The sequence below is a fragment of the Methanoregula sp. genome, assembly GCF_041663825.1.
In the GTDB taxonomy this organism is placed as follows: domain Archaea; phylum Halobacteriota; class Methanomicrobia; order Methanomicrobiales; family Methanospirillaceae; genus Methanoregula.
Map to the genome: position 1 here is coordinate 1 of NZ_JBAYLY010000003.1, position 56829 is coordinate 56829.

At 54.4% G+C, this 56829-nt stretch carries 56 protein-coding genes (1 of these 56 only partly in view); 25 read left to right on the top strand and 31 right to left on the bottom strand.

The genetic code is table 11. From position 1 onward, the window contains the following. Positions 1-16 precede the first annotated feature (16 nt). The 7 genes from WCX19_RS02055 (at position 17) to WCX19_RS02085 (ending at position 5725) form a co-directional block, all read left to right on the top strand. A complete protein-coding gene (locus tag WCX19_RS02055) occupies positions 17-475 on the top strand; it encodes a 30S ribosomal protein S15 (RefSeq protein ID WP_373004625.1) in 459 nt (152 codons plus the stop codon). Positions 476-502: 27 nt separating this feature from the next. Beyond that, positions 503-1720, top strand: a complete 1218-nt coding sequence (locus WCX19_RS02060; protein ID WP_373004242.1) for a DHH family phosphoesterase — start codon at positions 503-505, stop codon at positions 1718-1720. After that, positions 1717-1968 carry a KEOPS complex subunit Pcc1 gene (locus WCX19_RS02065; RefSeq protein WP_373004245.1) on the top strand — a complete coding sequence of 84 codons (252 nt, stop codon included), beginning with the start codon at positions 1717-1719 and terminating at the stop codon, positions 1966-1968. Before WCX19_RS02060 ends, WCX19_RS02065 begins: the two co-directional genes overlap by 4 nt. Positions 1969-1991: 23 nt before the next feature. Further along, positions 1992-2597 carry a 30S ribosomal protein S3ae gene (locus WCX19_RS02070; RefSeq protein WP_373004248.1) on the top strand — a complete coding sequence of 202 codons (606 nt, stop codon included), beginning with the start codon at positions 1992-1994 and terminating at the stop codon, positions 2595-2597. A gap of 172 nt (positions 2598-2769) precedes the next feature. Then, complete coding sequence (locus WCX19_RS02075) at positions 2770-4005, top strand: 2,3-bisphosphoglycerate-independent phosphoglycerate mutase (RefSeq protein ID WP_373004251.1); 1236 nt, start codon at positions 2770-2772, stop codon at positions 4003-4005. A gap of 28 nt (positions 4006-4033) precedes the next feature. Next, positions 4034-4879 (top strand): polymer-forming cytoskeletal protein, encoded by an 846-nt coding sequence (locus WCX19_RS02080; protein ID WP_373004254.1) that lies wholly within the window; start codon positions 4034-4036, stop codon positions 4877-4879. A 3-nt stretch (positions 4880-4882) separates the two neighbouring features. Next, positions 4883-5725 (top strand): hypothetical protein, encoded by an 843-nt coding sequence (locus WCX19_RS02085; RefSeq protein WP_373004257.1) that lies wholly within the window; start codon positions 4883-4885, stop codon positions 5723-5725. Between the two features lie 90 nt (positions 5726-5815). Here the strand turns inward: WCX19_RS02085 and WCX19_RS02090 are convergent, their stop codons facing one another. The 4 genes from WCX19_RS02090 to WCX19_RS02105 form a co-directional block, all read right to left on the bottom strand. Then, on the bottom strand, positions 5816-6166 hold the full coding sequence (locus tag WCX19_RS02090) for a DUF86 domain-containing protein (RefSeq protein ID WP_373004260.1): 351 nt from the start codon (positions 6164-6166) through the stop codon (positions 5816-5818). Continuing rightward, a complete protein-coding gene (locus tag WCX19_RS02095; protein ID WP_373004263.1) occupies positions 6159-6452 on the bottom strand; it encodes a nucleotidyltransferase family protein in 294 nt (97 codons plus the stop codon). The genes WCX19_RS02090 and WCX19_RS02095 overlap by 8 nt, the downstream gene beginning before the upstream one ends. 74 nt (positions 6453-6526) lie before the next feature. Beyond that, complete coding sequence (locus tag WCX19_RS02100) at positions 6527-6814, bottom strand: zinc-ribbon domain-containing protein (RefSeq protein WP_373004266.1); 288 nt, start codon at positions 6812-6814, stop codon at positions 6527-6529. Positions 6815-6840: 26 nt separating this feature from the next. Continuing rightward, entirely contained in the window at positions 6841-7134 is a 294-nt protein-coding gene (locus WCX19_RS02105) for a hypothetical protein (protein WP_373004270.1), read from the bottom strand. Here WCX19_RS02105 and WCX19_RS02110 point away from each other — a divergent pair. Beyond that, complete coding sequence (locus WCX19_RS02110) at positions 7133-7315, top strand: hypothetical protein (RefSeq protein ID WP_373004273.1); 183 nt, start codon at positions 7133-7135, stop codon at positions 7313-7315. The genes WCX19_RS02105 and WCX19_RS02110 overlap by 2 nt on opposite strands. Positions 7316-7574: 259 nt before the next feature. Here WCX19_RS02110 and WCX19_RS02115 read toward each other — a convergent pair whose 3' ends face one another. The 10 genes from WCX19_RS02115 to WCX19_RS02160 form a co-directional block, all read right to left on the bottom strand. Beyond that, complete coding sequence (locus WCX19_RS02115; RefSeq protein ID WP_373004276.1) at positions 7575-8177, bottom strand: response regulator; 603 nt, start codon at positions 8175-8177, stop codon at positions 7575-7577. Continuing rightward, positions 8177-9220, bottom strand: a complete 1044-nt coding sequence (locus WCX19_RS02120; protein WP_373004279.1) for a response regulator — start codon at positions 9218-9220, stop codon at positions 8177-8179. The genes WCX19_RS02115 and WCX19_RS02120 overlap by 1 nt, the downstream gene beginning before the upstream one ends. Continuing rightward, the gene (locus tag WCX19_RS02125) at positions 9217-12843 is read right to left on the bottom strand and encodes a PAS domain S-box protein (RefSeq protein ID WP_373004282.1); all 3627 of its coding nucleotides are present in this window, start codon (positions 12841-12843) and stop codon (positions 9217-9219) included. Before WCX19_RS02125 ends, WCX19_RS02120 begins: the two co-directional genes overlap by 4 nt. A gap of 221 nt (positions 12844-13064) precedes the next feature. Next, positions 13065-14876 carry a PAS domain S-box protein gene (locus WCX19_RS02130; protein WP_373004285.1) on the bottom strand — a complete coding sequence of 604 codons (1812 nt, stop codon included), beginning with the start codon at positions 14874-14876 and terminating at the stop codon, positions 13065-13067. Next, positions 14873-15643: a response regulator gene (locus WCX19_RS02135; RefSeq protein WP_373004288.1), complete on the bottom strand. Its 771-nt coding sequence runs from the start codon at positions 15641-15643 to the stop codon at positions 14873-14875. Before WCX19_RS02135 ends, WCX19_RS02130 begins: the two co-directional genes overlap by 4 nt. Position 15644: 1 nt before the next feature. Beyond that, complete coding sequence (locus tag WCX19_RS02140) at positions 15645-17711, bottom strand: PAS domain S-box protein (RefSeq protein WP_373004291.1); 2067 nt, start codon at positions 17709-17711, stop codon at positions 15645-15647. Beyond that, on the bottom strand, positions 17708-17902 hold the full coding sequence (locus WCX19_RS02145) for a hypothetical protein (protein ID WP_373004294.1): 195 nt from the start codon (positions 17900-17902) through the stop codon (positions 17708-17710). The genes WCX19_RS02140 and WCX19_RS02145 overlap by 4 nt, the downstream gene beginning before the upstream one ends. Before the next feature lie 869 nt (positions 17903-18771). Next, positions 18772-20847, bottom strand: coding sequence for a DEAD/DEAH box helicase (locus WCX19_RS02150; protein ID WP_373004297.1), 2076 nt, complete (start codon positions 20845-20847; stop codon positions 18772-18774). After that, complete coding sequence (locus tag WCX19_RS02155; protein ID WP_373004300.1) at positions 20844-21653, bottom strand: winged helix-turn-helix transcriptional regulator; 810 nt, start codon at positions 21651-21653, stop codon at positions 20844-20846. The genes WCX19_RS02150 and WCX19_RS02155 overlap by 4 nt, the downstream gene beginning before the upstream one ends. After that, the gene (locus WCX19_RS02160; protein ID WP_373004303.1) at positions 21637-22149 is read right to left on the bottom strand and encodes an ArsR family transcriptional regulator; all 513 of its coding nucleotides are present in this window, start codon (positions 22147-22149) and stop codon (positions 21637-21639) included. The genes WCX19_RS02155 and WCX19_RS02160 overlap by 17 nt, the downstream gene beginning before the upstream one ends. Before the next feature lie 58 nt (positions 22150-22207). Here WCX19_RS02160 and hypF point away from each other — a divergent pair, with 58 nt between their 5' ends. The 6 genes from hypF to WCX19_RS02190 all read left to right on the top strand — a co-directional run bounded on the left by hypF (position 22208) and on the right by WCX19_RS02190 (position 27826). Then, positions 22208-24442, top strand: coding sequence for a carbamoyltransferase HypF (hypF, locus tag WCX19_RS02165; RefSeq protein WP_373004305.1), 2235 nt, complete (start codon positions 22208-22210; stop codon positions 24440-24442). 77 nt (positions 24443-24519) lie between these two features. Then, entirely contained in the window at positions 24520-24930 is a 411-nt protein-coding gene (locus WCX19_RS02170) for a primase-like DNA-binding domain-containing protein (RefSeq protein WP_373004308.1), read from the top strand. A 34-nt stretch (positions 24931-24964) separates the two neighbouring features. Next, on the top strand, positions 24965-25963 hold the full coding sequence (locus tag WCX19_RS02175) for a radical SAM protein (protein ID WP_373004311.1): 999 nt from the start codon (positions 24965-24967) through the stop codon (positions 25961-25963). Positions 25964-26259: 296 nt separating this feature from the next. After that, positions 26260-26874 carry a TetR/AcrR family transcriptional regulator gene (locus tag WCX19_RS02180; RefSeq protein WP_373004314.1) on the top strand — a complete coding sequence of 205 codons (615 nt, stop codon included), beginning with the start codon at positions 26260-26262 and terminating at the stop codon, positions 26872-26874. 397 nt (positions 26875-27271) lie between these two features. Next, a complete protein-coding gene (locus WCX19_RS02185; RefSeq protein ID WP_373004317.1) occupies positions 27272-27478 on the top strand; it encodes a type II toxin-antitoxin system HicB family antitoxin in 207 nt (68 codons plus the stop codon). 63 nt (positions 27479-27541) lie between these two features. Next, positions 27542-27826 carry a type II toxin-antitoxin system HicA family toxin gene (locus WCX19_RS02190; protein WP_373004320.1) on the top strand — a complete coding sequence of 95 codons (285 nt, stop codon included), beginning with the start codon at positions 27542-27544 and terminating at the stop codon, positions 27824-27826. Between the two features lie 59 nt (positions 27827-27885). Here WCX19_RS02190 and rpl12p read toward each other — a convergent pair whose 3' ends face one another. The 6 genes from rpl12p to WCX19_RS02220 form a co-directional block, all read right to left on the bottom strand. Further along, positions 27886-28191, bottom strand: coding sequence for a 50S ribosomal protein P1 (rpl12p, locus tag WCX19_RS02195; RefSeq protein WP_373004323.1), 306 nt, complete (start codon positions 28189-28191; stop codon positions 27886-27888). 21 nt (positions 28192-28212) lie between these two features. Beyond that, complete coding sequence (locus WCX19_RS02200) at positions 28213-29061, bottom strand: 50S ribosomal protein L10 (RefSeq protein WP_373004326.1); 849 nt, start codon at positions 29059-29061, stop codon at positions 28213-28215. Beyond that, on the bottom strand, positions 29062-29706 hold the full coding sequence (locus WCX19_RS02205; protein WP_373004330.1) for a 50S ribosomal protein L1: 645 nt from the start codon (positions 29704-29706) through the stop codon (positions 29062-29064). It lies immediately after the preceding gene. A gap of 56 nt (positions 29707-29762) precedes the next feature. Beyond that, entirely contained in the window at positions 29763-30239 is a 477-nt protein-coding gene (locus WCX19_RS02210; protein WP_373004333.1) for a 50S ribosomal protein L11, read from the bottom strand. Between the two features lie 1066 nt (positions 30240-31305). Continuing rightward, on the bottom strand, positions 31306-32496 hold the full coding sequence (locus tag WCX19_RS02215) for a hypothetical protein (RefSeq protein WP_373004336.1): 1191 nt from the start codon (positions 32494-32496) through the stop codon (positions 31306-31308). 422 nt (positions 32497-32918) lie between these two features. After that, entirely contained in the window at positions 32919-33620 is a 702-nt protein-coding gene (locus tag WCX19_RS02220; protein WP_373004338.1) for a winged helix-turn-helix transcriptional regulator, read from the bottom strand. Positions 33621-34335: 715 nt separating this feature from the next. Here WCX19_RS02220 and WCX19_RS02225 point away from each other — a divergent pair. From WCX19_RS02225 to WCX19_RS02235, 3 genes are read left to right on the top strand one after another with little or no spacing between them, the layout of a single operon-like run. Further along, the gene (locus WCX19_RS02225; RefSeq protein WP_373004341.1) at positions 34336-35082 is read left to right on the top strand and encodes a DUF6345 domain-containing protein; all 747 of its coding nucleotides are present in this window, start codon (positions 34336-34338) and stop codon (positions 35080-35082) included. Between the two features lie 12 nt (positions 35083-35094). Next, on the top strand, positions 35095-36066 hold the full coding sequence (locus WCX19_RS02230; protein ID WP_373004344.1) for a hypothetical protein: 972 nt from the start codon (positions 35095-35097) through the stop codon (positions 36064-36066). A gap of 38 nt (positions 36067-36104) precedes the next feature. Continuing rightward, positions 36105-36761, top strand: a complete 657-nt coding sequence (locus tag WCX19_RS02235) for a hypothetical protein (RefSeq protein WP_373004346.1) — start codon at positions 36105-36107, stop codon at positions 36759-36761. A gap of 32 nt (positions 36762-36793) precedes the next feature. Here WCX19_RS02235 and WCX19_RS02240 read toward each other — a convergent pair whose 3' ends face one another. Further along, positions 36794-36976 carry a type II toxin-antitoxin system HicB family antitoxin gene (locus WCX19_RS02240; RefSeq protein WP_373004349.1) on the bottom strand — a complete coding sequence of 61 codons (183 nt, stop codon included), beginning with the start codon at positions 36974-36976 and terminating at the stop codon, positions 36794-36796. 294 nt (positions 36977-37270) lie between these two features. Here WCX19_RS02240 and WCX19_RS02245 point away from each other — a divergent pair, with 294 nt between their 5' ends. Continuing rightward, on the top strand, positions 37271-37567 hold the full coding sequence (locus tag WCX19_RS02245; protein ID WP_373004352.1) for a nucleotidyltransferase family protein: 297 nt from the start codon (positions 37271-37273) through the stop codon (positions 37565-37567). Beyond that, positions 37564-37755, top strand: coding sequence for a hypothetical protein (locus WCX19_RS02250; RefSeq protein WP_373004355.1), 192 nt, complete (start codon positions 37564-37566; stop codon positions 37753-37755). Before WCX19_RS02245 ends, WCX19_RS02250 begins: the two co-directional genes overlap by 4 nt. 66 nt (positions 37756-37821) lie before the next feature. Here WCX19_RS02250 and WCX19_RS02255 read toward each other — a convergent pair whose 3' ends face one another. Further along, the gene (locus WCX19_RS02255; protein WP_373004357.1) at positions 37822-38049 is read right to left on the bottom strand and encodes a type II toxin-antitoxin system HicA family toxin; all 228 of its coding nucleotides are present in this window, start codon (positions 38047-38049) and stop codon (positions 37822-37824) included. Further along, positions 38046-38336: a type II toxin-antitoxin system HicB family antitoxin gene (locus WCX19_RS02260; protein ID WP_373004360.1), complete on the bottom strand. Its 291-nt coding sequence runs from the start codon at positions 38334-38336 to the stop codon at positions 38046-38048. Before WCX19_RS02260 ends, WCX19_RS02255 begins: the two co-directional genes overlap by 4 nt. A gap of 311 nt (positions 38337-38647) precedes the next feature. Here WCX19_RS02260 and WCX19_RS02265 point away from each other — a divergent pair, with 311 nt between their 5' ends. Next, positions 38648-38944, top strand: coding sequence for a nucleotidyltransferase family protein (locus WCX19_RS02265; protein ID WP_373004363.1), 297 nt, complete (start codon positions 38648-38650; stop codon positions 38942-38944). A gap of 43 nt (positions 38945-38987) precedes the next feature. On the opposite strand, the gene WCX19_RS02270 is transcribed toward WCX19_RS02265, so the two are convergent. Further along, the gene (locus WCX19_RS02270) at positions 38988-40481 is read right to left on the bottom strand and encodes an MFS transporter (RefSeq protein ID WP_373004366.1); all 1494 of its coding nucleotides are present in this window, start codon (positions 40479-40481) and stop codon (positions 38988-38990) included. A 663-nt stretch (positions 40482-41144) separates the two neighbouring features. On the opposite strand from WCX19_RS02270, the gene WCX19_RS02275 reads away from it, so the two are divergent. Continuing rightward, positions 41145-43706, top strand: a complete 2562-nt coding sequence (locus tag WCX19_RS02275) for a cation-translocating P-type ATPase (protein WP_373004369.1) — start codon at positions 41145-41147, stop codon at positions 43704-43706. 169 nt (positions 43707-43875) lie between these two features. On the opposite strand, the gene WCX19_RS02280 is transcribed toward WCX19_RS02275, so the two are convergent. Continuing rightward, the gene (locus WCX19_RS02280; protein ID WP_373004372.1) at positions 43876-44037 is read right to left on the bottom strand and encodes a hypothetical protein; all 162 of its coding nucleotides are present in this window, start codon (positions 44035-44037) and stop codon (positions 43876-43878) included. Positions 44038-44185: 148 nt separating this feature from the next. Between WCX19_RS02280 and WCX19_RS02285 the strand changes: the two genes are divergently transcribed. Then, on the top strand, positions 44186-47155 hold the full coding sequence (locus WCX19_RS02285; RefSeq protein ID WP_373004375.1) for a PAS domain S-box protein: 2970 nt from the start codon (positions 44186-44188) through the stop codon (positions 47153-47155). Positions 47156-47311: 156 nt separating this feature from the next. Here WCX19_RS02285 and WCX19_RS02290 read toward each other — a convergent pair whose 3' ends face one another. From WCX19_RS02290 to WCX19_RS02305, 4 genes are read right to left on the bottom strand one after another with little or no spacing between them, the layout of a single operon-like run. After that, positions 47312-47836, bottom strand: a complete 525-nt coding sequence (locus WCX19_RS02290) for a transcription elongation factor Spt5 (RefSeq protein WP_373004379.1) — start codon at positions 47834-47836, stop codon at positions 47312-47314. An 11-nt stretch (positions 47837-47847) separates the two neighbouring features. Beyond that, positions 47848-48054 carry a protein translocase SEC61 complex subunit gamma gene (locus WCX19_RS02295; RefSeq protein WP_373004382.1) on the bottom strand — a complete coding sequence of 69 codons (207 nt, stop codon included), beginning with the start codon at positions 48052-48054 and terminating at the stop codon, positions 47848-47850. Between the two features lie 6 nt (positions 48055-48060). Next, positions 48061-49152: a cell division protein FtsZ gene (gene ftsZ, locus WCX19_RS02300; protein ID WP_373004385.1), complete on the bottom strand. Its 1092-nt coding sequence runs from the start codon at positions 49150-49152 to the stop codon at positions 48061-48063. Then, positions 49149-50489, bottom strand: a complete 1341-nt coding sequence (locus WCX19_RS02305; RefSeq protein ID WP_373004389.1) for a D-aminoacyl-tRNA deacylase — start codon at positions 50487-50489, stop codon at positions 49149-49151. Before WCX19_RS02305 ends, ftsZ begins: the two co-directional genes overlap by 4 nt. Before the next feature lie 77 nt (positions 50490-50566). Between WCX19_RS02305 and WCX19_RS02310 the strand changes: the two genes are divergently transcribed. Then, positions 50567-50743: a hypothetical protein gene (locus WCX19_RS02310; RefSeq protein WP_373004392.1), complete on the top strand. Its 177-nt coding sequence runs from the start codon at positions 50567-50569 to the stop codon at positions 50741-50743. 9 nt (positions 50744-50752) lie between these two features. Further along, complete coding sequence (glp, locus tag WCX19_RS02315; protein ID WP_373004395.1) at positions 50753-51958, top strand: gephyrin-like molybdotransferase Glp; 1206 nt, start codon at positions 50753-50755, stop codon at positions 51956-51958. A gap of 56 nt (positions 51959-52014) precedes the next feature. Here glp and WCX19_RS02320 read toward each other — a convergent pair whose 3' ends face one another. After that, a complete protein-coding gene (locus WCX19_RS02320) occupies positions 52015-53457 on the bottom strand; it encodes an aldehyde dehydrogenase family protein (RefSeq protein WP_373004398.1) in 1443 nt (480 codons plus the stop codon). A gap of 272 nt (positions 53458-53729) precedes the next feature. Further along, positions 53730-54308, bottom strand: a complete 579-nt coding sequence (locus tag WCX19_RS02325; RefSeq protein WP_373004401.1) for a hypothetical protein — start codon at positions 54306-54308, stop codon at positions 53730-53732. A gap of 166 nt (positions 54309-54474) precedes the next feature. On the opposite strand from WCX19_RS02325, the gene ileS reads away from it, so the two are divergent. Further along, positions 54475-56829: the 5' portion of an isoleucine--tRNA ligase gene (ileS, locus tag WCX19_RS02330; RefSeq protein ID WP_373004404.1), read on the top strand. Its footprint extends 825 nt past the window's final position; the window shows 2355 of its 3180 coding nt (coding positions 1-2355); its start codon is at positions 54475-54477; its stop codon lies beyond the right edge, outside the window.

Consider the following 56829-nt stretch of genomic DNA (forward strand, 5'->3'; position numbering starts at 1 on the left):
AACCGGAGGTATAACTATGGCACGAATGCACACCAGAAGAAGAGGACAGTCATGCTCTGTGCGGCCTGCGCGGAATGAGGCGCCTTCATGGTCCAACACGGACAAGGCAGCGATCGAGAAACTTATTGTCGATCTCCGCAAGGAAGGCACATCGAGCAGCATGATCGGCCTGATCCTGCGGGACCGCCACGGCGTCCCTGATGTCAAGATGGTCACCGGCAAAAGCATCGGCGACATCTTAGTAGAGAACAAGATCAGCTCCGAGATCCCCGAGGATCTCCGCGACCTCATGATCAAGGCGCTGGGGCTGCGCAAGCACCTGGAAGACAACAAGAAGGACCTGCACAACAAGAGGCAGCTCCACCTTGTCGAGGCCAAGATCCGCCGGCTCGTGAAGTACTACGTTGGCACAAAGAAGCTGCCCGCAGGTTTCACCTACAAGCCGGAGACCACTGAAATCCTGCTGTCCAGATAATTCACGTCATATCGTCTGCCGATTCCCATGTCACTTGAAGAAGCCGCAAAAACCGTCGCGGACCAGATCCGCCGCCAGCAGTACGTCGAGGTGTATGCACACCACGACGCTGACGGCATCGCAGCCGGGGCTATCCTCTGCCATGCGATGTTAAGGACCGGGATCCGGTTCCGGATGAGAATCTGTGCGGAAGTTCCTTTCGCCAGCCTCTCCCACGACGCGGCCTCGCTCCTGTGCGATCTCGGGTCCGGCATAGAGAACCTGCCCCCGGAAACGATGGTTGTGGACCACCACCTCCCGCTCTTTACCGGGCAGTTCCATGCAAACCCGAGGCTCGAAAAGATCGATGGCGACCGGGAACTCTCCGCCGCCGGCATGGCGTACATTGTCGCCCAGGAAATGGGTGACAACCGCGACCTTGCCGGCCTCGTGATACCCGGTATCATCGGCGACGGCCAGGCATTTGCCGGCAGGAACCTTGAGATCTTCAACGAAGGCGTGGCAAACGGGATCATCGTCCCGGACCGGGGCATGACGCTTCCCGGTCGCGACATGGCAGAGAAGTGGCTGCTTGCCACCTGCCCGTACCTCGAAGGGATCAGCGGCGACGATTCTGCTGTCGCTGACCTGCTCACCGGGGCACAGGGCGCAAACGGCCTGCGGCTCGATACGCTCATGAGCCTTGCGGTGCTCAAATCCGCCCCGCAGACTTCCGCAAATGGCTTATCCCTGCTCTACGGCGACACCCTGCACCTCCAGCGCGAGGTAATAGAGGACGCCCATGCGCTTACTGCCGTCATCGATGCCTGCGGCAAATCCGGACACGGCGACCTTGCGGTTGCGCTCTGTCTTCGCTCGTCAGCGGAGATCGAAAAAGCATGGGAGATTGCCCGACGGCACCACCTCGATGTGATCGGTGCGCTCAAAAACGCTCATCCCGCACACGAGGGGGAAGCGGTCTACGAGTGCCAGAATGCGACGCTCGCAAGCGACATCGCCGACGTGCTCGCCCGGGACCGGGTGCACCAAGCACCGGTGCTCGTGTATGCACGGTCGGGGGAGGCCTGCCGGATCTCGGCGCGATCCCCCCACGGCGTCACGACCGATCTCGGGCCGCTCGTCCGGACCCTTGCTGCCACATGCGGCGGGAACGGCGGGGGACACCACTCCCGTGCAGGGGCAACGATCCCCTGCGACCAGCTCGGGGCATTCGTGAAAGGATGGCAGGAGGCGCTTCTCGCATGATGCAGGTAAGTGCCCTTATTACCACCGTCCACGCGGACGCTCCAAGCGTGGCGTCATCACTGGCACCGGACAACCTCAGGGGCATGACCACCACCGCAGACGGCGACCGGGTCACGACCGTGATCCACGGCACGCAGATCCGGTCTGTCATCGCATCGGTAGACGACTACCTGATGAATCTGGCAATTGCGGATGAGACAACAGGGCTCCCGCGAAAAACGACAGGAACGAACGAAAAGAGGGAATGAAAAAAAATTAGAGAGTTGATACCATGGCAAAGAAAAAACAGGTTGGAAGAAGAGTTGAAGGCTGGAAAGCCAAGAGCTGGTACAAGGTATACACCCCCGACAACCTCGGCAAGGCGTATATCGGCGACACCATTGCAAGCGAAGTCGAGACGGTCAAGGGCAGGATCATGCAGTCTACCCTCGGCGAGATCACCAACGACTACGCAAAGCAGCACATCAAGATGAGCTTCAAGATTGCAGAAGTCACCGGCGACGCGGCATACACCGAGTTTGTCGGCCACGAAGTGACTCGCGATTACCTGCGGTCCCTTGTCAAGCGCCGCAGCTCCCGCGTGGACTGCCACACTCTTGTGGTCACAAAGGACAACAAGAAAGTCCGGCTCACGATCAGCTGCTACACCTTTGCACGGGCAAACATCGCACAGGAACACGCGCTCAGGAACGCGATCCTCGCAAGCCTTGCAACCCAGACAGCGGCATGGGACTTAACGACGCTTGTTAACGCGATTGTCTCGGGCGAGCTCTCCCGCGATCTCTTCAAGGTCGTAAAGACCCTCTACCCGACCCGCCGGGTCGAGGTTATCAAGTCCAAGGTCGAGCAGGTCGCAGCACCTATCTCTACCAAGTAAATTTTTTTGTTTTTTTCGTGATTATTATCGGGTTTTATTCGTCCGGACGACGCCGGTTCAGAGTTAGGGGTTGGTTCCATCCGGGGATTTTAACCGGGCCGGTTACGACGTACTGTTTCCCGAAGCGTAACCGGGAAACATAATTAATCCACGCGTCCAACAATCCCTAAGAATGACCGCTCATAAGATCCTGTTTCTCGTTATTGATGGGCTGGGCGACCGGCCCTGCCCGGAACTTGGAAACCTCACCCCTCTTGAAGCGGCGCACCGCCCCAACCTCAACCGTCTCGCAAAAGAGGGCGTGTGCGGGATCATGGATACGATAGCGACCGGTATCCGGCCCGGGTCAGATACCGCTCACCTCGCTCTCCTGGGCTACGATCCCCATACCTATTACACCGGCCGGGGCCCGCTCGAATGCGAAGGCTCGGGGATCCACATGGAACCGGGCATGATCGGTTTCCGGTGCAACTACGCGACACTCTCCCCCGAAGGGCTCGTGACCGACCGGCGGGCCGGGCGGATCCACGATACGGTGACCCTTTCAAAGGCGATCCAGGACGGGGTCGATCTCTCGAAGTTCGGCGTGGAGTTCGTGTTCCGGTCAGGGGCAGGTCACCGGGCAGCACTCGCCCTCAAAGGCGAAGGGCTCGGCCACTGTGTCTCCTCGAACGACCCGAAGAAGGATCACGTGGCACCCCTCACGGTTACCCCCATCAGGGCACTTGACAAGGACAAAAAGACCGCAGAGGTCTGCAACGAATTCATCCGGCAGTCAAAGAAGATCCTCTTCGACCACCCGATAAATAAGGAGCGCCTCGCACAGGGCCAGAACCCGGCAAACATCGTGCTGATGCGGGGCGCCGGTGAGATGGGGCACTTCGAGCCGTTCGGTAAAAAATACGGGATGGATGGGTGCGTGATCGCCGCTGCAAGCCTCATCACCGGTATCGGGAACGCAGTCGGCCTTGCCCGGGTCCCGGTCGAAGGGATCACCGGCTCGCAGGACAGCAATATCAGGGGGAAGATCACCGCAGCGGTAAACGAGCTCAAGACCCGGGATTTTGTTCTCGTGAACATCAAGGGGGCAGACGAGTCGGGCCATGACGGGCTTGCACTCCAGAAAAAAGCGTTCATCGAAAAAGTCGATGTCGTGCTTGAACCGCTCCTCAATCTCAACGACTGCATTATTGTTATCTGCGCCGATCACTCCACACCCTGCTGCATCAAGGACCACAGCGCAGACCCGGTGCCGGTGCTGATCCACGGCGAGGGTGTGCGGGGGGACGATGTTACTGAGTACGGGGAACGCTCGTGTGCAAAAGGCGGTCTCTGCCGGATCACAGGCGCCGGCCTCTTACCGACCGCCATCGACCTGATAAACCAGGCACATAAGTACGGGGCATGACACGGATGAGGGTGCCGGCGAGGGATCGATGAGCGGGGATTCGGTAAAGAACTGGCACAAGCACTGCCTCCTTCCCGATGGGACGGAACTCCAGGAGCACAGTATCAAGACCGACCGGGACATCGTAGTCGGCGAGTTCTGCCAGATCGATTACGGCCTGCGGGGCAAGGACGTCTACGTAGGCGAATCGACAAAGATCCACGAGTATGTCTGGGCAAGCGGCGACGCACGGATAGGAAACCTCTGCGAGATCGGGAGCGACGTGATCGCAAAACAGGACGCCTACATCGGTGAGGGTGTCAAGATCAACGGGAAACTGGTCGTGAGCGGGGCGCTCGATATCGGCGAGAAGGTGGAGATCGCCCAGGGGTTTGAGGCGACCGGCGAGATTGCGGTGCGAAACCCGATGCCGGTGCTCGTCTTTATCCTTATCTACCTCATGACGATGCTCAGGATAGAAAACGAGAAGGAACTTGACCGGATCCTTGACAACCTCTTTACCGAGGACGACGGGAAGGTGGAGGTCCCGCTCATGATCCCGGCCCGGTCAAAGCTGAACATGAAGGTCTTCTCGGTCCCGTCTTCAATGAAGATCGGGAAGAAGTGCCGGCTGCACGGTAACATCCGGGCCGGTTCGATCGATGTCCTTGAAGATACCGTGATCTTCGGCAGCCTGCGGGCACGGAGCACGATCCGCGTCGCCGGCGGGGTGACCGTGCACGGGAACGTCGAAGGCAGCGGCAAGGTGTTCGTGAAAAAAGGCGCTCATATCCTCGGCGACGTGATCGCAAAGGAGCTCTTCCTGCACGAAGAGGCAAGGATTGACGGGACCATCGAGGCCCCGCACGGGATGCACATCGAGCGGGGGGAGTAAGCCTTGAAGGCCGCAGAAATCCTCGAAGTGGACACCCTCGCGTTTATCGAACCCTCGTTTGCCGCTCTTACCGACCCGCTGTACACGGATATGCTTGCCGCAGATAACGGGGACGAGGGCAGGATGCTCGTGGACGAACACGACGACCCGATCGCGATCGCGTTCCACGAGAAGGCCGGCTGGATCGCAGGCTCGTTTCTCTGCCGGCACCCGAGCGTCGACCTGATCGATGCCTTCGAGCAGGTGAACGGCGAGATCTACCAGGAGGACCGGGCCGTCTGGGCGGCGGCAGTCCGGGAATATTTCTCCCTGTTGCTTGCCCATGAGGTGCCGTCTGCCATGGAGGACTTAAACCCGGTCCGGAAGGGTATCATCGCGGACGTGATCGCCGGGGTCTGGGGAAAGGGGAACGGTGAGACCTGCATCGACTGCGGCTGCGGATCGGGTGTCGGCTCGCTCGTACTCCGCGAGCTCGGATATACCCCGCTCTCGTACGACAACGACCCGGCGCTCCTCTCCCTTGGCATCGAGAAGGGCCGGCTGCTCCCGGAGGAGACGATGTGCCTCGACGCGACGCAGGTCGCCGCATATACCGAACCGGTGCCTAAAGCTATCGGGATCATGATGGGCGAGATTAACACGTTTTCCGCCGACATGTGGCACCAGATCGCGGCCGGGCTTTTTTCTGTGAGCCGCGAGACGCTCGTCACGGTAGGCACGGAGCCCGAGACGCACTTGATCCGGGAATGGGGAGAAGATGCGGGGCGGACGGTCGACGTGCGCGAGAGTCCCGGCGACGCGTTTTACGACCACTGGGTCTGTGTGGCGCGGCCTGCGGAAAAATAGATTTTTGTTTTTTTAGAGGCAGCGGATTTTTAAAAATCCGGTTATCTGGCAAAAACAGGTTTACGGGGATGTCGCATCCTCATTTGAGAGTTACTTCGGATATTTTTCCAGCAGACTTTTGATCTGACCTTTCAAGGGAGGCAGTTCTTCGCGGATGCTTGTCCAGAGCAGATGCCAGTCAATACGGAAATACCGGTGAGTAACAATATCCCGCACACCGGCAATACCTTTCCAGTCCACTTCAGGATGCGTAGTAACCAGGTTCTCCGGAATGTGTTTGGAGGCTTCTCCAATGATCTGGATATTGCGGACGATGGCATCCTTGGTACGTTCATCCTCCATAAGTTGATCAAAGGTCATATCCCGGGTATACTTCTCAATTTTTTCAATGGATTCGAAGATATCAAAAAGAAGAAGAGAGACCGGGCGTTTTTCAGACATAGATAACCTCCCGCATCACATCATCGCGGATAAGCGGGTGCAGGCCATCGGGAGTAACCAGATCGACTTTCATCCCGAGGCGTTCTGCAAGCAGGTCCTTAAGGTGGACAAAGGCCAGCATCCCAATGGGACGTTCGAACTCTATCATCAGATCGAGATCGCTCTTTTGTGTCTGGCAACCCTGCGAGTACGAACCAAAGATACCGATCCTGCTCACATGATACTGGTCATGGAGTTCCTGGCGCATCTCGTCAAGCTGCCGGATGATCCCACGCGTGGTATGCATATTCCTGAATTGTCTATTGGAAGTACGGGTATATGAGGGATGTGTAAAACAAGAATCCCAAAAAAATCCCTGGGTTATCTGGATCCCGCAAGCCCGGGGATCAGCCGCCGGGTGATCCTCCAGAACACCCATGTCCCGGCGGCTCCGGCAATAAGGCACAACACCGCCCGGAAACGGTATTCGATCTCCATCTTACCGGTGACGACAAAGAGGAGGAGACTGAGGGCAAGCATGACGGTAAAAAGGGCAACAATAATGATGCAGGTCTCGGCAAGCGTCCTCTCCTGCGGGGGAAGATACCCGCAGAAATGGCAGCGTGTACTCCCTTCGGGCAGCCGGGTTCCACAGTTCGGGCAGATCATATTTCGTATCTCGTTTCACCGTATAATCAGTTAAAACCGTAGGATTGCGGCGACTGGTATCTCCCGTGCCCCTTTTTGCCGCCCCCGCGCTGCTGTTTTTGTGACTTTGAAGAGGTCTCCTTCTCCATCCCCTCGCTCTCCAGCTCCGCGATGATATCGAGCGGCTCGTCCATCTTCTGGCTGAGCCGTACAATCTCAAGCAGACGCTCGATGCCGATGAAATGCTCGGACATCACGCGGGCAAGGGGAATGAGTTCAATCTTTGATCCCTTCTTCTGCACGAGCCGGTGGGCGACGAGTTCCGGCAGTACCGGTTCCATGCTGCCCACCATCTTTGCCGTGAGTAAAGAGACGCTCGTCTCGGTCGGGACCGAACCGGAAACTCACCTGATCCGGGAATGGGGAGAAGAGGCGGGGCGAAACGTCGAGGTACGCGAGAGTCCCGGCGACGCGTTTTACGACCACTGGGTCTGTGTGGCGCGGGCAGACGGGAAAGAATAGGCAAAAAGAATCCCGGTGCCCTCATCCGACAGATTGCAGAATCCAGCATCCCGGTATCATCAGCGTATGGGAGCATATCGTGTCATCCTTGAAATTGATGACACGGGATTATTGATTTTCATTCTCAAAGGAGGGACGAGAAAGAAAGGATATAATCCCGGTGATCTCTCCTTGCCCTCAAATCAGGCCGTATTTATTTGACTCCCACACTCTTTGCTATTGAGAAACGCCAGCAGAAATGCAATGGCACGGTCTGCCTTCAATGCAGAGGACTTGATGAACGAACCTGATCGGGAAACCCCAGTTTTTCATGCAACCATTGCAGCCGTTCCTCCAGTTTCTTTAAGGGGATTTGGTCTGAACACTGGCGGTCCTTGAGCCGTTTTTTGAGGTTGTTCGTGACGCTGGTGAGCCGGAGGAGACGGATATATTCGGTCAGAAATTCCGGATCCTGTCCCTCGTTCTTAACCCGGTCAATTTCCCGGCCTAAGTCCCGGTCATTCTCAATGATGCGATGGAAGGATTCACAAATCATTTTAAAATCAACAGGCTTTACGATAAAATCCTCAATGAGGCCGCCGTACTGTACGAGGTCTTCGGCAGTCGGCGTTTTTCCCGTGATAATTATTACCGGAATCTGGCTGGAGGGCGGGTACTGCCGGATCGCAAGGAGCGTCTCCCAGCCATCCATGGGTTCCATCATCAAATCCAACAGGATGAGGTCGGGTTTTTGTGTCTTTAACCACAAAAGACACTCCCTTCCTCCGGTGACCGCGTGGGACTTGTATCCATTCATCTCCAGGTACACGGTGAAAATTTCCCGTATCGCGGGTTCATCATCCACTACGAGGACGGTATCCATCAGCTGCATCTCCCGCCATTCTCCTGGGATATTGAATCTGGCACATCATCGGGATTATCCAGGTAGTGCCGGAGAAGGAACCTCTTGACTTTTCTGGACTCCACCCAGCCGCGATCCAGACGGCTGACAAGGCCGTCAATCTGCATAATCTGGCCCATAATACGCTCCCGGTACTGGTGGCAGTCGAGGTTCACATATCCCATGATTGCCTGGAGCGGGTTTCTGATCTGGTCGTTTAATGTCTGGAACTGCTCCATGTTCTTCTCGATCTGGGTTATTCCCTCTGTTTTCAGTGCCTCCTCGAATCTTTTATGGTCGGTGATATCATGATACTGGACAAATATCCGGGAGCTCTGCTCATCAGACCCGGAAATCAGGATAAGGGAGACCTCAAACCACTCATTCTGGTTCTTCTCTTCGAAACGGACAGGTCGGCCGGAACAGAGAATTTCACTGATCCGCGATTCCAGTGGGGTAAACATCCCGTCCCGGTTAAACCGGACAGTTGAATCCCCATGTACCTGGGTATGATTGTACCCGAGCCGGCGAGCCATGGCATCGTTCAGGGCTATGATCTGCCGGTTATGATCCAGGAGCATGACTGCGTCGGGGATGGCGTTTGCAAGGATCCGGATCGTGCGTTCGTTTTCTTTTGCCTGCTCCTCCAGTTCGTGGTTGTAGAGAGCGATCTCCAGGGCGGTCTGGATCTGCCGCTCGTTGAACGGTTTTAAGATGTAGCCTGAAGGAGTGGTTTTTTTCGCCCGGTCAATAATTGCCTGCGTGGCAAATGCGGTGACATAGATGATCGGGATGCTCCATCGCGAGTGGATCTCTCCCCCGGCGGTGATCCCGTCCATCGCACCCGACAGGTTGATGTCCATGAGGACAAGGTCCGGGTGGTGTTCCCCGGCAAGGGCAATTGCCTTCTCCCCCGTCTTTGCGATGCCGGAGACCTCATACCCGAATCCCCGCAGCATCTCTTTTAAGTCTTCGGCAACCAGTGCTTCATCCTCGACAATAATGATCCTGATCTTTTCTGTCATACTTCACTCACCCCTGATTTTTTGAATTCTGCATCCCTTGATACCGTAATGATAAAACCCGTTCCCTTCCCGCTGGTCTCATAGCTCAATACACCATCAATCTGTTGTACAAGGGTGCGGACAAGCGTGAACCCGGTCGTGCCGGATTCAGCCGGGTCGAGCCCCTCCGGAAGCCCCGAACCGTTGTCGTTTACGGTAAGGATAATCTGTCCGTGTTCGTCTTCTGATCCGGTGATAGTCACCATCCCACTCCTGCCATCCGGAAATGCGTTCTGGAATGCATTGATCACCAGTTCGCTTATGATGAGGGCGAGTGGCAGGGCTAGGTCGACTCCCATTTCCGTGATATCAATCCGGATGTCGCTCTGGATGTGGTGTTCTCTGGTTTCATAGGCAGAACGAATGGAACCGACAATGGAGCTGATTATATTCCGGAGGTTCACCCGGCTTATATCCTCGGAGTGGTAGATCATGTCAAACGTCGAGGCAATTGCATTGAGCCGGTTCTGCGTGTCGAAGAGTGCATCCCGTACCCGGGTATTGTTTTCACGCCGGCTTTGTATTTTCATCATACTTACGGCTAACTGGAGGGTATTCCTCACCCGGTGGTGAATCTCACGCAGGAGAATCTCTTTTTCCCGGAGCAGGAGGTGGAGCTGTTCATTAGCCTGTTTTAGTGCGGTGATGTCGCGGATGGATTCGATTGCTCCCATAAGATTCCCATCCGCGTCATAGAGAGGGGTTGCCGCAAACCAGAGGTGTGCTCCCTTGCCCTTATTGAAGTGGGGGATAAAAATCTCGGAGAACCGGGTGCTGCCTTCCTTTTTCATGACCAGGTATTTTGCAGTAACTGTCGGGTCATCGTGAAGGACGAGGTCGATGGTGATCGGACGCCGTTCGTGGTATAACGGGAGTGCATATTCATAATTCCCTTTCCCGATCATCTGTTCTGCAGGAACCCCCGTCATTTCCACCATTGCATGGTTCCATGCAATAACCTCCCCGTTTTTGTCAATGACGAACGTTGCATCCGGCAGGAAACTGATAATATCCTTCATTATGCGTTCGGATTTCTTCAGCGCTTCTTCTGCCTCTTTACGCTCCGTGATGTCCCGGAAAATTCCTTCAACCCCTTCAAGTTCACCGGAAGAATCAAAATAATAATGACTGCTCGTGGATACGGTTACCACAGACCCATCTTTTCGTCTGAGATCCACCTCAAAGTCTTCCACAAACCCATATTTTTCCATCACATCGAGCAATTTTATCCGGTCATCCGGGTTTGCATAAATTTTTTCAGCAATGTTCAATCCCAGCAATTCATCAATAGAGATAACGCCCAGCAACTTTGCTCCGGAGGGGCTTATCATAATGAGGTTCCCGTCACGGTCTGAACGATAAAAGGCATCCTGGATATTATCCAGGATACTGCGGTATTTTATCTCGCTTTCACGAAGATCATGCTCCGCCCGTTTACGCTCGGTGATGTCCCGGACATGGGCAAGTACCAGTTCCTGACCATGGTGATTGAAGGCGTGCGCACTGACCTCGACAGGGATCCTTTCACGATCCCTGGTAACATGAACCCCTTCAAATGTCGCATGCCCTTTTTCCAGCAGGTTCTTCATATTCTCGCGTATCTTCTCCCAGGTCTCCTGCGCATCGATTTCCCTTAAGGACAAACCGAGGAATTCCTCACGGGTATACTTCAGTCTGCGGCATGCCGTTTCGTTTACTTCGACAAATTTTTCCGGCAGCCCGTCGGGTGAAATTGCTATGAGGAGAATTGCATCATTTGCGTTCTCAAACACTGCATGGAACTTCTCCTCGCTGGCTTTGAGGTTCTCTTCCACCCTTTTGCGTTCAGTGATGTCAGTATGCAAACCCACGAGTCCGATAGTATGACCCTTCGGGTTCCTGATGGCGTAGGCTCTCAGGAAGATGTCCAGGATTGTCCGGTCTTTCCTGAACATCTTCACTTCGCCCTGCCAGTTTCCTCCGCCCCTGATCGTGTCGAACACCCGTTTTCCGATCGCTTTGTCTACATACGCGGTTTCGGGAGGATTATTACCGATATCACCGAACAGGCGATTGAAGGCTTCATTCTGATAATAGTGTCTCCCTTCGGGGGTTGACATGCCGATGGCATCGGAGGAATGATCCACCAGGTCCTTGAATAAATGGAGCGCCTCCTCCACCTGTTTGCGCTCGGTGATGTCCCGGACCATGGACAGAACATGGGGTTTTCCCTTGAAATCAAAAAGATGAGCGCTGATCTCGACCGGGATTCTCTGCTGGTCTTTTGTCAGGTGGATCATTTCAAAAGTAGCATTGCCTGTAGCACGAAGTGCCCTCGTGTTCTGAGCCATCCTGTTGAGGGTTTCCGGCGCCACGATATCCTTTGGGGATTTGCTGAGAAGCTCCTCGCGGGAATACTTCAGTCTGCGGCATGCTGCATCGTTTACCTCGATATAGGTGCCGGGCATCCCGGACGCATCGAACCCGTGAAGGGTGATCATGTCATTGGCATTATTGAAAAGTGTCCGTAATTTTTCCTCGCTCTCCCGGAGTGCATCTTCCGCCCGTTTGCGCTCGGTGATGTCCCGTGAAATACAGACGGTCCCGATACTATCCCCCTTTGCGTCTCTTATCACCGAACCGGAAAAACTGATGGGGATTGCGATCCCCTCCTTTGAACGGTACGAGGTTTCTAGATCCGTGACCGGCCCGCTGACAGTGATTCCGGACAGGATTGCTTCAGTGCCGGCGGGATCGGAAAAAATGGCGGAAAACGGCAGGCCGATGAGTTCCTCTTTCCTGTACCGGAGGATCTTCAGGGTTGCATCATTTACCGAAATGATCGTGTGACTGTTATCGAGCAGGATCAACGAGTCGGTCATGGTGGAGACAATGTTATCTGCCGCCATTGCAGGACTCACGACAAAAAGTTCGTATTTCCAGATCGCATACCCAATCAGAGCGAAAAAGAACAGGATAGAAATTGTCTCCGTTGTCGGGAGATTGATCTGAAAGAAAGGAAACACTATTTCGCTTACGAATGTGACGATTACGACAACACTAAAACCGATCATGATACATTTTATCTGCTTCTTCTCCTGAACCTCGGGTGTCCGGAAATAATGTCGGGTGATGAGGAGCAAAGACACCCCGAATAATCCAAACATCCATGCCAACTCGACAAGAAAGGGAAGAGGATGTGGTGAATAGCCGTATGTGTAGCCCCAGTATTTCAGTACTGGCGTGGTGGTGATCAGGTCTGTTGTCAGTTCAATGATGCTGAACAGTGCAGCAGGGGCATAGATGAGGACCGGGATCCACCGGCTCCTGCGGAGCAGGCCGGATTTTGTAAAGACGAGGGTAAAATGGAAAAAAACTGCGGGGAGAAAAGTCCAGAGTGCGGTCAGCTTCAGCCACAGGTATGCGGAGGAGATGCTGTCCGCGTCGTGAAGCATGGATTCTATGAATGAAAAGTAAAAGGCCAGTATGCAGAGAAACAAAAAGACCCGGTTGATCGGACTTTTCCGGTTCTGTGAGTAGACAAAGATCCCCACGGATAAGATAAAGATTGACGAGATGAGGATGAGGATGGCAAAAAGGTGCATAAATGATCGTCCGTTTCGTTTTTCAAGCTGTTTCCTTATTGCTATCCCGCATCAGGGGAGGGTACTTCCGTGCCGGCATGATGTTTCTGCACGCTCCCCCCCAATCGTCTCCATCCCTTGCATAAAACCCCTAACATGCCAAAAGACCGCTGCCGCTGCCAGAAAGATCCAGCGGATCTCACCGGCACGTTTCAATTTCCCATTCCCTGTAACAGTCCCGGTCATTTCACAGCTCCTCCAGTTGGTTTCTGTTCTGCCGGTTTCGGGATCGTAAACGTAAATTTCGTGCCTCCCGTGCAGTCAATCGCCACGGTGCCATCGAGCTGGCCGGCGAGCGTGCTTACGAGCCGGAGCCCGAGCGATGTCTTGTTCTCCAGCGTGATACCCTCAGGTATTCCTGTACCATTGTCTGCGACAATAAAGGTCAGGACCTGGGGATCTTCGGCAGCCGTGATGGAAATATTCCCGTCTTTTTTGTCCCTGAATGCATACTTCAGGCTGTTGGTGATGAGTTCGTTGCTGATGAGCCCAAGGGGAATAGCGGTATTGATATCCACATAGATGTCCCGGATGGTAAGATCGAACCGGATGCCTTTGTTTCCCGCATCGTACATCTGGAAGATCCCCCTCCCCAGTGCAACCATGTAGTTCCTTAAGTCGATATGGGAGAGGTCTTTACCCCGGTATAAGTGTTCGTGGACGAGCGCCATCGCCTGCACCCGGTTCTGGCTGTCTTTTAAGATTTCAATGGACCGGGGGTCATCGATCTTCCGGATCTGCAGGTTGAGGATACTGGTGATGATCTGGAGGTTGTTTTTGACCCGGTGGTGGATCTCGCGGAGCAGCGTCTCCTTCTCGGCAAGCGATGTTTTGATCTGCTCTGCCAGTTTTTTCCGCTCGGTGATATCCCGGATGTTGCACTGGATGACCTTCTTGTCATTCACCATGTAGACGTTACTGACGAACTCCACGGCTATCCGCCGCCCATCGGCAGTTTCAAGTGGCAGATCTTCGTACCGGATATATTCCTTTCGTTGCAACTCATCGAAGTTGTCTTTGCTGGCAACGATATCCTTGAAAAGCCCGATCTCCCAGAGTTTCTTTCCCAGGAACTGTTCGTGCGAGAATCCCAGCAGGTTAATTAAAAATTGATTTACACCGACAATCTGGCCGGTGTCGGCATCGAGGATGAGAATCCCATCCTGTGCCGTCTCAAAGAGCCGACGGTACCGGGTCTCTGAAGCATGCAGCAGCTTATCCTCCGCAAGTTTGCGCTCGGTATTGTCCCGAATGTTGCACTGGATGACCTTCTTATTGTTTACCGTGTAGACATTACTGGAGAATTCCATGTTGATATGTCGCCCATCAGATGTTTCGAGCGGCAGATCTTCGTACCGGATATATTCCTTCCGTTGCAACTCATCGAAGTCGTCTTTGTTGGTAACGATATCCTTGAAAAGCCCGATCTCCCAAAGTCTCTTTCCCAGAAACTGTTCGTGCGAGAATCCCAGCATGTCGATCAAAAATGGATTTGCATCAATGATTTGCCCGGTCCCGGCATCGATGATAAGGATGCCTTCCTTTGCGGTCTCAAAAAGACGCCGGTAACACATCTCTGAATTTTTCAAACCCTCTTCCACCAGTCGGATCTCGGTAACAAGATGCTGGCGGTCAAGGACCGTTTTTATCTTTTCGAGCAGTCCGTCCAGATCAATGGGTTTTATGATATAACCCGATGCGCCTGCGGTAAGTGACTGAACCGCATTTTCCACCGATGCAAAGCCGGTGATCATGATAACTGACATGTCCGGATTTGTTTGTTTGAGCGGTGCAAGCAACTGGTTACCGGTGATATCAGGGAGTTTCACGTCAAGCAGGGTCAGACTGATGAGCCTGCCCTGTGCTGCCGCGAGTGCTTCTTTACCGGTTGCCGCAGATTCCACGATATAACCTTTCTTTTTGAGAATAAGGGTCAGGCTTTTGCGTACCCCATCATCATCGTCTACGACCAGAATGCAGTTTTTTTCGCTCATGGTGCATCCGGTTCAGCAGGTGTATTGTGTTTCCTCTGCTCAATGTCATTGACAATTTTTAAGAGGGACTCCATATCGAACGGCTTATAGAGCACTGAATATGCGGATTCTTTCATCGCTGCGTCGGTCAGTGAAGCCATCTCATTCCGGTAGGCAGTAATCATTACGGCAATCACCCCGGGATGGATCTTTTTAAGGGCAAGATACGTCTGGAGGCCATTGATCGTGGGCAGTTTCATATCGATAAAAATAATGTCGTGCAATTTTTCCTGTGCCATTTTCAGGGCCTGTTCACCGGTCGATGCGATGCCGATGCGATGACCTTTGTTTTCCAGGATAACCCGCAACGATGAGGTTGTGCCAGAGTCATCATCCACTACCATGATGAGCATCCCCTCGTTTTTCCGTTTAACCTCCTCAATTGCTGCAAGGGTTTTCTCAATATCCAGAGGTTTGTAGATGATCCCATACGCACCCTCACGCAACGCTTTCTGGATCAGGTCTTCTACCGAATAGGCAGTCATCATCATGACCACCGCATCCGGCCGTATCTCCCGGATCTTTTCAAAGGTTTCGACACCATCCATCACCGGCATTTTAATATCCATGAAGATGATGTCAAATGGCTGGGCCCGTACTTTCCCGATTGCATCCAGGCCGCTCAGGGACACTGCCACGTCATACCCCTTCCGTTTGAGTACCAGAGCCATGGTCTTATTCATGCTCTCATCGTCATCAACGATCAGGATACGTGCCGGTTTTGTCATTTCAATCAGCCTTCCTTCCGCTGAACGGCAGGTTCACGGTAAACGTGGTCCCCTTTCCTTCCTCGCTCCGGACATCAAGGTGCCCCCCGTGTGCCTCGACAATGGTTTTGGTGACCACCAGACCCAGTCCGATCCCTTTTATTTTTGTGGTAAACAACGGTTCGAAGAGTTTTTTCATATTCTCTGCTGAAATACCTGTACCGGTATCTGCAAACGCAATGGATACAACCTCAGGACCAGAGAGTTTCGAGGTAATGGTTAATTTCCCGCCCGTCGGCATTGCCTGGAATGCATTGCTGATGAGGTTATCGAACACCTGCAGGAGTTTATCGGGATCGGTCTGGATTTCCGGAAGTGTTTCATCGAGATTATTGATGACGGTCACATTCCCGGGGACCGGGTTACGTTTGAGAGATTCAGTGACCACCTTTTTGACCGATTCCTTTCTTAATGTCAGGGTTTTCGGTCGTGCGAAGTCAAGAAGGCTGCTGATGATATTCTCTGACCGGGCAACCTCTTTATTGATGAGTTCGACCATCTCCTTGACATCCGGGTCTGGATTTTCCAGTGCCATATCAAGGAAATACGCAGCGTTCTTGATCGCACCCAGCGGGTTTCTTAATTCATGGCCGACTCCGCCGGCAAGTTTTCCCAGTATCGCCAGTTTCTCTTTTTTAACCAGCTGGTCTTGTGCCTCCCGCAGCTCGCGGGTACGCTCACTGACCGTCTCTTCAAGTTTCTCTAAATATTTTTTCAGTGACTCTTCGGCGTTTTTCTGTCGTGTGATGTCAATAATATTGGTGATAAAGTAAAGCGGTGCGCCTTGATCATTCCTCAACAGGGTAGTGCTGACATCTGTCCAGACAATTTTCCCGCTTTTGTGGATGTAGCGTTTCTCCATCGCATAACTGGTCCGCTCATTTGCAAGCAGACAACGGATACTTTCCCTGCTGACAGCGAGATCCTCCGGAAGGGTGATCCGTGCAAAATCAAGCTGTTGCATCTCCTCTATTGTGTACCCGAGCATGTTAGCGAATGCCTGATTAATCTTCAGCAGTCTGCCATCCGGCGCAGTGAGCGATTTTCCGACAGCGGCGCGTTCAAAGATAACCCGGAAACGCTCCTCACTTTCGCGCAACTCCAACTGGCCATTTTCCAGTTGCTCGTAATTCTGGCGGAGTTCCTCTTCGGTGGCGGTTATCTCCTCATATGCTGCTTCAAGATCCGAATTTTTCTTATTGAGCGCCTCTTCGGCTTCTTTTTGTTTGGAGATGTCGTGGAAGATCCCAAGAATTCCGGAGATTATCCCTGCATCATTACGGATGGGGGTTTTTATGGTAGAGATCCAGATTTCTTTTCCATCAAAAGGATATTTTTCTTCAAGCATTTTGATCTTACCGGAATCCATCACGGCCTGATCGTCTGCCCGGTATTTTTCTGCAAGATCATGGGGATAAAAATCAAAATCGGTCTTCCCGGTAATCGCGTCGGGAGTTATGCCGAGATCACGAGCGTAGTGATCATTGCAGGATACATAGGTGAGGGTGGTGTCCTTGATAAAAATCTTTTCGGGGATGTTCTCAACAAGGGCTCGGTACTTCTGCTCGTTTGCGAGGTGTACGTTCTCCCTCTTTTTGCGTTCAGTGATATCAACACCCTGCGCGATGGTTGCAGTAATATTCCCGTGATAATCCAGAACATTTGCCGAATTCCACAAGACTATTTTTTTGCTGCCATCGGTAGTAAGGATGGGTATCTCGACCGTTTCCCATCGTTCACCGGTAAGTGTCTTCTGGATTAACGCCATCGAGGCCTCGCGGCTTTCATCAGGAAAGAGGATGTCCAGCGTTTTTCCCAGCACCTCGTCCTGGCTTCTGCCCGTCAGGAGTTCGAATGCATGGTTGAACCGGGTTATGCGGAATCCGGTATCCCATGTGATGATCGGGACATTTGCATAATCGAACAGGTTCTGGAAATATCCCGCGGTCTCGCGGAGGGCTTCTTCCGCCCGCTTTCGATCGGTGATGTCACTGCTCATATCTTTCGGGATACTCGTACTCGGTTTCATTTTTCACCTGCAAATTCCTCTGATATCCGATCCTCCAGGTTCTTTGTCGGTTTTTCTGGGATCTTTGTCACAATTTTTACGAGAGGATCTTCCCGGCTATCGATATTCAGGAACGGCATCTGGTACCTGGAAACAATGGCCGGAATTCCCTTGGATTTTATCGGGTTGTGTGTGACCGGAGCAGATGGCACGGGGCTCACGGCAAATCCTTTTGTCTGCCCAGGGCACAAATTGCCAATATCGGGGAGAGCGGATGCCTCAACGGCATAGAGAACAGATAACGTACAGACCAGCTTCAGGAATCCTTTGTTTCATGAAGAATGTTTGCTATATGTAATAAATACTTCGTCGAAATATAAAAAAAGAAAGATTACCTGTTGCAGTGGAGATGGCTACTTAAAATTGTGGGTACAGCCGTTTTAATTTGATCCGTGCATTTTCCAAAGTAACTGCCAGTCAACCGGTTTCTGGTTATGATTTCCGGAGATTTCCCACTTTTTTGTTTCCTGCATGCATATTCCTGAATTGTTTGTTTGCCGTTGGGATATGTGGGGGATAGGGAGAAGCAGGAATATGTGAATCTCATAGAGTTTCCCTGTCCGCCATTTGCCTCTGGACTCCATCAGCAACCCGATCCAATCCGGGCTCAATTTGAGCCTCGATTGCCCTTTGATCACCCCAAAAGAAGCCCGTATCGGGCCCCGTTTCTAAATACCCTCAAATAAGCCGTATTTTGCCAATCGGACGAAATATAACGTTCACGTATTGCGATTTTAAGGCCCGATCTCCAGCCTATATGGGTTTTGCTTGATGCTGGAAATAATGGCCATTACAGGGCCGCTATGGCATGGTTAAAGGCGTTATATGGGGCTCAATTTGGGCTTTTTTTGGCAAACAGAGCACATAAAGAGCCGAAATTCCGGCTCGATCGAAACAGATGGTTTTACGAGCCCGTATTTGTCATTAAAGGGAGATTTCTGGGGGGGCTGCCCGGGGGATTAAAAATTCCCAACCGTCAACATATCAAACCCGGGCCCAAGCCGGGAGATGCTGTGCTCCATCACCGTCTCCCGTGCCCCTTTTTGCCGCCCCCGTGCTGCTGCTTTTGAGATTTTGAAGAGGTCTCCTTCTCCATCCCCTCGCTCTCCAGATCCGCGATGATATCGAGCGGCTCGTCCATCTTCTGGCTGAGCCGTATAATCTCAAGCAGACGCTCGATGCCGATGAAATGCTCGGACATCACGCGGGCAAGGGGAGTGAGTTCAATCTTTGATCCCTTCTTCTGCACGAGCCGGTGGGCGACGAGCTCCGGCAGCACCGGTTCCATGCTCCCCACCATCGTTGCGTTAATCCGGGCAAGGTCTGCCTCGTCGCCCCCGCAGGCGACCGCATTTGCCACGTACTCCTCCGAACTCTGTTCGAGGTCGTGGACAGGAGCGACCTCCTCCATCTGGCCCTTGAGGAGTTTTAACGCAATCTCCTCTTCCGTCCCCGGCTGCTCACGCGAGTAACTCCCGCCAGGCTCGGCAAGGAGCACTACGCGGCCGAGGTCATGGAAGTCCGGCCGCCCGGCCCGGCCTGCCATCTGGTTGAACTCCTGCACGGAGAGCCAGTCCCGGCCCATCGCAAGAGCATCGAAGATCACCTGCGATGCCGGGAAATCGACCCCGGCCCCGAGCGCCGCCGTCGTTACGACCGCCATCAGTTTGCCGTCAAGGAACTTCGTCTCGACCTCGCGGCGTTCCTGGCTTGAGAGTCCCGCATGGTAAGCCGCCGCCCGCATCCCGAGCGCATCGGCAATCGTGTGACACCGGGCCCGGGCGTTCGTGAAGATGATCGTCTGGCCCCGGAACCCCTTTGACGAGGTGTTCTTGTACTCCTCGGTCGTCAGTTTTTTTATCGTCGGGATCTTCTGCTTGCGCTCTGTAAAGAGCAGGAACCGTTCGAGTGCGACCGGCCGGTCGTCATACCGGACGAGCTGGCAGTTGAGTTTCTTTGCGAGCGTCTTTGGCGAGCCGATCGTTGCGGAGAGGTACAGGAACTGTGCCTGCGGGGCGAGGTACTTGAGCCGTGCGACAAGCCCGTCGAGCCGGTGGCCCCGTTCCGGGTCTTCGAGCATCTGCACCTCATCGATGACGACCGTCGCGATGTTCTGCATCCGCTGGCCGCACCGGATCATGTTGTCCACCCCTTCGTAGGTACCGACAACGATCGGCGCCTGCGGGTTCCGGTCCCCTACCTTCCGGGTCTCGGGGAGGTTGAGACGCGAGACACCGGTCAAAAGGCCGGTCTTTGCAAAAGCGCTGTACCGGTCGGTGAACCGCTCGTACTTCTGGTTCGCGAGCGCGACGAGCGGTACCAGAAACAGCATCCGGCCCCGGCCCGCAAGGTAATTTTTTATCCCGGCCATCTCGCCGATGAACGTCTTGCCACTCGCGGTTGCGGCGACAACGAGGAGGTCCTTACCAAACAACAGGCCGGCATCCACCGCAAGCTGCTGGGCCGGCATGAGGGACTCGATCCTTGAAGCGACAACAAATTCGTGCGGGAGTGGCAGCTCATCCAGTTTTGCCGTCGCGAGGACCGGGTGCGCCTCGATCCGGTCGAAGAGGGCCGACTTCATCGAGAGTTTTTCCGGTTGGACAAGCGCGAGCACCCGGTCAAGGTTCCGGGTCGCCATGAGCAGTTCCTCGAAATGCCGGAGCGTCTCCTTTCCCATGTGCCCGATTGGCGCCAGTTCGCGCCGGAGCTCCCGGAGCCCGCACTCAATGCAGATCTTCTCGCTCTTCCCGAAGATCACGAAGTTGTCATTCGTGAGCGGCGTGTACCGGTCATCAAGCAGGCAGATCCGGCAGACATCCACGGCACCGGTGCGGACCTGGAAGGCGTGCAGGAACTCTTCAAAGAGCGGGTCCGGCTTGACCATCCGAACATCGCCCTCGCGGAGCTGGCCGATCAGGTCTTTTGACGGCGTGGCCCGGTACTCCTTACGGGAACCCCAGCGGAGCCGGTACTTGACCGGGCGGGGCCCTTTCGGGGTATCGGTCATCTCGACAATACCGATGCCCTTGATATGTTTCCCGTCGTAAAAGAGGAGCTTGTAACTGCCTTTGACCGGCTGGACAATGATCTTCATGGGGCAATCAGATCGACGATAACGTACGAGAGTCCGACACCTTCAAGCCTTTTTAAGAAATCCGTGAACTCTTCGTCAACGATCACGATCACGCAGTCAATCCCATGGAACGAGGCCTCGATCACGCCTTCCCGGGCCCCGAAGAAGAGGTCGGGCTTGTGACCGGCGGCTTTGAGCGCAATATATGCCTCAAGCCCGACTGCCGCCACCATCCCTGCCGGGTGGACGAGGTCCTTTAACTTGTCCATCTGGACCCGGCGCGAGCCCCCATGCTGGATCCGGGGCACCTTGCCGATGGTGATGGTCCCTTCCCGGTGCTCGATAATTCCGTTTAACCGGGCCACGCCCACGTCCTCGTCTTTTTTTGCGTCGGCAACGACAGTGCCGGTTGCCTGCTGCTGCTTTTTTGCGGCGTATAAAAAGCCGGATTTCATGTAGACCCCGACTTCATCACCGGCGCTGAGATTTTCGGCGGCAATTGCCGTCCAGACCGAGACCTGTTGGATGATGTCGCGCCGGATGTGCCGGGCATAGGACTCCAAAGACTCGGCGTTTGCGAGTACCCACTCGATGCCGGTCTTTGTCACTTCGTAGTTGCCGCGCCCGCTCGCAGAGACCATGCCCTCATCGACGAGCTCGCGGATGTACTCGGAGATTGCCTGCGGTGTGACGCCGAGTTTGTTTGCTATCTCCTGCTGGCGCACCGCCGGCTGGTGCTCGGCAACCTCGACAAGAATCTGTAAGCGTGATACTTCGCGCTTGCTGCGCAGGATCGAATAGAGAGGATCCTTAACGTCCGGTGTCAAGCAGCACCAGCCCCTGTCCCTTCACATCAAGCGCAGGTATCCGTTTTGCAAGTCCCTTGATGAACACCGGACTGACACCGAATTTCCGGGAGAGATCGCTGATGGACGTGTTGCCGTTTCCCATTTCTGCTTCTATCTGGCCGACAATTTCACGGAGGTTCTCATCGTTTGAGAGCGAGATGTACAGGATGTCCGTGAGATCCTGCAGGCTGCACTGAAAATTTGCACGGAACTTGTTGTACGTCCCCCGGAACTCCCGTTGCGGTTTTGCTCCGGGCTTTGGCATCCTCCATTGCTCTTCGACAAGATTGCCTTTCTTTAAGACCTGAAGACAGAGCGGAACAGACTCATCGTTTACCTGCGCCTGGAGTTCTTCCTCGGTCATCCACGATTTGCTCAGCAGTTCATACACCTTCTTGAACGCAGGACTGTTGAACGTCATGAGGAGCGGAACAAGTTCTACGGGATCGTTGACAATTCGGATGTGACCCGGCACAGTAAAAACCCTATAATTATATCGCGGGTTAAATCAATAAATTTATGCGGTATAAACCATGCAAAAGAGGGGAAAAATTTCGGTTCGCGGCATCGTCCAGGGTGTCGGGTTCCGCCCTTTTGTATATGCCCGCGCCTGTGAGTGCGGGATCGCGGGATCGGTAAAGAACCTCGGGAGTGAAGTGGAGATCTTCGCCCGGGGGGAGCAGTTCGACACTTTTCTTGCAGCGGTCTCCCGGGGCCCGCCGATGTCCCGGATCGATTCAGTTGATGTGACTTTTACAGACGCGGAGATCCCGGACGGTTTTGTGATCCTCAAAAGCGGGACCGGCTCTTTTTCCGGCATGATCCCGCCCGATATTGCGATCTGCGACGACTGTATCGCGGATATTTTTTCCCGGGGCGGGAGATACGAGGGCTACTGGGCGACCTCCTGCGTGAACTGCGGGCCCCGGTACAGTATCATCAAAGAGATCCCGTACGACCGGGAGCGGACGAGCATGGACGCATTCCCGATGTGCGAAGCGTGCGCGGAGGAGTACGGCGATCCGCACTCCCGGCGCCACCACGCCCAGACGATCGCCTGCCAGGCCTGCGGCCCCGGGCTCCGGCTCATGGATACAACCGGCGCCGATGTCCCGTGCACCGACCCGGTCCGTGAGGCAGCGGCGCTGCTCGATGCCGGGAAGATCCTCGCGATCCGGGGGGTCGGCGGGTTCCATCTTGCTTGCGTTGAGGAGTCATCGGGAGAACTCAAATCGCGCCTCGGCCGGATCGAGCAGCCGTTCGCGGTGATGGTGCGCCCGGGAGTTATCGACCAGATTGCCCGGGTCTCAAACGCGGAACGCGAACTACTGGTAAGTCCCGTCCACCCGATCGTGGTGCTGGAGAAACACGATCACGCCTCGCATGCCACCATCAGCAACCTGCACACGATCGGCTGCATGCTGCCCTACACCGGGCTTCACCATCTCCTCTTCTCGCACCTGCAACACCCGCTCCTGATCATGACGAGTGCGAACATGCCCGGCTACCCGATGATCACCGATACGGACGTGGCGCTCGCAAAACTCGCACGGGACGCGGACTATTTCCTCGTCCACAACCGGACCATCACGAACCGGGTGGACGACTCGGTCGTGCGGGACGGCTATATCCTCCGGCTCTCCCGGGGGATCGCCCCGAAACGGACGGCGATCGATCTTGGGCCCCGCTGTATCCTCGGCGTCGGCCCGGAGCTCAACGCGAACGCGACGATCTACAAAGGAGGTTTTGCCGTCACCTCTCCCCACGTGGGAAATGTCCGGAACCCGGCGACACTCGAATATTTGCAGGAGACCGTCGCCAAGCTCTCGCGACTGCTCGGCGCACAGTACGATATTGTCGCCCACGACCTCCACCCCCAGTTCCTCTCCACCCGGTTTGCAAAGGAGATCGCGGCAGAGCGGGGACTCGAACTTGTCCCGGTCCAGCACCACCGGGCCCATATCGCGGCGACGACAACCGAACCCTGTATCGGGATCGCAATCGACGGCGTCGGGTACGGGGACGACGGCACGGTCTGGGGGGGCGAGGTCTTCGCCGGGCAGGTACCGGACCTTACCCGGGTCGCCCACCTCGAACCCGTGGCGATGCCGGGCGGCGACCTTGCGACGAGGTTCCCGGAGCGGATGCTGTACGGCATCCTGCCGGATGAGGAGTGCCTTGCACTGCTTGCCGGCCGCGGCTGGTCGGATGTCGAACTTGGCGTGATAAAAAAACAGGTCGCGACCAGTTTCAATGTCACGATGACGAGCAGCACCGGCCGGGTCCTTGACGCGGCCTCTGCCCTGCTCGGGATCTGCCGGGAGCGCACCTACGATGGCGAACCGGCGATGAAACTTGAAGCGGCGGCCGTGGGCGGGACACATGAGGTGTGGGAGCCGGTCTTTTCCACCATTGGCGGCTGCGAGTGTCTCTCGACCCGGGCGATCCTCAAAACCGCCCTCTCGCGGTATTCCCGCGCACCGGCCGGCGACAAAAACGCTGTCCGCGACATTGCGGCATCGATCCAGTTCAACCTCGCCAGAGGGATCGCCACTCTCGCCCTCCACGCGGCAGAAAAAGAGGGCATTTCCCGTGTCGCCTTAAGCGGGGGCGTTGTTGCGAACCGGGCGATCCGGGAGACCCTCCGTGCCGAAGTTGCCGGGGCCGGGCTCACCCTTGTCATCAACGATGCGTACCCGCCCGGTGACGGGTGCGTCTCCTTTGGCCAGTGCGTCTGGGCAGGAACGCTCCTTAAGGACCGGAAATAAACCCCGGCCCTGCAGGGCAGTCCTAAAAAACAAGCATTTTATCTTGACGGAAGTACAAAGATGAGATCAGGCAAGCGATGTATCCGCTCGATATAATTCAGGAACAGGAAAAGAGGCTCCAGAGCCTGGAAAAGGAGCTCGTCGAGCTCCGCCAGGGTCTCGCGGCGGTGCACGATTATTTCCTCGATATCAAGGCCGCGGCCGATGAGAAGAGTGTCAGTGCCGAACTCACCTTCGGGATTGTCCGGCCCCTTAAGGAAGACGATGCGGAGTTCGAAGGCATCTGGGATTTCCACCAGAAACTGCTTGTAACCGATCCTTCGGGTTCCATCCCGCTCGATATCATGTACGATACCTTCTCCCAGTTCTGCCGCAAAGAAGGCAAAAAGCCGGTGGACAAGGATGCATTCGAGTACCTGCTCCCGCAGATGGAAAATCCCCGACCGGTGATCTTCCGGGGAAAATGGCAGGGATGCAGGTTCCGGTAAACGGCAGCCGGACCTTTACGGGCATGGAGAAGATATGACACATGTCCGCATCACGGCTGAATCGGATATTCCCCTTGTCGGGTCGCTCTATTTTGGCATTATTGACCGGGGCACGAGCCTCTTACAGGTACGGCCGAGCTGCGGCTGCAACCTGAATTGTCCCTTCTGCTCGGTCGATGCCGGGCCGTGCTCGACAACCCGGGCCACCAGTTACGAGGTTGAACTGGACTATCTCCTCTCCGCCGTCGAAGAGATTGCGCCATTCAAGGGAACAGGCGTTGAGTGTCACATCGATTCCCCGGGCGAGCCGCTCATGTATTCCCGGATGCCCGAACTCGTCGCAGCGCTCAAAAGCATCGACGCGGTCTCGGTCGTCTCGCTCCAGACAAACGGCACGCTTCTTGACGAAAAAAAGATCGCGGCACTGGCGGACGCCGGGCTCGACCGGGTCAACCTCTCGCTGCACGCAATCGACCCGGCACTCGCCCGTACTCTCGCCGGAGTGGACTGGTACGATATCGACAAGGTTTGCGGCGCGGCAAAAGCGGTTGTGGCGAGTTCCATGGATCTCCTCATTGCGCCGGTCTTTATGCCGGGTATCAACGATGCCGAGATCCCGAAACTGATCGCGTTTGCACGGGAATGCGGGGCAGGAAAACGGTTCCCGCCGCTCGGCATCCAGAAGTTCGAGCGCTACCGGTACGGCCGGACACCAAAAGGGGTCAAAGTCCAGAGCTGGTGGCAGTTTTACAACCGGAGCATCAAGGAGTGGGAGAAAGCGTCCGGCCTGCACCTCCGGCTCGATCCGGGCCGGGACTTCGGCACCGTACGGCGTCCCTCGCTCCCGCAGGTGTTTGTCAAAGGCGAGAAGGCAACCGTCGAGATCCGGGCACCGGGCTGGATCCACGGGGAACAGCTCGGTGTTGCCCGGAACCGGGTGGTCTCGGTCTTTAGCTGCGATAAAGAGTCCGGGCAGGTCAGGGTAAAGATCGTCGCAGCGAAGAACAACATCTACGTAGGCGTGCCGGTATAGGACGGACGCCCCTTTTCTTTTTTACTGTGACCAGAATCCAGACGGGTCGTCACCCCCGGACCAGCCTGGTGCCGACACCTGTGAGAGGGTAAGGAGTGTCTTTTTTTTACGACAGGGGTATGTCGCAGCCCAGGCCGGAAAAATCCGGGGATGATCTCACGGAAATGCCTTTTTCCGCTTCCCAACATACTATACATCATTTTACTATATTAAACTGTTGTTCAGTTATTTGGCCATACGTTCAGATAACACACCAAAAGGTGAATATAGCGTGAACACCAAGTTCAGGTACATCCATGCCACGGATCAATCCCGAATACCGGAACGTTGCAAAAAAGAAGATCATCGCTGCCACCTTAGAGATCGCCCACGAGACCGGGTGGGACGCGGTAACGCTGGAGACGGTCGCCCGTAAAGTTGGCGTGACCAAGGGTGCCCTGTATACCTACTTCGAGAACTGTGATGCGCTCATGGAGGAGGCCGCCTTCGAGCTCATAAAGACCCTGAAATGTTCCTTAAAGACTGATAGTGCAGGTAACGAGGCAGATATCCATGAGGTGCTCAGCCAGATCGCGGATGCTATCTTCACCACCAAGGATCCGGTCGCACCGATCTTCATGCAGGCCCTTGCACGGGCTGCCCAGGACGCACCGTTCAGGGAGAGGATCGGGAAACGGTACGACGAGACATTAATCTCGCTCCATGAAGAGTTCCAGAAACGGCAGAAAGCCGGGCAGATCCCCGAAGAGGTCGATATAAAAACCGCAGTCAGGGCGATCTACGGGCTGACGCTCGGCCTCGCGTTCATCTACCATATGCTCGGGAAGGACCGGCGCGAGGCAAAGAAGGACTGGCTGGAATCGGCAGAACGGATCCTGTTAATAAGTCCCGGCACCGGCGACCGGTTATAACTTTTTTTCCCGATCCCTCAGGTCAGGTATTCCGGCGGCGCAGATCCGGGGAGGAATCCCCGGGCGGCACGCGGGAGGATTCCTGCAGGTCCGCATCCTGCAACGTGAAATACGCATCGATCGTTTCTGCAAGATGGTTTATAAGGTCCCGACCAGTTCGAGCGGGAACGGCTCCGTACCTGATATGGGGTTTGAGGGTACTGGCATTTTTTTCACCGTATGGGTAACGTATCTGTTCGTGCGTACCTGAAGACGTGTCCGAAAATAGGACGGCCGGGACTATATACCGGGACTTTTCGGAAAAGATTGCCGTTTTTACCAAACCCCCGCTACTCAAAAAAAACCAAAGTTATCCAAAATTATTATCAGATTGCCGGTAGTATTACACAACACAGATATGATCCTCAAAGTTGTCATAACACCGGATACGGAAGATGGAGGATATACGGTTAGCTGCCCGGCCCTTCCCGGCTGCCACTCCCAGGGGGAGACCCGGGAAGAGGCACTGGAGAATATTAAAGATGCCATCCAGGGGTGTATCGCGGTCCTTAACGATCGGGCAGGCCGGCAGCGTGGAAGCACGGTTGTCGATGTGACCGTGTAATTTTCAGGAACAAAAATTCTGACTTTCTTTTAAATAGTATTTTGTTTCACCCGGAGAGTGCAAATGGCAGTTCTTCCCATAATATCCGGTGAAAAAGCCATAAAGACATTCCATAAATTCGGTTTTGTTGCAAGCAGGCAGACTGGCAGCCATGTTATCATGGAAAAAGCCGACCTTGAAGTTACGCTTTCCATTCCCCTCCATGCGGAACTCAAACGGGGAACGTTAAGAAATCTCATCAAAGAGCCGGACTCACAGTCGATGAGTTCGTTGCGATGCTCTGATTGTATACTAAAACCAGACGCCGGATTCAGGAATTCATATAACCGGCATTCCCAAAGATACTAGCATCACAGGATTTTAAAAAAAGAAACAATCACGCAATTGAAGAATAAGAAAAAAAAGATTTAGCCGAACAGGGCACCGAGCCCTGCCATGCCACTCTCTTCTTCTGCCTTCTTGTCTTCTTCCTTGTGCTCTTCCTTTGCTGGTGCTGCGGCTGCTGCGGGTGCTGCGGCTGCAACGGCAACCGGTGCTGCGGCTGCCTTGCTGATGGCCTCTTCAATATTCACGCCATCAAGGGCTGCAATGAGTGCCTTGATACGGGATTCGTTCGCTGCTACACCTGCGGCGGTAAGTACTGCCTTGACGCCGTTCTCATCGACCTTCTTGCCTGCCTTGTGCAGGAGAAGTGCTGCATAGATATACTCCATCTCAATCACCTTTTATAAATTTTATTTTACCAGGGTCTTTATGACCTGGCTTTCTCTCTGGGCTTTACCAATAATCGCATCGACAACATCCTTCTCGTAGATTGCTGCCTCGATCGCAAGACCGCGTGCATCCCTGACGGCTTTGGTCAGGATCGGTGCCATGGTCTCTTTCGTTGGGATCGCTGCATTGACCGACAGGTTGAACGCCTGGAGGCCTGCAAGCTGGAGCTGGGCGAGGAATTTCGTCTCGTCCACGGCGAGCACGGACGGCTCGTAGAGGTTGCCATCATGGAAGGCTGCCTGAAGGGCGAGCCCCACATCCATGGGCTTGATGTCAAGCTTGATGAGCACACCGGCAAGCTTTGCCGTGATGACCGCACCTTTCTTGACGACGGTCTTGGTCTCTCTGATCTTGACCTTGCCGCCCTCAATCGCTGCGGGAATGCCGGCCTGCTGGAGCTCGCCGACAATCGGGCCCGGCTTGAAACTCGTGGGACCCTTCTCGATGACGATGTCCTCGGGTGCGGTCTCGCCGGCTTTTGCGGCCATCTTGGTCTTGGTCTTCTCGAGCTGCTTAAACAGCTTAAACGGATTGTCGTTTGAGAAGATCACCGCTGAATGGCCGGAGATAAACTTGGTAAGGCCCTTTGTGTCCCCGCCAATCTCACCGAATGCGTGCTCGATCAAGGTATTTCGTGTGACCTTGATGACTGCCTTGCCCCGAAGGTTTCGCCGGATCTGCTGTACCTGCTGCGCGGGAATGCCGTAGATGTCGACAAGCCCGATAAGCGCGTACTCTTTTGCGTGCTTCTTGATCTCCGCGACCTCGTCCTTTTTCCATGCGGGCAGGTGGTGGGTATAGACTGCCATTTATACCAGCCTCACGGACGGACCCATGGTGGTCTTCACGAAGATCGAGCGGACGTTTAAGTGACCCTGTTCGAGGACAGATTCGATACGTTTGACTACCGCATCGATGTTCTCGGAGACCTGCTCCGGCGCCATTGCCGTTGTGCCTACCTTTGTCGAGAAGACCGTCTTGTCTTTCGTACGGATCTTCACCGACTTTCGAAGGCGTTCGACAATCGGCCGGATATCGGTCTGCCCGGTAATCGGCATCGGCATCCTGCCCCTCGGACCAAGCCGGGGACCAAGATAACGACCGACCTGTGGCATGGCCGCGGTCTCGGCAAGGAAGTACTTGTAGGTACTTGCAACTTTCCGGGCTTCGCGGGGTGCGCCACCGAGCCGTTCTACCTCTTCAGGGCCGATGATCAGATCAACCTTGGCTTCTTTTGCCTGTGTGACGATATCTCCTTTCCCGATAACACAGATACCGTTGTCTTGCCCGGTACCGTGCGGAAGAAGAATCGTCTCGTCGATACGATTTTTCGGCTGCGCCATATCGATATTCTTGAGATTGATGGTAATATCGATGCTTTCAGAGAATTTTCTCTTTGGCGCCTTTTCAATAGCCGTTTTTACGGCTTCCAGAATTTTGGCCCTGTCAACCATCAGATTCCTCCATAGTTTGCGACCGAACCCTTCGATCTCCTATGGTGTTCTTCGGATCATTTCACAAGGACGCTGTCATACTTGCCAGCTGCGATGGCGGCGAGCACTTCTTTTGCGCGCTTGCCGTCAACGTTGACACCCATGCTCACGCACGTGCCCACGACCTCTTTAACTGCGGTCTTGAGCTCGTAGGAGAGCATTCCTTCGAGTTTCATGTTGGCAATTCTGACTGCGGCCTCGAATGGCAGATTCCCTGCCACAATGGCGTTGGGCTCTGCGGATCCTTTCTCGATATTGGCCTCTTTCTTGATGAGTGCCGTCGTCGGTGGGATACCCACCGAGATCGTGAAGTTCTTCTTCGCGTCGACTTCGATCTTGACCGGGACCTGCATTCCGTTGAATGTGGCGGTCTTCTTGTTGATCTCATCGACTACTGCTTTCACGTTGATACCGAGTGGTCCGAGCGAGGGTCCTAATGGTGGACCCGCTGTTGCCTTTCCGCCGGGTACTAAAACCTCGACCACTTCTGCCATAGTCTTTGCACCATGCCGTCCCGTATTTGCGGGTTCCGAGCTTGGGTCTGTAAATATTGATGTGAGGGGAAATAAAGGTGATCGTGAGAGGGGGGAGAACGGGAGGAGGAATCGCACGAGGATGCTAGGGTCTATCACAATCACATCAAGCCGCATCAAGGATAAGAAGGCAAAACCCCCGCTGATGGCTTGTGGGATTTGTGGATAATCGGGAAAATAAGTGGATGACGCTGATATAGAATGCGATGCAGGCGAAATAGTCGATTTTATTAAACAAACAAAATCTATTTGTTCTTTATATGGTGTATGGTGCTGCATTCATTTGTTCAGTAATCAGCATGGTATCAACTGCGATTAGTGCAATTTTCTTTGCAATAGCATCACTCCGGACGAATGAAGAAATCGAAAAAATGTGCCAAATTCGTTTGGGCGGAAATCCACTTATGAAAAAATCTTTGATGATAGACCGGAAAAACACACAAATTGGTTTGTGTTTTCTATCTATTGGTGTTGAATTTCAAATTTTTTCAATGTATTTACAATAACAGATGCTAGTTTATCCCACTCTGGTTAATGTCGTTCATCGTTCCTCACCCAGTTAACAGAACCAGAATTAGCAGCCCTACACATCATAAATCCCCCTCGCCCAGCGAGGCCCCGACGAGGCGGCCGAGCGACCCCCCATCAGGGGGTGGTAACCTCGTTTTATTTTGGTTCCAGATTCCCGAGTATGATAAGTACCACTACCCCGGCCGTACACTTTTCCCCCATCCGACCCCCCTCACCCATTTGCCGCATTCCGGTCCCATCATATCACTTAATTCTCTCTCGTAAAATCTGCTCGGAATCCGGCAAGAATCCGGGCAAAAATGCAGGACCTCTGAGGGGGGCATTTTGTAAATTTCTGGGACCTACGGTTCACGTAAGCGCTATTTTCCCGACGTGATCTGCTCAGCTATGCCCGGATGCCCCGGATCACTTTGTACCCATGCGACCCCCTATCATTCCCCTTGACAGGGGATCGTCCGGGATCGATCTCTCGCAAAGAAAGAAACCAGGGCATCCCCTACAGGCAGGAGAGAATCTTTTGCCGTTGCCAGGCCGACCCGAGCACGACAGCGCCACCATCGGAAGTCGGGACGATCCGGATGACCGAGTGCCAGTCAGAAGGTACCGGTGTCTGCCATACAAACGTCCCGTCGTCCCTCATCCTCACAATAAGATGCGGGGTACCGTAGCCGTACGACGACCCGGCATCCTTCACGCGGAACCGGGCCGCAAGGTACTCCTGCCCGTCGATTTTTGCAATGGGCGGGGAAATGTCCGGCATCCGTTCCCGTACGACAGCGCCGTTGTCATCGAATGTGACAGAAAAGGTCTCCATTATATTCGCGGCATCTGATTTTCTGGCCGATTCATACACAATTTCAAACGTTCCCGGATCTACCTCGGCCATCAGAACCGGCCGGTTGTCCCACGATTTCCCGAGCGTAGCATTCCACACAACCCTCCCGCTGCTGTCGAACCGGAAGTAATTGAGTTCCCGCACATTATCCGCATATCCCGCGATAAGGCAGCCACCATCGGACGCGGGAAGGAGCGATCGTTCGTAAAGAGCGATGAGGGGGAGGGCATCGTACCTCCAGCGCTCGCGGCCATCGGGATCGAGGCTCATGAGCGTGGAGTTCCTCCCACTGAGGTTCTCTGCCAGCACAAAGAACCCGCCATTATTACCGGGTGCAACGTATGAGGCATACCCGTAGTCGGCAAACGGGATCTCGCGGCTGACGTTCCCATCCGCATTCAGGACAAGGATTCTCTCTGGGAACATCGTCCCGGCATAGAACCCCCCGGCCGGGTCCGGGAAGAGACCCGTAAACGTTCCTTTATATTCCGGATAGAACCGGTCCCATACCACTCCTCCACTGCTGTTGAGCCGGATGAGCCGGGCGGCCGGCAGACCCGTCCGGTAATCATTTCGTCCTGACAGGATGTACCCACCATCGGAAGTCGGGACAATGGCATTCGACGTGTCGTCCTCGCCGCTGTCAATCCGGGCCTGCCACTGCACGTTCCCATCGGAACCAAGCTTCATGACCATGATATCCGTTGGCGGAAGCCCGCACTGCGCCGTACCAAAACCCAGGGAATACCATGCAAGAATCACAACGATTGCAATGCCACAGATTCCCCCGACGACGATCCCGATGAACCACCATCGCGGGATCTCTTTTTTTAAGCAGTCACGAAGAGGCATGATGTATCCTGATATCAAGGGGCGGTATAATACCGGATTGTTGCGATTGCAGTAATATTACCATTTGTATTTTTACCCGGGCTTCAGGCACAACCACGAATCCCGGCCCAGCACGTTTCTCCCATGGGATCCCCCTCACACTCTTCGCACATCCCAGCTCCGCAATCCTGCTTAATTTTATCTCGTAAAATACCTCCGGAACCCAACCAGAATCCGGGCAAAAATGTGAAGACCTTGTAGGGGGTCACACGATTCCTTTTTGTAATTGGCGGCTTCGTGCGATTTGAAAAGTTCTCATTTTCCTGACGTGATATTCCCAGATCTGCCCGGATGCCCCGGATTAGATTGTACCCATGCGACCCCAAAACAAGGGGATGTACCTCTCCTTTGCATACCCGCAAAGGTATCGCGGGAGGATATTATCAATTTTGGCACTTTTTCAGGATATGCTCCACCTCGGGAAGGAGGAAATAGTGCCTGTACCTCCCGTCCCACCGGGACACTACCATGTTTTCCTCAAGAAATTGCCGGAGGTGCCAGTAGACTGTACTCCGGTCAAGGTCCAAGTGTTCCGCTATCTCTTTGTTCGTGATGCCCGGGTGACTGATAATTATGTCGAGGATCTTCCGCTTGGCAGGGTTCATAATATATCCATACACTTGTTTCATCTCAAGGTGCACCCCACCGTTGGTGAAAAGGTAACTCATTTTTCCGTCTTTTTTCCGGACTATCTTTCGCTCGATTATGAGTAAGTATAGGTGATACTTCGCGGTTCCCCGGTTGATACCGGTATTTTTTGAAAGGTCTGCAAGGGTACACCCCGGATTGTCCCAGATATAGGTTAGGAGGGCAGTACGGTTTTTGTTTTGAAGGATTACCTTGACTTTACCGAGTATAAAAGGACCGAACTTAAAGGCACCCAGTCCCGCCGCAAGTAAACTTATAATCCAGCTGACCTGAATCCAGAGCGGTTGATCCCAGAAAGTTTCTGACCCATCAGCTCCGCTCGTATCGGCGGGTCCCGGCTGTGCGGAATAAGGTTCAACAATATATCCTCCCGGCGCAGCGTGGGCATGAATAGTACATACCAGAAACAAAAGAAGAAGAATTGATACGTACTTCATCAACGGTACATCACAATTCAGATGGAATAATATTGCGTTCCGGTAACACGTTCTCCGTACACTTCATAACGCCAGGTTCCCTGAGCCAGTCCGTTGGAGTTTATTATGTTCAAATTGATACGACCATTGCTGGCTCCATCGAAACTGTCATAGTAGGGTCCGAATATATACCCATCGGGAGAATATATCTTCAGCCGAAGCGAATTCGCAGAATTTCCCCAGTTCAGGTCCACATTCATTGATGTGATGTAGGATGAAACGGTATTCGGGGGCCAGTTCGTCGAACCTTGAGTAATCGAGGCATAGACGGACTGGATACTTATCGGATTTATGCCGGTATTGTGCACCGGTTCAATAGTATAGTTTCCATTCCCGATAGCAGGACTCTGTTCATATGCCGATACAACTGCGCATGATGCCATCACCAGAAGCATCGTCGCAACCAATCCCAGTCTTTTCGACATGGAGTGTCTGTTTTGGGGAACATCGCTTGAATTTTCTGTCCAAATCATCAAACTGGCAGTTTGAGGATGTGGACAGAAATCATATATCATACTGTCACTAAAGGCCTGTATGCGAATACCCTGATGGTATTCCAGAGATCTCACCCTGATCCCAGTCACATCCTGTGGGACCCCGAACAACGCCCGGTGGCGTGAAGAGTTTTGCGTATGCAGATTTCCCGTGCCAGCGAGCGGAGCGAAAGAAAGGAGGCATGCAACAGATGAAAAATATATCAACTATTCGGGTTGCAGGAGTCATCCTGCTCCTGATCGCGCTTGTCAGTGCTGTAAGTGCGTATTATGGCGTCAGTGCAGAATGGGTAACCAATTACCAAGGCACGGGACTTGGTGATTTACAACACAGTGACGAGAATGCCCAAGGTTTCTATTATGAACTGGGAGGAGATTCTTCGTGGATTGGTAATTTCATCAACGGCGATGATAACGCTATGGAGAGACATTGGAAGGATCCCAGTCATGGCGGCGTTGATAATAGTTATATGGACAACGCGTATTTCGGATTCTTTTCAGGTCACGGTATACCCAGCGGTATTCGTTTCAGAACGAACAATGACGACACCCTCTTAAGTTACAGTGATGCACTTTGGGGGAACACCCACCTCGTCTGGGTTGCATTAGATGCATGTGAAGTTCTCAAACAATCCGGCGTTTCAAATTGGTATACCGCCTTCGGGGGGATACATTCAATCGTTGGATTTGATACTGTCACACATGATCCGTCAGATCGTGGTAGTAACTTTGCAAGCCGTATGGATGGGACATTGACCACTCAACCGGTTATTACTGCGTGGTTCATGGCGGCAGCCGATACAGAACCATTCTCATCGACTTATGCGGCAGCACTTGCCAAAGAGGGCTGTTGGAGTGATTATGTGTATGGGCATGGCAGTCAAGGCACTCCCGGAACTTCATTCCTGTACCAGCGGTATTCTTGTTAACGAGGTGCCAAAATGAAAAAAATGATTCTTGGACTTGCAGTATTTGTTGTCATCGCGTTAAGTGCACTTTACGCAATCGCATTGCCTTTGTTTGGTGATGTAAAAGATTCCCCTCAAAAAGATATCATCGATCTTGGACCTTCAAAAGGGATTCAAAATAATAACGTATCATTTGTATTACAAACTTCATTCCCTGTGGTTCCTGAACAAGTGATGGTCTACCAAGCTGAAAAACCCAGCATTTCAAAAGAATCTTTTACGGCTTTGGGAACAAAGATCGGAGTTGCCGGTTCTATAAAAGAGGCTGCAAATGAATTTGTACTCTCCAATGATCCTTACATCCTCGAAATTCATGAAAAATCGGGTAGGATTGCATTCATCGATAATTCACGATGGAATATGATAAACGGGAAAGATATACCCGGTCAGCTTCCCACCGATGCGGAAGCAGTAAAACTTGCATCAGAATATCTGACAAAATCAGATCTGATGCCTGACGATGCTGTACTGTCCCGGGTGTACCATCCGCAAGTGCTCGCTTTGGATTCAAACGGGAAAACAACCGGCATTCCCTATGAGGCAATACAGGTATCTTTTAAAAGGAGCATTGATGGACTCCCTGTTGTCGGAGCAGGTTCGAAATTATCCGTTGATATTGGCAATGGTGGTGATGTGATCCAGATGTACAAATTATGGAGAGACTATACACCCCAGGAAAAGAAGTCCATTATAACTCCGGAAAAGGCATTCGAAAACTTCAAAGAACATGGAATTTCGAGTGTTTCAACCAATGATTCCAGTACTGCAGAAATCACAAAAATTTACTTGGCGTACTATGAAGCTTCAGCGATGGAGGAGCAGAGTCAGTTCCTGCCGGTCTATGTCTTTGAAGGAAAACTCGGAAGTTCTAATGAATCCCAGGAGTTAATTGAGTATATCCCTGCGATCCCGACACTTGAACCCTCAATTCCTGCAGCCAAATAATTAAAAGATATCAAAATAATTTTTGAAACGGGAGTACAATGCGCAAAAGAAACTGCTTTGTAATAGTGATTGCAGTCCTCATGTGTTGCGGCCTGGTTTTTACTATCTTTACCTATCTGGATAAACACGAAACGCCATATCGTCCCGGTTCTCCGGAAATCATTCCGGAAAACCATACGCAAGCTATCGTTTCAGTAACCGCAAAGAATGAACGCCGTTTAAATGAAACCTATCTCGAAATATATGACCCTGACATCAACGCCACATACCGGATATTTAAGGATCAGGTTGAATATGCTCCGCTTCTGGATAATATGACCGCAGTTCTCCAGTCAATCAAATCTCAAATAAAATGTCATCGTTCTTACGATGAATTTCAGATCGAGAAACGGGATTACCGGTATGCGGCAGTCATAGCGGCCGATAATGTATCCGGCCGGTATTGCTATAACAACATATCAGCGGAATGCATGAATATCACGGCAGATGAATTCACCGTCCTGCTGCAGACAAAAACCGGGAACCGCACCGACACGGGATGCGGGGAGAGCGGGTTGATCTTTGCCTATCGGCAGGGTACCGATGCAGGAATCTGGGACTTATGGTGGGTAGGGGAAGAAGACAATACGCTTCTGGACACCCTCAACAGGAATGCGCAGGATATCATTGAACATCAAAAGTCTATCGTTTATTAGATCGAATCTGACAGAGATTGGGCAGGATCTAACTATAATGGGCGCCACACTTCAGCATCATACTTCTCCCCCCTATCCGACCCCTGTCTTCCCTCGCGGGCGGCAGGCGTCTTTTTGTGCAGTTCCTCCCGCCGGACTTCTAAAACGAGCTCGATCGCCTCTTTGATATTGGCAAGTGCTTCTTCCCGGGTCTCGCCCCGGCACTTTTCCCCCATTCCTGCATCCCGGCCCTACAATATCACTTAATTCTCTCTCGTAAAATCTGCTCGGAACCCGGCCAGAATCCGGGTAAAAATGCAGGACCCCTGAGGGGGATCGGAGGGGGTAATTTTGTAAATTGCTGGGGCATTCGGTTCACTTAAGCACTATTTTCCTGATGTGATATGCTCAGCTATGCCCGGATGCCCCGGATCAGATTGTACCCATGCGACCCCCCCATCCCGTCATGGCCGAAAGCCCCCCAGGATCGCCCATGCCTTTTTTTACGTGGAACACCATCATCTGTTAAAATGAACATGATGTCGGCTCATGAGATACAGGCCATTCTCCGGGAATGCCTGCCGGAGATCCGGGAGAAGTACGGCGTCACGTCTATTGGCGTGTTCGGCTCCTACGCCCGGGGCGAGGCGACCCAAACGAGCGACATCGACATTATCGTGGAGCTGGGCCGGCCTATCGGGTGGGAATTGGTCGATCTCACAGATTACCTTGAGGCCCGGCTTCACCACACGGTCGATCTCGTCATCAAACGATCCCTGCACCCGCTGATCAGGGATCAGATCCTTGCCGAGGTACAGTACGCATGAGCGACCAACCGGGCAACAATTCGGAAATTCCTGATAATACTTGCACGGACAATGCGGTTCAAGTCCTCCAGATTTACGATCAGGGAAGCGGCGACTATACAAAGGAGAGAAAGCAGTGGCTGGAAAAAGATCCTGACAAATATATTGCGGCAGTTCTTGCACACGGGAAAAAGGAAAGCTCCCGGTGAGGTTTTGATTTTCTTTTTTAAAAGAAACAACAGAACGTTTTCCCCATGACCGGGGGATACCCGCACTCATAACAACTGTATGAATTCGTCTTCCGATAATTCGGCAGCCTTGATAATAGAACGTAACGTCATTCGATCGAGTTCATCATGGAGCGGGATCGTGACGTTCAGTGTTGTATCGGTCATCTGTTTTTTCATGCGTACATGGCTGCCCTTCTGGCGCACGAATACAAAACCGGCCCTGGAAAGTGCCTGAACTGCCTTGTCCCCGGAAATTAGGGGGAGATGACTCAAACCGCAACCTCGACGACCCGTGCTCCTTTCACGGGTATGATTTCATCGTCAGGTTCAAGGTAAAGGGAGATTGCCTCTTTGATATTGTGCTTTGCCTCCTTGAGAGTCCTCCCTTGAGAAATGCAACCGGGAAGGGTGGGCACAGTGACAACATACCAGCCATCCTCTCCTTTGGTCATCATAACTTTGAGATGCATCCTTTCCCCCCTTTTGGCTATCTTATCTGTTCGAACCAGCAATGGATAATCTTTGTCGTGCTTTGAAGCATCCCTCATTACAGTCTCCATCCGCACTTCATGAAACAGGTAATCTCTTTATGGCCCGGCACTTTTCCCCCACTGACCCCCTATCTCTATTTTCCCACACAACGGCCCCGTTATCCCGTTTAATCATCTCTCGTAAAATCTTCACGAAACCCGGTCAGGATCCGGGCAAAAAAGCAGGGCCGCTGATGGGGGTCAGTGGGGGAAATTTTTTAAATTTCCGGGGCCTGCGGACCACTTTGTACCCATGCAACCCCCTCATAATCCCGTAATGATTAAAAGCCCCCCAGGATCGCCCATGCCTTTTTTTACGTGGAACACCATCATCTGTTAAAATGAACACGATGTCGGCTCATGAGATACAGGCTATTCTTCGGGAATGCCTGCCGGAGATCCGGGAGAAGTACGGCGTCACGTCTATTGGCGTGTTCGGCTCCTACGCCCGGGGCGAGGCGACCCAAACGAGCGACATCGACATTATCGTGGAACTGGGCCGGCCCATCGGGTGGGAACTGGTCGATCTTACGGATTACCTTGAGGCCCGGCTCCACCACACGGTCGATCTCGTCATCAAACGATCCCTGCACCCGCTCATCCGGGATCAGATCCTTGCCGTGGTACAGTACGCATGAGCGACCGGTCGCCACTGCTCTATCTTTCCGAAATGCCCGTGTATCAGTCCTTCTTTTGAGTCCCCATCCCGCCCGGCACCGGCCGGTAATCCGGATGAACCTCCTGCCGTGCAAGAATGGCAACCGCGAGGAGGACAACGCTGACGAGGCACCCGAACAGGAATGCCTGTCCGAACCCGGCCACGAGCACGTCGGTCTGGATAGTCACGAGAGCCTCCGATGCAACCCCGCTGCCGGGCGCAAACGCGTTCATCCCCCCGACAAATGCAATGGTAAATAGGGCTATCCCAAGAGTCAGCGGTGCGAACCGCTCAAGGCAGATGAACCCTGATACCATGCCCTGATACTTTTTCGGGACCGCAGTCATCGTCATAGTCGATGCCGAGGTCAGGAGCATGCCAAAACCAAAACCTGTCAGGGCCAGGCAGAGGATCACAAACCAGATTGGGGAATCCGGCCGGATGCCGGTCAGGAGGATATATCCTGCAAGGACCAGGATCCCGGAAACGATGTTGATCCGACGCCCCCCGGCACGATTATAGAACTGCCCGCCCAGGATCCCCCCGGCCATAACCGCAACCGAGAGCGACGTGAATATCAGCCCGGCAACCGAAGGGCTGTACCCCTGCACGAGCTGGAGATAGAAGGGAAAGAGGTAGAGTATCCCGACATTCGCGACGATCACAAGAACGATCGCCATGTTTGTCAGGAAGAAATTTTTCTGTTGTAAGAGGCGCAGGTCGAGCAGGGGGTCGGCGGTGGTAAGTTCGCACCGGACAAAGGCACACAGCGCGAGAATCGCAACAGCCAGGCATCCAAGAATTACCGGGTCGGTCCACCCGGCTGACTGCCCTTCCGACAGGGCATAGAGCAGGGATGCAAGCCCGACCGCGATAAGCACGGCACCTGCCCGGTCAAAGCCGGGGGCCAGCTGCCTGTGGCCCTCCGACGCCGGGATCACCTTCGCCCCGAGGAGGAGCGCAAAAATCCCGATCGGGATGTTGATGTAAAAGATCCAGTTCCAGGAGAGGTACTGCGTGAGCAGTCCGCCGACCACCGGTGCAAGGGTCATCCCGAGGGCCGCAAATGCAAAGGTCATACCCATCGCTTTACCTTTCCGCTCAAGAGGAACATACGCGGTGATCATGGCCGGGCCGACCGACACGAACATGACGGCGCCGACGGCCTGGACGGCACGCGAGGCCAAAAAGACAGGAAATGAGCTGACGAATTCCGGGAGAAATCCGCAAGCGAACGATGCGACAGTAAATAGAGCAAAACCGTACAGGAACACTTTTTTGTACCCGATCACATCGGAGAGTTTGCCGAAGACGAGCACGCATGCGGCCATGACCAGCACGTAAACGGTAATTACCCAGCTCGCCATCGATGCGGGGAGGGAAAAGATCTTAGCAATCACGGGAAGCGCGATGGTGACAATGGTAGAATCAAATGCCGCCATAAAATTAGCGAGCGCGATTGAAACAATCAGGAGCGTATACCCGTGAACGGGAATACCTGCCGGGGCCGGTTCCATGCATGGGCGTTGCACCTGCATCGATAAAGGGATTATTAAATTTCGCTGAACGAAAAAAGCCCGGATCTCTTGAGACGGTTTGTGCCGGAATGACAGCAGTATCGGGGCTCTCCCCTGCCCAACATTTTTCCCGGTCTGACCCCCCATTCACAAGGAGGATGTATAAAAAGGGAAAACTCTCGTCGTAAAAAATTTACAATTCCTGCCCCATTGCAACTGCATCATGGAGGGGGTCGGACACACATTTCTTATGCGGTGCGGTTGCGTGATCGTTGCAATCCGGAACATTGTATCACAAATTTCTCTGTCATAAAACAGTCTGGATCGCCACACCGGGAACGACCAAAATGATGCCGGGAGATCTCATCAAAATATATGGCCCGACCCAAAAATCCCCCCGGACCCGGAGGCCCCCGGTTGAAGTGGATGTATGTCCGCACTCAGCTGAATACCTGCAGCAACTTGAAAAAACTGGTATACTGGAATCCCGGGATATTATATTTCCATCGGATCCCTTATTTCACCACATTTATAAATATCCCATTTTAATGATGAAATGCGGACGACATGGTGCCGGCCTGCAAATAGAATACTCACACCAGGAAAAATCGCGATGGACATCATACATGACACGCAATTGCCCGGAAAGACAGGAGTGCCCTCGTGCCATCACTTGACATAGGATCAGTCAAAGGTTTGTCAGAAACTGAAGTTGCCGAAAAGCTCCGGACCGAAGGGTACAATGAACTCCCTGAACCGCAAAAACACGGCATCTTCGGCATTATCTTTGAAGTTGTAAAAGAGCCGATGTTCATCCTGCTCGTCGCGAGCGGTCTTGTCTATTTTGTACTCGGCGATGTGACCGAGGCCCTTATGCTGATGAGTTTTGTGGTTGTCATTATCGGCATTACGGTATACCAGGAGCAGAAGACCGGGCGGGCCCTCGACGCGCTGCGAATGCTCTCCAGCCCCCGGGCCCTGGTAATCCGCGAAGGTAAACACAAACGGATTGCAGGCCGCGAAGTTGTTACCGGAGATATGCTCATCCTTGTCGAAGGCGACCGGGTGCCGGCTGACGCTGTCCTCATCTCCGCGAACAATGTAACGGTCGATGAATCGCTCCTGACCGGGGAATCGATCCCGGTCCGGAAAATTGCCGGGACGTCCGGTTCGCACCCGGAGCGGCCCGGTGGTGACGACCTGCCATTTGTCTGGTCCGGAACACTGGTCGTGCAGGGCCAGGGCTTGGCAGAAGTCAGATCTACGGGTGCCCGGACCGAGATGGGAAAGATCGGCACCGTCCTGCAAACCGTGGAGCGGAGCGAGACCCGGCTCAAAGGGGAAATTTCATGGATCGTCCGGTCAATCGCCATCGTTGGCATCTTCCTGTGCAGTATCATTGTTGTCGTGTACGGGCTGACACGGTTCAACTGGATCGAAGGGCTCCTTGCAGGCATAACGCTCGCGATGGCAATCCTGCCCGAGGAATTCCCCGTTGTCCTGACAGTCTTTCTCGCACTGGGAGCGTGGAGGATTTCCAGGAAAAATGTGCTGACCCGGCAGGTGCCCGCAATAGAAACACTGGGTTCGGCAACCGTGCTATGCGTCGACAAGACGGGCACTCTCACCGAGAACCGGATGACCGTCCGGTCCTTTTTTGCCGGCGGACAGTTCTGCGACCACGACGCTACGGGTAAAAATTCGGTACCTGATATCTGTCATGAACTGGCCGAGTTTGCCATTCTTGCCTGTAAAAAAGATCCCTTCGATCCCATGGAAAAGGCATTGCTCCAGCTTCGGGAAGGGGATTTTGGGAGGACTGAACACATCCATTCCGGCTGGGAGCTCATTACAGAATATCCGCTTTCCCCTGAACTTCTTGCAATGTCAAACGTCTGGCGTTCTCCTGGAGGTCATGACTATATTATTGCGGCAAAAGGGGCGCCTGAGGCAATAGCAGACCTGTGCCATTTTGATGAGACGAAACAGCAGGCCCTTACAGCAGATATCAACACCATGGCGGTAAAGGGACTTCGTGTCCTTGGTGTGGCAAAAGCATCGTTCACCCGTTCTGATCTTCCTGACGGACAGCATGATTTTACGTTCACGTTTGTCGGCCTTGTGGGATTTGCAGACCCGGTCCGCCCGCAGGTAGCAGAGGCGATTGCCGAGTGCCGCACGGCAGGAATCCGGGTGATCATGATTACCGGGGATTACCCGCTGACGGCAATGAATATCGCACAGCAGATTGGACTTGATGATTCCGGCACCTGCATCACCGGCACTGAGCTTGATGCGATGAGCGAGGTGGAACTCCGGAAGCGGATCCGGTCGGCCAGTATCTTTGCCCGGGTGGTACCGGAACAGAAACTGAGGATAGTCAATGCCCTCAAATCCGAGGGAGATGTTGTCGCGATGACCGGCGATGGCGTGAACGATGCCCCTGCCCTCAAATCGGCGGATATCGGGATTGCCATGGGGGGACGGGGGACGGATGTGGCACGGGAAGCATCCTCGCTTGTTTTGCTCGATGATAACTTCACATCCATCGTGGCAGCAGTGCGTCTCGGCCGGCGGATCTTCGATAACCTGAAAAAAGCGATGGCGTACATCTTCTCCGTCCATATACCGATTGCAGGTATGTCTCTCATCCCCGTGCTCTTCAATATGCCTCTCGTCCTGTTGCCGATCCATATTGTTTTCCTCGAACTGATTATCGACCCGGCCTGCTCGATCGTGTTTGAATCGGAAAAAGACGAGAAGGACGTGATGGATCGCCCGCCCCGGCATAAAGACGATGGGCTTTTTACAAAAAAGATCCTTGCGCTCAGCCTCCTCCAGGGATTTGTCGTGCTGGCAGTGGTCCTGGGGGTGTACGTGAATGCACTTGGCCGGGGTCTGGGGGAGGCAGAGGTGAGGACACTTACCTTCACGACCATCGTCATTGCGAATCTCTGCCTGATCCTGACTAACCGGTCCTGGTCTGATACCATCATTGCCACAGTGCGCACACCCAACAAGGCGATGCGCTGGGTATTTGCAGGGACAATAATCGCCCTGATCCTTGTCCTCTCAATCCCGGTACTCCAGGATCTCTTCAGGTTCGGCAGCGTGTCATTTGTTGATCTTCTGGTATGTACGTTGGCCGGTGTGGGGAGTGTTCTCTGGTTTGAATGCTACAAATATCGGTGGGGAAGACGGGGTGAGACAAAAGGCAGGGATTGAGTGAAAAGCCAGGGATCACGCCCGGATCATGCACGACCCTCCCCACCTCCCCATCGCAAACGCCGGGCTCCTCGCCTTTAGGTTTCGTGCCGGAATCGAGCGCGTTTGCTTGCGCCCGGCACCCTGCTCGCATCGCCGACAACGGACAATCTTTCGAACATTGTGATGCTCAACCAGCCTCATCCGGCTCCCGCTCATCTTTGTTTCGGGCATCTTTGTCCCGCCCGGCCACGAGGTACAACTGCCCCGGGTCGGCAAGTATCCGGTTCTCACGGGGAATACCTCGAATTACCCTGCGCAGAGCCTGTAACCAGGATGAATATTTTGACATGGACAATATTAAAGTGGTTTTATGGGGGAAACGAACCTCATTCTCCCGGCACGATGGCCATCCGCAACATCTGAACCATACGTCGGCAGGGCGTTCTCGAACGAAAGCGACAGCCATATAACAATCACAAATATATAGTTTCAAATTGATGCACGACAATCACCAGACGATCGCGAGGCATCATGTCCTCTATGTCGATGACGACCCGGCTCTCCTGGAGATAGGCCGACTCTTCCTTGAGAACGACCGGACATTTACGGTCGATACCGTCACGTCCGCACACGAGGCCATCCATCATCTGAAATCCATATCGTATGACGCGATTGTTTCCGATTACCAGATGCCGGAGATGGACGGCATCACTTTTTTAAAAACGCTCCGTGCGCAGGGCATGACCACCCCGTTTATTATCTTCACCGGCAAAGGCCGCGAAGAAGTGGTCATCGAGGCACTCAACTGCGGCGCCGACTTCTACCTCCAGAAAGGCGGTGACCCCACGTCGCAGTTCGCCGAACTGGCCCACAAGATCCGCCATGCGGTCTCGGAGAAACGTGCGGATCAGGCCCTGAAAAAAAGCGAATATGACTATCGCCACCTGATCGAACATGCGAACGAAGCGATCTACGTTGTGCAGGACGGCCTGCTCCGAATGGCGAATCCGCGAACAATCGAATTATCCGGGTATTCAGAAGAAGAACTGCTCAACCAGCCATTCACCAGGTTCGTTCATCCGGACGATCGCGAGATGCTGCTCGATCGGTTCAAAAAACGGATAGACGGGGAGACCATTCCCTCCCGCTATTCCTTCCGGTTATACCGGAAGGAAGGGGAGGTCTGGTGGGCTGAACTGAGTGCTGTTGCCATCATATGGGACGGGCGCCCAGCCACACTGAACTTTATCATCGATATCACCGAGCGTAAACTTGCAGAGAATGCACTCAGGGAGAGCGAGGAACGGTACCGGATCGTGACTCAGTCGATTACTGATATTGTCTGGGACTGGGATATCAGCGCCGGCAGCCTGCAGTGGTTCGGGGATATCGACACCCTTCTGGGGTATGCACCCGGCGCATTTCCGCGTACCATTGAAGCTTGGGAGGGCATTATTCATGCAGACGACCGGGACCGGGTTATCCATGCTCTTGATCGCTCCCGCCATACCGGTGAACCGTTCGATGAAGAATACCGCGTGCTGACCCGGGACGGAACCGACCGGTACTGGTGCGACCGGGCACATGCGATCCATGATGACAGAGGCACGGTAGTCAGGATTATTGGTGCCATAACGGATGCCACGGAACGCAGGAAAACCGAAGAGCGATTGAGGGAGAGCGATGAACGGTACCGCCAGTTTTTCAGGACCACACTCGACAGTGTATTTATCACTTCACCGGAGGGGCGATATATCGATTTTAACGATCGCTTAATGGAGAGACTCGGGTGTAAAAGTCGCGAAGAAGCATTCGGGATTGACATTGCTTCCACCTATGCGCACCCGGAAGAACGGGCGGGGTTCATTGCGCTCGTTGAACGGGACGGATATATCAAAGAGCGGCCGATTCAGTTCAGGAAACGGGACGGGACCATCTTAAACACCCTTATTACCATCGTGCCCATGAAAAACCCTGACGGTTCTGTCAAAGCATTTATCGGCACCATCCGGGATGCAACAGAACGTGAGCAGGCAGAGAAGGTACTTCGGCAGAGTGAGGCTAAATTCCATTCCCTCTACGAGCATATGATTGAAGGTGCAGCCCTCCATGAACTCACGTATAACGACCAGGGAGTCCCGGTGGATTATGTCTTTATTCAAACCAATCCTGCATTCGGGAGGCAGCTTGGCATTTCCGAAGATAATGTCATCGGGAAGACGAGCAGGGAAGTATATGGCGTAGCCGAGCCACCCTATCTGGATATCTATGCACGGGTTGCCCTGACCGGAGAACCGGAAGTCTTTGAAACCTGGTTCCCCTCATTGGCAAAGCATTTCTCGATTTCGGCATATCGCCCGTACAAAGGCAGTTTTGCCACCATTTTTGAAGATATCACCGAGCGCAAACGGGCGGAGGAAGCCCTGAGGGGGAGCGAAGCGCAACTGCGGACATTGATTGACACCCTTCCCGATCTGGTCTGGCTCAAGGATCCCGAGGGGATTTACCTGTCCTGTAACCGGCGCTTCGGGAATTTCTTTGGCGCAGCAGAGAGGGACATTGTCGGGAAGACAGACTACGACTTCATGGAAAAAGACCAGGGCGACTTCTTCCGACACCATGACAAAGCAGCCCTTGCGGCCGGGGGCCCCACGGCAAACGAAGAGGAGATTACGTTTGCAAACGACGGGCACAGGGAAGTTCTGGAGACCATCAAGACACCCGTCCGAGCAAGCGACGGGCGACTCATCGGGGTCCTGGGTATCAGCAGGAACATCACCGGGCGCAAGCAGGCTGATGAGGCATTGCGCCAGGCAAACCGGAAACTCACGCTCCTCTCCGGAATCACCCGGCACGACATCAACAACCAGCTGACGGTATTGAAAGGTTATCTTACACTCGTCGAAAACATGCAACCGGACACCTTGTCTGGCGAATATTTCCGGAAGATCAACGCCGCTGTACAGCGTATCTCCGCCATGATCCAGTTCATGAAAGACTACGAAAAGATTGGGGTCACGGCTCCCGAATGGCAGGACACGCACGCACTCGTGGATGCTGTGGTAAAGCAAACCTCGCTCGGACAGATCACGGTGAAAAATGACCTTCCCTCAGGCACGGAAGTATTCGCCGACCCGCTCATCGCGAAAGTCATCTACAACCTGACGGACAACGCGGTGCGACACGGAGGGAAGATCATGACCATCCGGTTCTTTGTAAAGGAGAATAATGAAAACCGGATCCTTGTCTGTGAGGATGATGGCGAGGGCATCCCTGCCGGGGAAAAAGAGAAGATATTCGAACGGGGATTCGGGAAGAATTCTGGTCTTGGCCTCGCCCTCTCCCGGGAGATCCTCTCAATAACCGGCATCACGATTGTTGAAACCGGTGTGCCGGGAAAGGGGGCACGATTTGAGATGGCCGTACCGGGAGGCTGCTACCGTCAGGGTGGCGGCAAAAACCACTAAAATGTCGTGGTCTTTTTAGACCTCGGAATACGAACAGGCATCCGAAACTCTAAAAAAGGTATGGCAACCGGGCTGATGTCCCGGGCGGCACCACAAAAGGTATCAGGGTCAAACTTTTCTGATTTTTTAGCGGTAACCGACAAATAAAAAAAATGCTTACCGATCGCTGATCTTCTCAACGACCCGCACGTTATCCCCGCGAACCGTGATCGGGATCGGGACAACACTCTCGTACAGTTCAACCGTGATCTCTTCCTTTGCGGAATCAACGCGCTTGACCACAGCCTTCTCACCCTTGAACGGTCCCGCGATCAGTTCGACAATCGTACCCTCATCGATACCGGCTACAACGGGTTTCGGGATCAAAAAGTGACCCACTTCGGCAAGTGTCGTCTGGCCCTTGGCAAGGGCGCGGGCATGAGCGATCATCTCCACGAGCTGCTCGATCCTGTTCCGCTGTTCGGGCGTTTCGACAAGGACGTACCCCTGAAGTTCGTTCGGGACAATAATCGCGGTGACCTTAATATCGGTCGCTCTTGTCTCGATTGCCTTTAAGATATTGTCCGCCACCGTCCGCTCCTGCTTGGAGGTCGTCTTGATCGCAAAGATCCGGTTACTGAAGACCTCGGGAGCGGCAGGTATAGATGGGGCTGGCGATGCGGGAGTGGGTTCCGGAGTCATGGCAACCAGGATCAGAATCCTAAGAGCGTCTTGTGGTCGAAGAACAGGTAGATAATAAATCCGATCAGCCCGATAACGAGAATACCGGCTGCCGCGACGGTCGCAATCTTGGTGAACTCCTCACGGGTGGGGGTGCGCGCGAGTTTCAGGACACGGAGGTATTTGCGGAATAATTCCTCGTGCACGTCTATTTTGATATCAGGTTTTGAAATTTCCATAACGGCTCACTTGAGAAAATCAATCTCATATTGTTTCTGTACTTTGGGGGTAAGTTTCTCATTGCGACCATATATTTGTGGCGACCGTACGCCCGTGACCACTAATAACGTCCGCATCTTGTTCTGCATCGCCGGGTCGACCTGCGCGCCCCAGATGATCCGGGCGTTCGGGTCGACGCGGGAGTAGACTTCCTGCACGACACCTTCGGCATCTGCCATTGTCATATCCGGACCACCGACAACGTTCACGAGCGCGGCTGTTGCACCCGATATATCCACATCGAGAAGCGGTGAGCGGATCGCTTTCTTCACCGAATCGACTGCCTTGTCCTCGCTGTCACTCTCGCCCATCCCGATCATGGCGACACCGCCGCGCTCCATGACCGTGCGCACATCGGCAAAGTCCAGGTTCACGAGGCCCGGCATCGTGATGAGTTCCGTGATGCCTTTGACCGCCCGCATGAGCACTTCGTCAGAGACCTTGAATGCCGCTGACAGGGGGAGCTTGGGGACGACTTCAAGCAGCCGGTCGTTCGGGACGACAATGACCGTATCCGCCACATCACGGAGGCGTTCGAGGCCGGCTTCTGCGTTCTCCATCCGGATCGCACCCTCGGAGGCAAAGGGCAGGGTGACGACCGCGATCGTGAGCGCGCCTTCTTCCCGGGCGGCCTTTGCCACGACCGGGGCAGAGCCGGTCCCGGTACCGCCACCAAGACCTACCGTGATAAAGATCATGTCGCAGCCGGAGACAGCAGCCCGGATATCCTGCTCGTTCTCAAGCGCGGCTTCCTCCCCGATCTGCGGGATGGAACCGGCGCCGAGGCCCCGGGTCCGCTGCCGGCCGATCAGCATGCGCTGGTCTGCGTGGGTCCGGATCAGGTGCTGGGCATCCGTGTTGATGGCGATGAGTTTTGCGCCGTGGATACCTTCTTCCATCATGCGGGTGATGGTGTTGGAGCCGCTGCCACCGCAACCGATTACGGTGATCTCGGTCTTGAGTTCGCTTAAGATCTGATCAAGATCCTCGTTATTCTGCGATGGGGACACAGTCTCGTCCCTTGCCTTTGTGAGTGCCTCTTCAACAATCGACCTCATGAATTTTTCTCCAGTCCCGGGATGTGGATCTTTGTTTCAGTACGGACCGATACCATTTCCGGCAGGATTACCCGTCCATCATGTTCGACTGCCTGCCCAAGAGCAAGCTTTCGGTAGGCAGGCCCGGCCGGGATTCCCAGTTCGCGCGCTTTTTTGGGGTCGAACCGGACCTTTCTGATGATCAGGCAATCACGTTCCGTCGCTGTGATTTCCTTACTACGTATGATTTTTACGCACAACGTATTTAAAGCATTTATTATTTCCGAAGAATTGATCCTGAAAACCACAAATTGCGGGAGCAGAACGTTATTCTCATCCGTCAGGTGCACCACGGAAAGCGGCCCGAAACCGTGGATAAGCGCAGGTTCGTCTGATTTTTTTGCTTCTGTAAGCAGGAGCGGGTCAGGGGAAATCACCGCAAGCGGGCCGGTACCGTCCAGTGCATGAATGAAGCACCGGGCGTGGGGGGAAACGGTCAGGGCCAGTGCCCGCACGGCACAGTAAGTTTCCCACGATAAATGCCCGAGTGCGGCGATCTCGCTCTCCGAGAGGCGCAGGACCGGGATCCGGTCGAGAATGCCCAGAAGATGCGAGAGAGCCGCATGATCGAGCGCTTTCCTGTCGATATACGCGGCAACAGCCCCGCTCTTTTCTATTATCGACCGTATCATTTCCCCGTCAAGCGTTGCGATCTCCCGGGTGTGGGCAATATGCCCGAACGCCCCCCGGGTCGCAAGAGCAATTTCGGTTTCCCGCACGGCGTAATGCGTGCCGCCAAAACCCACGAGCGGGACAGCGTCGGCAAGGGGCATGGCATCAAGCACCGCCTCTGCCACCGCCCGGCCGGCAGCCGGGTCAGCCCATTCCTTTTCCGTGCTCCCGATTTCGACAAAGAACGAGGGGTGGGAAAGTCCCGTGGGGCCGTGGTGGGTGACCTCGTACGAGACCCGGTACCCCTCCGGGCAGTGCCGGGCAAGCGCCCGCAGGACGGCATGCATCATCGCAGGTGCGGCCGGGGCAAGCGTACGGGAACTCCCCCCAAGCTCCGCGTCACGGTAGTTCCCGGTGACGTGGACTGTGAGCACCGGCACCGGGTTGACGCTGGAGTGCCGCGAGAGAAAGATCACAAGATCTGCGTCGATGCTGGTATCGACACCTTCCGCGTGGATAAGCCGGCCCTCCACCTCAAAAAATTCGTAGGTTCGGTCCTGATCCCGGCCTGCGTCAGGGGTTTGGGCGAGGCACTGTTCGATATGGTGCCTGATGTTGCATCCCGCGATATCCTGCCGGGAATTGATCAGCGCTACCTTCATGCCGGAATATACGCCGTTCTTCACGAAAAGCCTCGCTGGCCCCGGTTTTTTATGCGGTTTCGCAAATGCTATGATAAAGGAGCACCCATTTCACTGTTACTATGGACGAGAAAAAGATTGAGAAGGTATTTGCGGACGAGAAGATCGCAAAAACGATCACCTGTCCGAAGGCATTCGCGATTGCAGAAAAATACAAAATCCCAAAATCGGATATCAGCGAGTACTGCAACACCCATGGGATCAAGATCCATGCCTGCCAGTTGGGCTGCTTCAAATGAGCAGGTCAAATGAGCCTTTTTTTATCCGTTGTCCCGGTAAGTGAAGCAGTCGCGACCGTGCACCGCCTTTCCGGGCAGGTGCCAGAGGAGACGGTGCCCCTTGCCGAAGCATGCGGCCGGGTGCTGGCCGCTGACGTGCATGCGGACGTGGATATCCCGGGATTTACCCGGTCGGTGATGGACGGGTACGCGGTGCGGGCTGCCGATACGACCGGCGCCGGCGATTCAGTGCCCGCGATGCTCACCCTTCGGGGCAGGATCCAGATGGGGCAGACTGCGGACCGACAGGTAAAGCCCGGGGAGTGCATCTACATCCCCACGGGGGGTATCCTCCCGGAGGGGACCGACGCGGTCGTGATGGCAGAAAACACCGAGCCGTTCGGCGATGAAATCCTTGTAAAAAAAGCGGTGGCACACAATGAGAACGTGATCCAGTACAACGAGGATTTTAAAAAGGGAGAGGTTGTCCTTCCCCAAGGGCGCCGGCTCTCGGCACAGGATGTGGGTGTTCTTGCTGCTGTCGGGTGCGCAGATGTCCCGGTCACCCGCAGGCCGAAGATTGGCATCCTCTCTACAGGAAATGAACTGGTACCGGTCACCGACATCCCCATGATCGGCCAGGTGCGGGACGTCAACAGTTACGTGATCGCCGCGTTCGTCCGCGACCACGGGTGCATCCCGGTCACGTACGGGATTGTCAGGGACGATCGGGCCACCTTCGAGGCAGCACTTGCCCATGCTGTCGGGGAATGCGACGCGGTGCTGATCTCGGGTGGAAGCTCAAAAGACGACCGGGATATGGCAGCAGCCGTCATCGCAGAAAGGGGTGAGGTATTGATCCACGGGGTCGCCATTGCGCCGGGAAAACCCACGATCATCGGGAAGTGTGGCACGGTCCCGGTCATCGGGCTGCCCGGCCATCCGGCTGCAACATTTATCGTCCTTGTCGCTATCGTCAGGCACCTGCTCGATGACATGACCGGCAGTGCCGCACCGGAACCGGTGACGGTGATGGCAAAACTCGCAATGAACGTGCCGTCAACAAAGGGTCGGGAAGACTATATCCGGGTCTCTGTGAAGGACGGGATTGCAACCCCGCTCTTCGGAAAATCCGGGCTCTTAAATACGCTCGCAAAGAGCAACGGCGTGATCCGTGTCCCGGCTGAAAGCGAGGGGATCGAGACCGGCCGCGAGGTCGAGATCATCCTCTGGTAATCCCCCGGCAGGGATCTTTTTTACCAGGGCACTTTGCAGGAATAACTCCCGGTAGTTCAGGTTTCCATTCCACCCTGCCGGTTGATCACCATCAACCGGAGCTCGGTCATCTCCTCAATCGCGTACCGTGGGCCCTCGCGACCCAGGCCAGATCCTTTGACCCCGCCATACGGCATGTGATCGGCCCGGAACGTAGGGATATCGTTGATCTGCACGCAGCCGACATCCATCTCGTCAAATGCGTGGAGCGCCCGGCTGATATCCTGCGTGAAGATGCCCACCTGGAGCCCGTAATCCCCGTCATTTGCCATGCGGATCGCGTCTGCGAACGTATCGTACGGGAGAAGCGAAATCACCGGCGCAAAGACTTCTTCGCAGTTTACCCGCATCTTCGGGGTCGTGCCTTCAAGAACGGTCGGAGTAAACATCGTTCCCTCAAGCGTTCCTCCCGCAAGGCAGCGGGCACCCTGGCGGATCGCCTCCTCTACTTTTACGTACGCCTGCTCGGCTTTTATCCGGTCAAGCATGGGGCCGACATCGGTCGCCGGGTCCCGGGGATCGCCAACCAGAAGTTTCTGTACTGCTTCGAGAATCAACGCACGGGCTCGGTCGTACACCGGCCGGTGCAGGAACACCCGCTGCACGGAAATACAGACCTGCCCGGCGTTGGTGAAACCACCGGTTGCGATCCGGGATGCCGCATACCCGAGGTTTGCATCCTCATGTACTATCACGGCCGCGTTCCCGCCCAGTTCGAGCCCGACTTTTTTCCTCCCGGCGATCTCCCTCAGGTGCCACCCGACCGCACAGCTGCCGGTAAACGAGAGATACGCGATGCGGGGATCTTTTACGAGCTGTTCGGCCCTCCCGGCCGGGCAGGGAAGGACGCTTACCGCATCCGGCGGCAGCCCGGCTTCGAGTACCATCTCCCCGAGAAGCAGGCTTGAGATAGGTGTGGCTGATGCCGGTTTGAGGATGACGGAATCACCGGCCGCAATCGCCGGGGCAAGCTTGTGGCAGGCGAGATTCAAGGGAAAATTAAAGGGAACGATCCCCAGCACCGGCCCGAGCGGGAAGCGCCTGAGATACCCGGTCCGGCCCTCGCTGTCCCCGCCCCAGTCAAGCGGTATGATCTCACCGTAGATTCTCCGGGCCTCTTCTGCGGCAGTCCGGACGGTCGTCTCGGCCCGGGCGACTTCGGTCGTCGCAAACTTCCGGGTTTTTCCACCCTCAAGGATCAACACATCCACGAGTTCATCTGCACGGGCATGTATCTGGTCAGAAAGACGCTCAAGGATCCGCGATCTGGCGTGGGTCGGGAGCCGTCGTGTTTCTTCAAACCCCCGGGATGCCGCGGCGACTGCCGCTTTAATCTCGACATTGCCGGCCTGGCAGACCGTGGCGTAGATCTCGCCGGTATAAGGGAACCGGATGCTGGTGATCTCCTGTGTCTCTTTCTTTTTCCCTCCGACAAGGACCGGATAGGTTTGTACATCCATTCCTTTCACCCTCCTTTCATGCGTATCATCTTTACGTTACAGCCAGTCCCCGACCGTAAAGGAGCAGATACGGGTTTTTTCCAGTACAGCATTTTTACGGGATCCATAAAAAACTGACGGGTCAGACGACGTAAAACTACAGGAAACTGATATACAGGGATGACCGGCCGGTAACAATTGATCTTATGGATATACCCGGGAGGTATTTTTTAAAAGGCCGGTGCTGTCGGTATGCCGTAACGGAACAAAAATGATACGGGCACAAAAAAATTTCAGGCCCGGGTCACTTTGACCGGCACCTGGTATACGGCATCGCTGACACCGACTTCCTTGCGGTCATCGATGCAGAGATAATAGTGTCCCTGGTTTTTGATTGTCAGGGTCTTTGTCTGGGGAGAGGTGACATCGATAATTTTTACCAGAGGGACGATACCCTCATAGGACCAGGTCTTCTGCACGGTGTCCCAGGCGGGTTTGACTGCACCGAATTTCGTGTTGTCAGTGACATCAACAACCAGGAGATTCGGGGTGATCGTGCCGGAACCGGGCGTGGTGACCCAGACCGTATACTTCTCATCGGGATACAGGTACTCCACGCCAAGCGCCTTCTGGAGATCGATGCATGCATAATCATTGAAGTGGACGGAAACCGTTGTGTCGATGCCGGACGTTGCGGCTGACGCAGTCGCCGGTGCAGCCGTCCCGGCCGCAGGTGCATTTGCCGTGGCACCGGATGCGGTCGAGGCCGGTGCCGTGGCTGTCGGGGGGGAGGATGTCGTGGTACAGCCGGCAATGCATGCAAGCAGGATGACCAGCACGGCAACACTCATAAGAGCAAAAGATGGTTTCATGAAGCTCACTATATTTAAAATTCTATAGATAGGTTGTGATTTTGACCGACTGCCGTTACAGGAGGCCCCGGGTAAAAACCGGCTGGTACAAGAAAACTACTTTGTCATAGAGGGACAACATTCATCGATACGTTTGGGCATCCCGCCATCGTAACAGAGGGATTTTGTGAAGGAAGTCACCGCGAACTTCAATGCAAAGGAGATAGAACGCGAGGTGCAGGAATACTGGCGCACCCACGAGACCTACAAGGCAGTAAAGCAGCACCGGAGTGCCGGCAGGGCATTCTTTTTTGTTGACGGCCCGCCGTACACCACGGGGCAGATCCATTTGGGCACCGCATGGAACAAGATCATAAAAGACTCGCTCCTCCGGTACCAGCGGATGAACGGCCGTAATGTGATCGACCGTGCGGGCTACGATATGCACGGCCTCCCGATTGAAGTCAAGGTCGAGCAGATGCTCGGGTTTGCCTCGAAAAAGGATATCGAGACCTTCGGGATCGGGAATTTTATCAACAAGTGCCGGGAATTTGCCATCAAGAATAAGGAACTCATGGACACCCAGTTCGAGAGCCTCGGGGTCTGGCTGGACTTCAAAAACGCGTACCAGACGATCAAGCCCGAATACGTGGAAGCGGCATGGTGGACGCTTGCCCGGGCAGAGGAGAAAGGGATGCTGGAACGCGGGTTCCGGGTCGTGAACTGGTGCCCCCGGTGCGAAACGGCGATTGCGGACGCCGAGGTTGAATACTGGGACGAGACCGACCCCTCGGTCTTTGTGAAGTTCCCGATCAAGGGTAAAGTAAACGAGTCACTCGTTATCTGGACAACGACACCCTGGACGCTGCCGGCAAACGTCGCGGTTGCGGTGGGAAAGGAGTTTGTCTACGCAAGAGTCCACGCCGAGAAGAACGGCCGCGAGGAATTCCTCTGGGTGGCAGAAGACCTCGTCAAACCGGTACTCAAGAAAGGGCGGTACCAGAAGTTCAAGACCTTAGAGACCAAGAAAGGTGCGGAACTGCTGGGCTGGGAGTACGACTCCCCGCTCGCAGAACAGGTCCCGCTCCAGCGCGAGATTGCGCACCGGGTCGTTGCCGCGGATTTTGTCGCGATGGAGAATACCGGTATGGTGCATATCGCACCGGGCCACGGCTGGGACGACTACGTGCTCGGGACAAAGGAGAAACTGGCCATTGTCTGCCCGGTTGACGGTGCCGGGAAGTTTTTGCCTGCGGCAGGAATTTTTGCCGGGAAATTTGTCCGGAATGCAAACCAGGACGTACTCGATGCGCTGGGTGACCACCTGCTTGCGACAGAAAAAATCACTCACCGGTACGGCCACTGCTGGCGCTGCAAGACGCCGATCATCTTCCGGGCGACCTCGCAGTGGTTCCTGAAGGCCTCGGAGATCCGGGATCTCATGCTCTCCGAGGTCGAAAAGGTCACGTGGTATCCCGAATGGGCAGGCAGCGCCCGGTTCTATGACTGGATCAAGGAGGCCCGGGACTGGTGTATCTCCCGGCAGCGGTACTGGGGCATCCCGATCCCGGTCTGGGTCTGCGATAAGTGCGACAAGTACCGGGTCATCGGCACCATTGCGGAACTTGAAAAGGCGAGCGGAACAACCGTGCCCGATCCCCACCGCCCGTTCGTGGACTCGGTGACGGTCCCCTGCGAATGCGGCGGTACGATGCACCGGGTCGGGGACATCTTCGATGTCTGGTTTGATTCCGCGGTTGCGTCGTGGGCGACGCTTGGCTTCCCGGCAAAGACTGAAGAGTTCGAGAAACTCTGGCCGGCTGATTTTATCACTGAAGGCCAGGACCAGACCCGGGGCTGGTTCTACTCGCAGCTGGGCGCAAGCACGATTGCATTCGGGAAAGCGCCGTACAAGAGCGTCTGCATGCACGGTTTTGCTCTCGATGCCGAGGGAAAGAAGATGTCAAAGAGCCTTGGGAACGTGGTATCCCCTGAGGAAGTGGTAGCAAAAGTCGGCGTTGACGTGCTCAGGTTCTACGTGCTCTCTTCATCGGCACCGTGGGACGACCTGAAGTTCAACTGGGACGGGGTCGCAACCGTGAACCGTGCGGTAAACATCCTCTGGAACGTGTACCGGTTCCCGATGCCGTACATGATCCTCGATCATTTCGAGCCGCAGTCAAAGGACGGGATCTGGGACAAGGCATATATCGCCTCGCACCTCCACGAACTTCCCGACGAGGACCGCTGGATTATCTCCCGGGTGAACACGGTCGCCGGCATCGTGGACGCGGCGACAAAGGAGTGCCAGCTCCACCGGGCGACCCGCGAACTGATCAACTTCATCCTTGAAGATCTCTCGCGCTGGTACGTCCAGCTCGTCCGGCCCCGGATGTGGCTGGAAGGCGAGTCCGAACAGAAGGTGTTTGCCTACGAGACAATCTATTACGTGATGCGCCGGCTCATAGCGTTGATGGCCCCCTTCTGCCCACATATTACCGAGGAGATCTACGGCAACCTCCGGTGCAAAAACGACCCGGCA

What these genes read in the sequence shown, in the direction of transcription:
- WCX19_RS02055 (WP_373004625.1), top strand. Translation starts at nt 17, where the DNA reads ATGGCACGAATGCACACCAGAAGAAGAGGACAGTCATGCTCTGTGCGG.
- WCX19_RS02060 (WP_373004242.1), top strand. Translation starts at nt 503, where the DNA reads ATGTCACTTGAAGAAGCCGCAAAAACCGTCGCGGACCAGATCCGCCGC.
- WCX19_RS02065 (WP_373004245.1), top strand. Translation starts at nt 1,717, where the DNA reads ATGATGCAGGTAAGTGCCCTTATTACCACCGTCCACGCGGACGCTCCA.
- WCX19_RS02070 (WP_373004248.1), top strand. Translation starts at nt 1,992, where the DNA reads ATGGCAAAGAAAAAACAGGTTGGAAGAAGAGTTGAAGGCTGGAAAGCC.
- WCX19_RS02075 (WP_373004251.1), top strand. Translation starts at nt 2,770, where the DNA reads ATGACCGCTCATAAGATCCTGTTTCTCGTTATTGATGGGCTGGGCGAC.
- WCX19_RS02080 (WP_373004254.1), top strand. Translation starts at nt 4,034, where the DNA reads ATGAGCGGGGATTCGGTAAAGAACTGGCACAAGCACTGCCTCCTTCCC.
- WCX19_RS02090 (WP_373004260.1), bottom strand. Translation starts at nt 6,166, where the DNA reads ATGTCTGAAAAACGCCCGGTCTCTCTTCTTCTTTTTGATATCTTCGAA.
- WCX19_RS02095 (WP_373004263.1), bottom strand. Translation starts at nt 6,452, where the DNA reads ATGCATACCACGCGTGGGATCATCCGGCAGCTTGACGAGATGCGCCAG.
- WCX19_RS02100 (WP_373004266.1), bottom strand. Translation starts at nt 6,814, where the DNA reads ATGATCTGCCCGAACTGTGGAACCCGGCTGCCCGAAGGGAGTACACGC.
- WCX19_RS02110 (WP_373004273.1), top strand. Translation starts at nt 7,133, where the DNA reads ATGCTGCCCACCATCTTTGCCGTGAGTAAAGAGACGCTCGTCTCGGTC.
- WCX19_RS02105 (WP_373004270.1), bottom strand. Translation starts at nt 7,134, where the DNA reads ATGGAACCGGTACTGCCGGAACTCGTCGCCCACCGGCTCGTGCAGAAG.
- WCX19_RS02115 (WP_373004276.1), bottom strand. Translation starts at nt 8,177, where the DNA reads ATGGATACCGTCCTCGTAGTGGATGATGAACCCGCGATACGGGAAATT.
- WCX19_RS02120 (WP_373004279.1), bottom strand. Translation starts at nt 9,220, where the DNA reads ATGACAGAAAAGATCAGGATCATTATTGTCGAGGATGAAGCACTGGTT.
- WCX19_RS02125 (WP_373004282.1), bottom strand. Translation starts at nt 12,843, where the DNA reads ATGCACCTTTTTGCCATCCTCATCCTCATCTCGTCAATCTTTATCTTA.
- WCX19_RS02130 (WP_373004285.1), bottom strand. Translation starts at nt 14,876, where the DNA reads ATGAGCGAAAAAAACTGCATTCTGGTCGTAGACGATGATGATGGGGTA.
- WCX19_RS02135 (WP_373004288.1), bottom strand. Translation starts at nt 15,643, where the DNA reads ATGACAAAACCGGCACGTATCCTGATCGTTGATGACGATGAGAGCATG.
- WCX19_RS02140 (WP_373004291.1), bottom strand. Translation starts at nt 17,711, where the DNA reads ATGAAACCGAGTACGAGTATCCCGAAAGATATGAGCAGTGACATCACC.
- WCX19_RS02150 (WP_373004297.1), bottom strand. Translation starts at nt 20,847, where the DNA reads ATGAAGATCATTGTCCAGCCGGTCAAAGGCAGTTACAAGCTCCTCTTT.
- hypF (WP_373004305.1), top strand. Translation starts at nt 22,208, where the DNA reads ATGCAAAAGAGGGGAAAAATTTCGGTTCGCGGCATCGTCCAGGGTGTC.
- WCX19_RS02170 (WP_373004308.1), top strand. Translation starts at nt 24,520, where the DNA reads ATGTATCCGCTCGATATAATTCAGGAACAGGAAAAGAGGCTCCAGAGC.
- WCX19_RS02175 (WP_373004311.1), top strand. Translation starts at nt 24,965, where the DNA reads ATGACACATGTCCGCATCACGGCTGAATCGGATATTCCCCTTGTCGGG.
- WCX19_RS02180 (WP_373004314.1), top strand. Translation starts at nt 26,260, where the DNA reads ATGCCACGGATCAATCCCGAATACCGGAACGTTGCAAAAAAGAAGATC.
- WCX19_RS02185 (WP_373004317.1), top strand. Translation starts at nt 27,272, where the DNA reads ATGATCCTCAAAGTTGTCATAACACCGGATACGGAAGATGGAGGATAT.
- WCX19_RS02190 (WP_373004320.1), top strand. Translation starts at nt 27,542, where the DNA reads ATGGCAGTTCTTCCCATAATATCCGGTGAAAAAGCCATAAAGACATTC.
- rpl12p (WP_373004323.1), bottom strand. Translation starts at nt 28,191, where the DNA reads ATGGAGTATATCTATGCAGCACTTCTCCTGCACAAGGCAGGCAAGAAG.
- WCX19_RS02200 (WP_373004326.1), bottom strand. Translation starts at nt 29,061, where the DNA reads ATGGCAGTCTATACCCACCACCTGCCCGCATGGAAAAAGGACGAGGTC.
- WCX19_RS02205 (WP_373004330.1), bottom strand. Translation starts at nt 29,706, where the DNA reads ATGGTTGACAGGGCCAAAATTCTGGAAGCCGTAAAAACGGCTATTGAA.
- WCX19_RS02210 (WP_373004333.1), bottom strand. Translation starts at nt 30,239, where the DNA reads ATGGCAGAAGTGGTCGAGGTTTTAGTACCCGGCGGAAAGGCAACAGCG.
- WCX19_RS02215 (WP_373004336.1), bottom strand. Translation starts at nt 32,496, where the DNA reads ATGCCTCTTCGTGACTGCTTAAAAAAAGAGATCCCGCGATGGTGGTTC.
- WCX19_RS02220 (WP_373004338.1), bottom strand. Translation starts at nt 33,620, where the DNA reads ATGAAGTACGTATCAATTCTTCTTCTTTTGTTTCTGGTATGTACTATT.
- WCX19_RS02225 (WP_373004341.1), top strand. Translation starts at nt 34,336, where the DNA reads ATGCAACAGATGAAAAATATATCAACTATTCGGGTTGCAGGAGTCATC.
- WCX19_RS02230 (WP_373004344.1), top strand. Translation starts at nt 35,095, where the DNA reads ATGAAAAAAATGATTCTTGGACTTGCAGTATTTGTTGTCATCGCGTTA.
- WCX19_RS02235 (WP_373004346.1), top strand. Translation starts at nt 36,105, where the DNA reads ATGCGCAAAAGAAACTGCTTTGTAATAGTGATTGCAGTCCTCATGTGT.
- WCX19_RS02240 (WP_373004349.1), bottom strand. Translation starts at nt 36,976, where the DNA reads ATGGGGGAAAAGTGCCGGGGCGAGACCCGGGAAGAAGCACTTGCCAAT.
- WCX19_RS02245 (WP_373004352.1), top strand. Translation starts at nt 37,271, where the DNA reads ATGAACATGATGTCGGCTCATGAGATACAGGCCATTCTCCGGGAATGC.
- WCX19_RS02250 (WP_373004355.1), top strand. Translation starts at nt 37,564, where the DNA reads ATGAGCGACCAACCGGGCAACAATTCGGAAATTCCTGATAATACTTGC.
- WCX19_RS02260 (WP_373004360.1), bottom strand. Translation starts at nt 38,336, where the DNA reads ATGGAGACTGTAATGAGGGATGCTTCAAAGCACGACAAAGATTATCCA.
- WCX19_RS02265 (WP_373004363.1), top strand. Translation starts at nt 38,648, where the DNA reads ATGAACACGATGTCGGCTCATGAGATACAGGCTATTCTTCGGGAATGC.
- WCX19_RS02270 (WP_373004366.1), bottom strand. Translation starts at nt 40,481, where the DNA reads ATGGAACCGGCCCCGGCAGGTATTCCCGTTCACGGGTATACGCTCCTG.
- WCX19_RS02280 (WP_373004372.1), bottom strand. Translation starts at nt 44,037, where the DNA reads ATGTCAAAATATTCATCCTGGTTACAGGCTCTGCGCAGGGTAATTCGA.
- WCX19_RS02285 (WP_373004375.1), top strand. Translation starts at nt 44,186, where the DNA reads ATGCACGACAATCACCAGACGATCGCGAGGCATCATGTCCTCTATGTC.
- WCX19_RS02290 (WP_373004379.1), bottom strand. Translation starts at nt 47,836, where the DNA reads ATGACTCCGGAACCCACTCCCGCATCGCCAGCCCCATCTATACCTGCC.
- WCX19_RS02295 (WP_373004382.1), bottom strand. Translation starts at nt 48,054, where the DNA reads ATGGAAATTTCAAAACCTGATATCAAAATAGACGTGCACGAGGAATTA.
- ftsZ (WP_373004385.1), bottom strand. Translation starts at nt 49,152, where the DNA reads ATGAGGTCGATTGTTGAAGAGGCACTCACAAAGGCAAGGGACGAGACT.
- WCX19_RS02310 (WP_373004392.1), top strand. Translation starts at nt 50,567, where the DNA reads ATGGACGAGAAAAAGATTGAGAAGGTATTTGCGGACGAGAAGATCGCA.
- glp (WP_373004395.1), top strand. Translation starts at nt 50,753, where the DNA reads ATGAGCCTTTTTTTATCCGTTGTCCCGGTAAGTGAAGCAGTCGCGACC.
- WCX19_RS02320 (WP_373004398.1), bottom strand. Translation starts at nt 53,457, where the DNA reads ATGGATGTACAAACCTATCCGGTCCTTGTCGGAGGGAAAAAGAAAGAG.
- WCX19_RS02325 (WP_373004401.1), bottom strand. Translation starts at nt 54,308, where the DNA reads ATGAAACCATCTTTTGCTCTTATGAGTGTTGCCGTGCTGGTCATCCTG.